A 55991-nucleotide genomic window follows, 5' to 3' on the forward strand; every position below is an offset into this window, starting at 1 on the left:
TTCTCGCTCTGCTGGGAGGAATGGGTGGGTTGAGGTCCGCGTCGGCTGCGTGCGCTGTGTTGCAAGTCTCCGAAGATGGGCGTCCCGTACGGGAGGTCAGTGGCAGCTAGGCACCGTTCACGACGGCGTCGAGACTGCGTCATGACCCCGCATGGAGGTGCCCTTTGGGTGGCGGTTCACTGGCAGGCAAGGCATTCCTCGTAGTCGGTCACCTTCGCCCGCGGCATCGCGGCCATCGGCGGCGGCGCTGCCTCGTTCGCCGGCGGCGCAACGATCAAGGGCTGCGCCACGACCCTCTCGCTGATTGCATCGGCGCGCTGGATCGACAGGCTGCGGCAGTAGTAGAGGCTCTTCACGCCGCGTTTCCAGGCCATCATGTGGATCTGATGCAGGTCGCGCTTGTGCACGTTCGCCGGCAGGAACAGATTCAACGACTGTGCTTGGCAGATGAAGGGTGTGCGGTCGCTCGCGTGTTCCACCACCCAGCGCTGGTCGAGCTCGAACGCAGTCTTGAACACGGCCTTCTCGTGCTCGTTCAGGAAGTCGAGGTGCTGCACGGAGCCGTTGTTGACAGTGATCGAGGTCCACACATCCTCCGTGTCCTTGCCGTACGCCGCCAGAACCGCCTTCAGGCAAGGATTGCGGACGATGAACGAGCCCGACAGCGTCTTGTGGTTGTAGACATTCGCCGCGATCGGCTCGATGCCTGGCGACACGCCGCCGCAGATGATGCTGATAGAGGCTGTCGGCGCGATCGCAAGCTTGTGTGAGAAGCGCTCCATGATCCCGTATTCGGCCGCATCCGGGCACGGGCCGCGTTCCCGGGCAAGCTTCGCCGAGGCAGCGTCAGCCTGCTGCTTGATGTGGCGGAACATCCGCACGTTCCAGACCTTCGCGATGACGCTCTCGAACGGCACCTGTTGCGCCTGGAGGAAGGAATGGAAGCCCATCACCCCAAGCCCGACGGAGCGTTCGCGCATCGCGCTGTATTTGGCCCGCGCCATCGTGTCGGGGGCCGTGTCGATGAAGGACTGCAGCACGTTGTCGAGGAAGCGCATCACATCCTCGATGAAGGTGGGATGGTCCTTCCACTCGAACCAGGTCGCGAGATTGAGCGAGGAGAGGCAGCACACCGCCGTCCGCTCCTTCCCGTGATGGTCGACCCCGGTGGGCAGTGTGATCTCGGAGCAGAGATTCGAGGTCTTCACCTGCAGACCGGCGAGCTTGTGATGCTCGGGGCGGGCGCGGTTCACATGATCGGAAAAGATGATGTAGGGCTCTCCGGTCTCGATCCGCGCCGTCAGGATGCGGATCCAGAGGCTGCGTGCGGACAGCTTCTTCGTGACCGAGCCGTCCTTCGGGCTGACCAGAGCCCACTCCTGATCCTCCTCGACCGCGCGCATGAAAGTGTCGGGGATGAGGATGCCGTGGTGCAGGTTCAGCGCCTTGCGGTTCGGGTCGCCGCCGGTGGGGCGGCGGATCTCGATGAACTCCTCGATCTCGGGATGGCTGACCGGCAGGTACACTGCGGCCGAGCCGCGGCGCAGCGAACCTTGGCTGATCGCAAGCGTCAGGCTGTCCATCACCCGGATGAACGGGACGACGCCTGAGGTTTTCCCGTTGCTGCCGACCTTCTCGCCGATGCCGCGTAGGTTGCCCCAATAGGAGCCGATGCCGCCGCCCTTCGCCGCAAGCCAGACATTTTCATTCCACAGCGAAACGATTCCTTCCAGGCTGTCTGCGGCCTCGTTGAGAAAGCACGAGATCGGCAGACCACGCGTCGTGCCGCCATTGGAGAGGATGGGGGTCGCCGGCATGAACCAAAGCCGGGAGATGTAGTCGTAAATGCGCTGAGCGTGTGCTCGATCGTCGCCATAGGCAGAGGCGACGCGGGCGAACAAGTCCTGGTAGGATTCACCGGGAAGCAGATAGCGGTCCTCCAGCGTCGCCTTGCCGAAATCAGTCAGCAGCGAATCGCGCGAAGGATCGGTGTGAACCTGGCCATGCCCCTTGAGCTGGATCGAATCGAACACGTCTCTCGCCCCTCACTCCCTGCTCGCTGCCGCGACGCAGCTGGCTGTCCTCGCGATCGTTCCCTTCCGGCCGCGCCGACCTGTCAGCCTTGGAACCAGTAGACCTGTGATCTAGCGTGGCTGCCTGAGGAACGCAAGCTTGGATACCATATATAGACCTCTTTGCCCGTTTCCGCCACAGGATCTGGTGGGCCAGGCGAGAAAAGGCGCGTCCTCCGCGACCGCGTTCGCCGCCGCCCTACCCCCTTCGCCGCGGGAGGGGAAAGCGTTGCGTTGTGGGCTGTTCCCGGCACCTGCGATCTGCTCTTTGGGGGGGCGTGCGGCAAACGGAGGGCTCAGACGGTGAAAGTCGGCGTGATCGGGCTCGGCGCGATGGGGTTGGGCGCCGCGCTCAATCTTCTCAAGGCAGACCACGAGGTGATCGGGGTTGAGCCACGCGCGGCCGGGCGCGACGCCTTCGCGACTGAAGGCGGGGCGGCCGTCGCCTCGGTGGCGGAGCTCCCGGGCGAGCTCGAGGCGGTGGTGGTGTTCGTGGTGAACGCGGCGCAAGCCGAGGCCGTGCTGTTCGGCGAGGGAGGCATCGCGCCGCGTCTGCCGCGCGGGGCTGTGGTGCTGCTCTGCACGACCGTCTCTCCCGCCGCCGCGAAAGCGATCGCGCGTTGGCTCGAGGAGTATGGCGTGCTGATGCTCGACAGCCCCGTCTCCGGCGGCGCCAACGGAGCGATGGCGGGCACGCTGACGGTAATCGCTTCCGGGACGGAGGCCGCCTTCGCTGCGGCCAAGCCGGTGCTCGATGCGATCGCGAAACGGATCTGCAACCTCGGTCCCGAGCCGGGCGCCGGCTCAACCGTCAAGATGGTGAACCAGCTCCTTGCCGGCATCCATCTCGCGGCGATGGGAGAGGCCTTCGCCCTCGGCGTTCGCGCGGGCGCCGACCCGAAAGTCCTGTTCGACGTGATCAGCGAGAGCGCCGGAGCCTCCTGGATGTTCCTCGACCGCGGCCCGAGGCTGCTTGCGGGCGACGATGCGCCGAGAAGTGCCATCAACATCTTCGTCAAGGACCTCGGAATCGTGCTCGACGAGGCGCGCGCGCTCACCTTCCCGCTTCCGCTTGCGGCGGCGGCGCACCAGATCTTTCTTGCGGTCGCCGCTGGTGGGGCAGGGGATCGTGACGATGCCTTCACGATCCGGTTCTGGGAGCGGCTTGCGGGCATTCCGCTTCCCGGCGCGAGGAAGGAGGGCTGAGGATGACCCGGCGCTACAGCATCGCCGCCATCCCGGGCGATGGCATCGGCAAGGAGGTGGTGCCCGCTTGCCTCGCCGTGCTGCAGGCGGCCGCAGCGCGTGCCGGCGGCTTCGCCCTCGAGGTGACCGAGTACCCTTGGGGGTCGGACTTCTATCGTTCCACAGGCCGGATGATGCCCGACGACGGCCTTGCGACGCTGCGCGCCCACGATGCGATCCTGTTCGGCGCTGTGGGCGACCCGGGGTTGCCGGACGATCTTACCCTCTGGGGGCTCAGGCTCGCCATCGCCCAAGGGTTCGACCAGTACGCCAATGTCCGGCCCGTCCGCCTGTTTCCCGGTGTTGCGAGCCCGCTCGCCGGCGTCGATGCCGCGGCGCTCGACTGGGTGATCGTCCGCGAGAACAGCGAGGGAGAGTATGCGGGCCATGGCGGGCGCGCCCATCGCGGCCTGCCCGAGGAGGTGGCGACCGAGACGGCGATCTTCACGCGGAGAGGCGTGGAGCGGATCATGCGCTTCGCGTTCCGGCTTGCCGCGAGCCGGCCGCGCAAGCACCTCATCATCGTGACGAAATCCAACGCCCAACGGCACGGCATGGTGCTGTGGGACGAGATCGCGGCGGAGGTGGCGCGCGACTTCCCTGAAGTGCGCACCGAACGCGTGCTCGTCGATGCGATGGCGGCACGGATGGTCCTCAAGCCCCGGTCGATCGACACGGTGGTGGCGACCAATCTGCACGCCGACATCCTTTCCGATCTCGCCGCCGCGCTCGCGGGCGGCCTCGGCCTCGCCCCGACCGCGAACCTCAACCCCGAATGCCGTGCGCCCTCGATGTTCGAGCCGATCCATGGTTCGGCTTTCGACATCGCGGGCAAGGGGATCGCCAACCCGATCGGCACGTTCTGGTCGGGGGCGATGATGCTCGACCATCTCGGCGAGGGGGCGGCGGCGGCGCTGATCACGGAGGCGATCGCCCGCGTCACGGCTGCGGGCCTCTTGACGCCCGATCTCGGCGGCACCGCGACCACGCACGCGGTGACGGAGGCGGTGATCGCGGCGATCGAGGGGCGGAACGCCTGAGAGAATACTCGGCAACGCCTCGGCCGCCGCCGTTCGGCTTAAGAGTATTGCGCCTCCCCTGGGCACGGGCCTCAAGCCCGCTGCGCTGCGGCTCTCGAAACCCGCGCTGTTCGGCTTGCGGACGCGCGTTCCCGAACGCGCGTCCGGGCCGTCCTACCTGAAATCCCGGCTGCCGGGGAGGAACCGCTTCGGGTCGAACCGCGCCTGGTCGCGCGGGTGGCCGCGCGGCTGGCTGCGCGCCTCGCGCTGCGGCGCCTTCACCTCGTCGGCGCGGGCGAGCGCGCGGTCCCACACCCTACCTTCGGCGCCCCGCGCATGCAGCGTCGCGAGCAGGTCCGAGCGGTCCTCGACCCGCTTGGCGCGGAGGTGGATGATGGGAGCGGCGCCATAGTCCTGACGCTCGACGATTCCGTCGGCGAGCATCAGGCGCGCGCCGACGATCGCGGCGCGGAACCGCGCGAGCACCGGCGGCATGACGACGAGATTCGCCTGGCCGTGCTCGTCCTCGAGGGTGACGAACACCACGCCCTTGGCGCTGCCTGGCCGTTGTCGGACGAGAACGAGCCCGGCAAGACGCACCCGCGCCCCCGGCCGTGCGGCGGCGAGCGCGCGCGTGTCCGCGCAGCCGAGCGCCGCGAGATCCCGCCGCAGCAGCGTAAGCGGGTGCGCCTTGAGCGACAGCGCGAGCGCGGCATAGTCGCCCACCACCTCCTCGCCGAGCGTGGCGAGCGCGAGCGCAGGTGCTGCTTCGGCGAAGAGATCGCCGTCGGCGGCGGCAAACAGCGGCGGCGGTTCCCCGATCGCCTGCGCCTGCCACAGCGCCGCGCGGCGCGACAGGCCGAGCGAGGCGAAGGCATCCGCCTCGGCGAGACGTTCGAGCGGCGCGCGGCCGAGCCCGGCGCGCCGGGCGACCTCCTCGAGGCTCTCGAAAGGCCGCCCGTTTCCAGCAGCGCGCGCCGCTGCGAGCGTTCGCGCGTCATGCTCGGCGAGCCCCTTGACCATGCGCAGGCCGAGGCGAAGCGCCACCCCGCCCGCACTGTCGCCGCAGGGCTCGAGCGTGCAGTCCCAGAGGCTCGCGTTGACGTCCACCCCGCGCACGATGACGCCGTGGTTCTGGGCATCGCGCACGATCTGCGCCGGCGCGTAGAACCCCATCGGCTGGCTGTTGAGAAGCGCGCAGGCGAAGGCGGCCGGGTAGTGGCACTTGATCCAGGCCGAGACGTAGACGAGCAGGGCGAAGGAGGCGGCGTGGCTCTCGGGGAAGCCATAGGTGCCGAAGCCCTCGATCTGGCGGAAGCAGCGCTCGGCGAAGTCGCGGTCGTAGCCGCGCTCGACCATGCCCGCGATCATCTTGTCGCGGAACTCGCCGATGATGCCAACCTTGCGGAACGTCGCCATCGCCCGGCGCAGCCGATCGGCCTCCTCGGCAGAGAAGCCGGCGGCGACGATCGCGATCTTCATCGCCTGCTCCTGGAACAGCGGCACGCCGAGCGTGCGCCCGAGCACCGCCTCGAGAGCGGCGGAGGGGTAGCTCACCGGCTCCTCGCCGTTCCGCCGGCGCAGATAGGGGTGGACCATGTCGCCCTGGATCGGCCCCGGTCGGACGATCGCGACCTGGATCACGAGGTCGTAGAAGGTGGCGGGCTTGAGCCGCGGCAGCATCGCCATCTGCGCCCGGCTCTCCACCTGGAACACGCCCAAGGAGTCGGCGCGCGAGAGCATGGCATAGACCGCCTTGTCCTCGGGCGGAACGGTCGCGAGGTCGTATCGTTTCCCGTGATGCGCGGCGATCAGGTCGAAGGCCTTGCGCACGCAGCTGAGCATGCCGAGAGCGAGCACATCCACCTTCAGCATGCCGAGGCGTTCGAGGTCGTCCTTGTCCCACTCGATGGTGGTGCGCCCCTCCATCGCGGCATTGGCGACGGGGCAGAGCTCGATCAGCGGGCCGCGCGTGATGACGAACCCGCCGACATGCTGCGAGAGGTGGCGCGGGAAGCCCGTGAGCTCCTCGGCAAGGGCGAGCGTCAGGGCAAGGCGCGGGTCGGCCACGTCGAGGCCGAGCGCGGCGGCCTGCTCGGCGAGCGAGGACTCGCGTCCCGGCCCCCAGGTCGCGTCGGCGATCCGCCCGGTGATGTCCTCAGACAGCCCCATGGCGCGTCCGACCTCGCGGATCGCGAGGCGCTGGCGCCAGTGGATGACGGTGGCGGCGAGCCCGGCACGGTGGCGGCCATAGCGGTCGTAGATCCACTGGATCACCTCCTCGCGACGCTCGTGCTCGAAATCGACGTCGATGTCGGGGGGTTCGTCGCGTGCGGCCGAGACGAAGCGCTCGAACAGGAGGTCGTGCTTCGAGGGGTCGACGGCGGTGATTCCGAGAACGTAGCAGACGGCCGAGTTGGCGGCCGAGCCGCGGCCCTGGCAGAGGATCCCCCGGCTGCGGGCGAAGCGGACGATCTCGTGCACGGTGAGGAAATAGGGGGCGTAGTTGAGCTGGTCGATGAGCGCGAGCTCGTGCTCGAGGCGGGCGCGCACCTCGGCCGGCACGCCCCCCGGCCAGCGCTCGGCCGCACCCGCCCAGGTGCGCTCGACGAGGGTCTGCTGCGCCGTCATCCCCGGGGTGACGATCTCGTCGGGGTATTCGTAGCGCAGCTCGTCGAGCGAGAAGCGGCAGACCTCGGCGACCTCAAGGGTGCGGGCGAGCGCGTCGGGGTGGCGCGCGAACAGGGCGGCCATCGCCGCTGGGGACTTGAGATGACGCTCGGCATTCGCCTCCGCCGCGAGCCCGAGCGTCTCGACGGTGCAGCGCAGCCTTATGGCGGTGAGCACATCGGCGAGCGGGCGGCGTGCGGGGCTGTGGTAGCGCACGTCGCCGAGCGCGACGAGCGGGGTGCCGAGGGAGGCGGCGAGATCGGCGAGCGTATCGAGGCGGCGCTGGTCGTCGCCCGCCTGGCGGACGGCGGCGCCGAGCAGAAGCGGCAAGGCGGTGACGCGGGCGAGCGCATCGCGGTCGGCGGCAAGACGCGCGGCGAAGGCGGCATCGGGCGTCTCGGGCGGCAGGGCGACGAGCACCTGCCCCTCGGCATGGGCGAGCAGGTCGTCGCGCCCGATCCGGCACTGGCCCTTCGGCGCGGCACGCTTGCCGCGCGAGAGCAGGCGCGAGAGCCTGCCCCAGGCGGCGCGGTCCGCCGGGTAGCAGAGGAAGGCCGTGCCATCGGCGAGCCGAAGCGTCGCCCCCGGAATGAACCGCAGCCCTTGCGCCTTCGCCGCGAGGTGGCCGCGCACGAGCCCGGCGACGCTGTTGACGTCGGTGATCGCAAGCGCGGCGAGGCCGAGCGCCTTGGCCGCGAGCACGAGCTCGTCCGGGTGCGAGGCGCCCTCGAGAAAGGAGAAGTTCGAGAGCGCCTGCAGCGCGGCGTAAGCGGCCTCGCTCACGCAAACCACCCGTGGAGGAACCAGGCGGGAGCGCCTTCGCCCCGCTCGGCGAACACCCAGAGGCGCCGGCCGTCCTCCGTCTCGACGCGCCAGTAGTCGCGCGCGCCCGGCTGCTTCCCCGGCTTCCACCAGGCGGGCAGGAGGCGCTCCGGCCCCTCCGCGGCGACGACGCGCCGGGCGCCGAGCCGAATGGGCGGGCCTTCGGGAAGGAGCGACACGGCAGCGACGGGGCGCGGCCGGCGGGCGAGCCTGACCGGGCGCGGCTTCGCGGCCCAGCCTTGCGGCGCCGGGCGTGGCGTCGAGGCGGGGTCCGCCACGCACACGGCCTGCTCCGGCCAGTGGCTCGGGAAGGGGTCGAGACGACGCACAGCGCGCGGACCGAGCCGCTCGCGCAGCCGATCGAGCAGCCGGCCGAGCTCCTCCCGGCGCGACGCTGCCTCCGCCGCGCTGCCCGCGAACCCGCCTTGCCTTGCGCCGAGCGGCTCGACCACCTCGGCGGCGAGCACGAGCTGCTCGATTCCGAAGCCGGGGTCGATCCGCTCGATCCGCGCCGCGAGCAGGCGGGCGAGATGCGCAGGATCGCGGCTTGGCGTGCTGGTGCCGACGCCGATCCGCTGCACCGTCGCATCCGTGCGGTGGCAGGAGAGGGTGAGACGCCGCGCCCCGAGCCCTGCCTTGGCGAGATCGCCGCAGAGCTCGGCCATCAGCGCCGAGAGCCCCGCGCCGATCGCCTCCGCCGTCAGGATGGGTTCGGGGCAGTCGAGCACCGCGCGTGCGGGCGGGGTGGGGCGGAGCGGCGTGATCGGGGCATCGGCGCGGCCGAGTGCCTGGTCGAGCAGCCCGAGCAGGGCGGGGCCGAGGCGTCGGGCGAGGGGGCCGCGCGGCTGGCGGGCAAGGTCACCCACCGTGCGCAGGCCGAGACGCGCCGCTGCCGCCAGAGTCTCCGCGCCGGGCCTGAGGGCGGCGACCGGCAGCGTCTGCAGGACTGCGGCCTGTTCCGCGGCGGTGGTGACGATCGTCCCGTCCTCTCCGCCCCGGGCAAGCGCAGCGGCGCCGAGCGCGGTTGTGGCGATCGCGCCGCGCACCGCGAAACCGGCCGTGCGCAGCCGCGCCGTGAGCCAGGTGAGCAGCCCCGCCTCGCCTCCCTTGAGATGGGCGCAGCCGGTGATGTCGAGCGCGATCCCGTCCGGCGGGGACGGAGCGGCGAGGGGGGTAACGCAGAGGCACCAGGCGGCAAGGGAGGCAAGCAGGGCCGAATCGGCCGCCGGGTCGGCCGGCAGGCAGAGAAGCCCAGGCGTGGCGGCGAGCGCATCGGCAAGCGGCGTTCCGGGCACGACCGGAACGCCCGCTGCGGCAGCGGTGACGAGGCGCCGGGGTCCCTCCTGCGCCCAGAGGATCAGGGAGGCGCGAGCGAGCGCCGGGTCGCGCCGGATCAGCCTGTCGGTGGCAAGGCGGGGGAACCACAGGGCGAGATGGCGGCGGCCCTCAGCCATGGCGCGCTGCACCAGTCTTCTCTTCCACGATCAATGTCCTGCGATCGTTGTCCCAGGTGACATCCCAGCTCCCTGGGCGCCCGCCGCGCGCGAGGAGGAGATCGAGCCGCCAGCGCGATGCGCCGAGCCGGTGCGGCGCCCCGCCCGCTCCCGCCAGGGAGGAGACGCGCCAGCGCGTGCGCGCCGCTGTGGGCGCCCGCCCCGCCGCGGAGGACCGCGCCTCGTCGGGGCGAAGCACGAGGCCAAGCGTGCCGCCCGCCTCGGCCGCGAGCTGGAGCCTGCGGGCGACGGTGAGGTCAAGACGCGGCAGCACCGCGGCGACGGCGGCGAGAGCGGGCGAGCGCAGCGCCTGCTCTGCCGCCCAGAGGGCATCGTCTCCCGATGCGTCGATCAGGAGGAGATCGGCCGGGGCAAGGCCGAGCGCGGCAAGCCCAGGCGGCCAGGGAAGGTCATCCGCCTGCGGCGGCGCGATCCAGGCCGCGAGGCCTCCGGCACGGCCGAGCAGATACCCGCAGAAAGCCGTGCAAGAACCTGGTTCTGAAAGAATAACTTCATGCACCGCGCCGCGCGCTAGGCCGCCACCTGGAAGCACCTCGTCGATTCCCTGCGCCAGGCCGACACGCGCCGCACGCGGCGCCGCCTGATGCCGCGCGAGCACCTCGCGCAGGGCCGCAAGCAGGGCGGCACGATCGTCCGGAGGCTGCGTCATCCCGCCTTTCCCTCTCCCCTGGCCCGCCTCTTGCCCTGTCGCTCCAGCCTGCCGTTTGTTCACTATTTGTTCTTTCCGCGCCGACCGCAAGCGTTCCGCCGCGGGTCAAGTGACCGGCATCACAGCAACCGCTGGCATCGATGGGCTATCCATCATACGATCACGAACGAACGCGTGAGGAGGCGGGCAACCATGTCCGTTGGACCGACCGAGGCATCGTTCGCGCCGCTCGCGCGGGCCGTCACGCAGGCCCTGGCGAAGCCTCCCGCTGCCGCTCGGGCATCCCAGGCAGAGAGCCTTCCCGTTGCCGCCCTTGCCGTCGCCCGCGCCGCCCCTCTGCCCCCGCCGCCATCCCCCGCCAATGACCGCCCGCACGCTTCCCCGATCGCCGTCGTGGGCATGCGCGAATCCCGCGCGCTCGCTGCCGTCGCCGCCGACATCGCCGCCCGGCTTGCCGAGGTCGCCCCTGCCGCGTCGGAGACGCTGCGCACCCGCCTGCGCGAGGTGATCGAGATCGGCTCGGCGCGGGACACGGGAGGACCACTCGCCGCCCTCTACGCCGCCGCGCGGCGCGATCCCTCTCTGCCGCTCGCCCGCCTCCTGGCGCCGGGGCCGCTCGCCCCGGACCTGCAGGACCCGCGCCGCTTCGCCGCCGTGCTGGCCGAGGTCGTCGAGCAGCTGCGCGGCCTCGACGAGCGCTTCGCCGCGCGTGACTTCGCCCTCACCGGCACCGCCGCGCCCGCGGCGGCGACCGCCGCCGGACGCCTCGATCTCACCGTCTGATCGCCCGCCCCCTCTGGCGATCCCGCCGCCCGGGCGGCAGGGTCCGCCGCGTGCAGGGCGAGACCTACCTCCCGATGCTCGATCCGCCGCTCGGCGAGCGCCTCGCGGCCGCGGGCCGCCGCGTCGCCATCCCTGTAGGCACGGTCCTGTTCCGCCCCGGCGAGGCCTGCGATCGCTGGCTTCTCGTCCTCTCGGGCAGCGTGCGCGTCACCCGTACCGACCGGGCCGGGCGGACGCTCCTGCTCTATCGCGTCGGCCCCGGCGAGACCTGCATCCTCACGACCACCGGCCTGATCGAGGGGGTCGCCTACGATGCCGAGGCGGTGGCCGAGACGGCGGTCGAGGCGCTGGCGGTGCCGGGCGAGGCTTTCCTCCGCCTGCTCGCCGAGGAGCCGCGGTTCCGACGCTTCGCCTTCGCCGCCTCTGCGCGCCGGATCGCATCGCTGATGGCGCTCGTCGAGGAGCTCGCCTTCGACGAGCTCGGCGCCCGGCTCGCGCGCCGGCTGCTCGCCCTCGCCGGCACCGACGGGGTCGTCTCCGCGACGCATGAGCGGCTCGCCGAGGACCTCGCCACCGCACGCGAGGTGGTCAGCCGCCGGCTCAAGGCGTTCAAGCGTTCAGGCTTCGTCCGCCTCGCCCGTGGCCGGATCGCGGTGACCGACCGCGCCGGCCTCGCCGCGGCCGCGGCCGGGGCCTCGGCCGAGGAGGGAGCCGACGCTTCGTGATCCAGATCACGGAACCGCAGGGCGGCTTGGCCGAGAATGCCGCCCGTGGCCGCGCCATCGCGGCCTGAGGATGGAGGGACCGATGACGAAGAACATGGGCACGCTCGACCGTGGCCTGCGCGTCGCCGTGGGCGGGCTTCTCGTCGCGCTCGCGGCGACCGGAACGGTCGGCGTCTGGGGCTGGATCGGCGTCGTGCCGCTGGCGACGGCAGCGATCGGCTGGTGCCCGGCCTACACGCTCCTCGGAATCCGCACCTGCCCCGCTCCGTAGGCGGCCTCCACGCCCCCGCCGCGGCCAGGGGCTGACGGCTGCAGCTTCGGGCAGGTCGCGTCCCGTCCGGGACGGCGTCAGGGATCGCGCCTGGGCCAGTGCCCCTTCACCTCCCCGCCCGTGTCTCGGGCGGCGACGGCGCGGCGGTGACCTCGAGGCTGGAGAGCGGAGAGGGAGATCGCCGGTCGTCGCGTCCCTGCCGCCGTCAACGCGGCCGCAGGGGGCAGACGTTAACCGCGACTTTGCCTTGCCCGGGCAAGACTCGCGCGTGGCGCAGGCACGTCCGCCGGCATGGATCACGGGGTGCGGCAGGCAATCGAACGCGGGGAGGGGGTCTTGGCGGTCGCCGTCTCCCTCCCGCAGGCTGCGCGTCTCGCCCCGGTGCGCGAGGCGCTCCTCCGCCTCGTCCGTCGCACGATGCCCGAGGCGCGGGTAACCGAGACGGCAGAGGGGCTGATCGTGTGGGACCGTGGCGAGGTCGAGCCTCCCGCCGCCGCCCGTCTCGCCGCGCGTCTTGTCGAACTCCTGCCCGAGGCGCCGCACGCGGTGCGGCGCGTGCGCCTTCCCGAGGGCGCTGGGGCGCTCGCCGCCGCGCTCGGCCACCGGACAGGATCGACCCTGGCGGCCAAACTGCCCCCCGATCCGGACAACGCGGTTCTGCACGCTCTCTGGCGCAGGCTGTCCGGCCTGACACCGGCGTCATGGGTCAGGCGCAGCCCGATCGTCGCGCTTCGCCGTGGCGCGAGGGCAAGGCGTGTCGCGCATCGGCTCGAGATCGACGCCGAGGCGGCGGCACGGTCGCTCCCCGTCGCTTCGCCCCTGCCTGCCTTCGCCCTGAAGGCGCTCGAGCCGCTCCTGCTCGAGGCCGCACCGGGCCTCGTCGGCACCACGCCGGTGGAGGGAAGGCTTCTGCTTCCGCTCACCCCGGAGGCGGCTCTCAGCGGCGCCTATGACCGGCTCGAGCAGGCGATCGGGCGGGAGCGGCTGGCGCGGATCGTGCCCGCGATCGCGCTCGCCGACGCCATCGCCTCACCCTCCGCCATGGCCTCGGCGCGGGTTCGTCTCGCCGCCGATGGTCAGCGCCTTCTGCTCGGCTGCGACGCCGCCGCGTGCCTTGAGCTGCTCGCTCTCCTCGCCGAGCCGCGCGACCTGCTTGCCGTGCCCGCCGCGGCGGCGCGGGAGGCCGGGGGCGAGGCGGTGCGCGCCCTTGGGCCGCAGCGGCTCCTGCTCCGCTCCTGCCGCACGGAGGCCGACATCGCCTTCGGCCTCGGCCTCGGGATCGGCCTGTTCGAGGGGCCGGTCGTCTCGGCCCTGCTCGCCGGGCAGAGGCGGGGATGCTGATCGAGCCGAGCTTCGGCCCGGTGGTCCGGCACCGGATGCTTCCGGACGAGGCGGCCCGCCTCTTCGCCGCAGTGGCGGAGAACGGCGCCCGCCGGCGTGTCCTGCTTCTGCGGCCGTCGCGGCTTCCTGGCTGGCCCGACTGCGCGGCAGAGGTGGCGCGGCTTCGCGCCGCGGTCGAGAAGGTGATCGCGCTTCCAGGGGTCGTCTGGAACGAGCTTCCGGATGGCGACCATCTCGCGATCTGGCGCCGCGGCGGCGAGGCGGAGGTCGCCGCGGTCGAGGCGGCGACGGCTCTGACCCCCGGCGTCGCCGCGGTGTTCGATGTCCCGGCCGATCTCGCGCCGCTTCAGCTCGCGCTCGCCGCCATCGCCGCCGAGCACGGACACGCTGCCCCCGTCGTCGCGAGTGGACCACCCGCGGAGCCGGCGACGCTTGCCGATCTCGCCTCGGTCGAGCGCGTGATCGGCCAGGTGGAGCTCGTCGAGCGTCTGACCGCGCGCGCCGTCTGGCGGTTCGACCCGGCAGAGCGCAAGGCGCTGGCGTTCCGGCGCCTCTGGCTCGACCTCGAGGCGCTGTTCGGAACGCTCGTTCCTGGCAGGACGCTTCTGCCGCAACCCGCCTTACGCGAGCGCCTGGTGCGGCTTGCGAGCCGGCGCCTGATCGCCCAGCTCCGCTCGAGGCCCGAGCTTGTCGGCGACGGCGCGGTCGCTCTGCCGATGGATGCCGCGACCGTGCTCTCGCCCGACTTCGCCCGCCTCGACGCCGCGCTTCCGGCGAGGCTCAGGGGGAGGATCCTGCTCGACATCCCGCTGCCGCAGGCGGTCGCCTCGCCCTCGCTTTTCGCCGCGGCGGCGCGGGTCGCGGCGGCGGCGGAGATGCCCGTCTGCCTCTCCGGGGTTCGCGCGGGGCTCCTCGCCGGGCTCGCCGCGCTCGCCGCGCCGGCGACCTGGATCGTGACGAGCGAGCCCGACGCGCTTGCCGAGGCGCTCTGCGACGATCGCGTTCCCGAGCCGCTGCGGTCGCGCCTGATCGCCGCGGAGGTCGCCGATCCGGCGACGCTCGGGAGCCTCCGCGCCGCCGGGATCATCATGGTCTCCGGGCCTGCGGCCGACGCGGCGTGACGGCGCCGACCGCGGCGCGGCGGCAGCGGCAAGCTGCCGTCGGCGCGATCCTGACGCGGATGTAACGTTGATAGGCCGCGACGGCTGGCGCTTGATGTCGTCCGGCGCCGCAACGGGAGTGCTGCCAATGCCGATGCCCGCTTGCCGTCCCTGCGCGGTGTCGCGGGGTCTCGCCGCGCTCCTCTTCGCGCTCGCCGCCTGCGGTACGACGCCGTCCACCGACGCGGTGCGCCGCTTCTCCGACACGCTTCAGACCGTGTCGGCCGAGACGCGAACCGGCTTCGCCGTGGTCGAGGAGGTCGAGCGCCGCGCCATGCGCGAGGACGCGGCGCTGCGCTACGTGCAGACCGGGCGCCCGACGGCGGAACAGCCGCCGGTCTTCACGGCGGCGGCGGCGACGGCGCTCGCCCCGGCCCTCGAGGCGCTCGAGCGGTATGCCGCGGAGCTCACCGCGCTCACGGGGGGCGGGCAGGCGGCGCGGCTCGGCGCGTCAGCCGCGCGTGTCGGCTCGGAGGTGGCCGAGGCGGTCGGGCGTGCGGGCTTCCCGTGTGTCGCCCGAGGTGGTGCAGCGCGGTGCGGCGGCGCTCAACGAACTCGGCGGGCTCGTCGCCGAGGAGATCGTCCGCCTGTCCCTGCCCGCCGTGATCGACCGGGCGCAGCCGAACATAGAGGCGATCGCCGAGCTGATGACGGCTGTGGTCGGACGCCCCGCGCGCGGCGCCGAGCCGGGCCAGGGCCTGCGCGGCGTGCTCGACGAGCGCCGCCGCCTGCTCGCCGCCACGCGCAGAACCTTGCTCGCCGAGATGGGGCGCAGCGGCACGCCGGCCGACAGCTACGCCTTCTACATGCGGGTGATGGAGGCCGAGCGTCTCGAGCCCTCCGACGCGGCCTTCGCCGCGCTCGAGGCGGCGATCGGCGAGATGGTTCGGGCGCATGCGGCGTTGCGCAGTCCTGACACCGCCCGAGGCGCGGTGGCCGGCTTCGAGAACGCGGCGCGCCGGCTGCAGGCGGCCTGGAGAGAGATCCGCCCGCTCCTGCGCTGACCCGGAGGAAGGACGATGGCGAAGAGAGCAAGGCCGGAGCGCGCGCCGCAGCAGCCGGCGGATGCGGAGACGGCGCTGAAGACGCTGACGGCGGCGCGGGAGGCGCTCGAGGAGGCGTTCGACACCGCCGTCGAGGTCGAGGACATGCGGCAGATCCAGCGCGCGTTGATGGCTGTCTCGAACGAGATCGTCGCGCTGCTGCAGGCCGGCATCATCGTCAAGGCGTTGGCCTACAGGCCGCAGACCACCGCGATCCTCGGTGCGCGCGCCGACATCAAGGCGATCGCCGATCGGATCGGGCGCATCACCACGATCATCGACAAGGCGGCGAGGATCGCCGACGCGCTCGGCCAGGCGCTGAAGATCCTGCCGAAGCTCGTCTAGCCGAGGCTCAGCCCGGGGCCGGGAACCGCGCGCGCCAGTGCCGGGCGATGTCGACGCGTCGGCAGAACCACACGCCCTCTCTCGCCTGGACGTGGTCGAGGAAGCGCGCGAGGCCCGCGAAGCGCCCGGGGCGGCCGACAAGCCGGCAGTGCAGGCCCACGCTCATCATCTTCGGAGCGCCGGCCACGCCTTCGGCATAGAGCACGTCGAAGGCGTCGATCAGATAGCGCGAGAACTCCTCGCCGGTGCTGAACCCTTGCGGGTTGCCGAAGCGCATGTCGTTGTTGTCGAGCGTGTAGGGGACGATGAGCTCCCACCGCCCCGGCGCGATCTCCTCCCAATAGGGCAGGTCGTCGGCATAGCTGTCGGCGAGGTAGAGGAACCCGCCCGCCTCCGACACGAGCCGCTTGGTGTTGGCGCTGAGCCGGCCGGTGTACCAGCCGAGCGGGCGCGAGCCGGTGACGACCTCGTGCAGCCTGATCGCCTCCGCGATCTGCCGCCGCTCCTCCGCCTCCGGCATGTCGCGGTGGTCGATCCACCTCAGCGCGTGGCAGGCGACCTCCCAGCCGGCGGCGACCATCGCCCGCGCGGCCTCCGGGTTGCGGGCGAGCGCCATTGTCACGGCATAGACGGTGATCGGAATGTTCCGTTGCGTGAACAGACGATGCAGGCGCCAGAAGCCCGCGCGGGAGCCGTATTCGTACTGGCTCTCGACCGAGATGTTGCGCATCCCAAGCCAGGGCGCGGTGCCGACGACCTCGGTTAGGTACGACTCCGACGCCGCGTCGCCGTGGAGAATCGAGTTCTCGCCTCCCTCCTCGTAGTTCAGCACGATCTGCAGCGCGAGCTTCGCCCCGCCCGGCCAAGCCGGGTCGGGTGGGGAAGCCGCATAGCCGATCATGTCGCGCGGGTAGCGGCCGAGGCGCGGATCGTAGGGGTTGGCGTTCGTCATATCGGCTCCGGGATGAACAGGCGGCTCGGGCAGACGAGTTCGTCCTGCGCGGCGACGAGCGCCATCTCCTCGCGGCCGGACGCGATCGTCTCGCGCAGGATGCCATGGAGCGAGGAGACGGAGCGGGCGAGACACTCGGCGAGCGGCCGTCCCGCGAGGGTGTGGGCGAGGAAGAGGGCGGTGAGCACGTCGCCCGTGCCGCGGCCCGTGATCGACAGTTTCGGCGTGCGGAGGCGCCAAGCCTCGCCTGGGCGGAAGGCGGCGACGTCGACGGCGTCCGCCGGCGTGTCCTCGACCACGAGGCTCGTGACGAGCAGCCGCTTCGGCCCGCGCGCCATCAGCGCCGCGGCGGCCTCCTTCGCGTCCGCAAGCGTGCGGCTCTCGTGCCCGCTCAGGAGATCGAGCTCGAAATGGTTCGGCGTGAGGATATCGGCCGCCGGAACGCAGGCATCGCGGAAGAACTCGGCGATCCCGGGGCGGACGAACACGCCGCGCCCGACATCGCCGATCACCGGGTCGCAGGCCCACAGAGCCGCCGGGTTCGCCGCCTTGAGCCGCGCGTGCGCGCCGAGCACCGCCTCGCCGATCGCCGCATCGCCGAGATAGCCGGTCAGAAGCGCTGCCGTGCCGGCGAGCACGCCGCGGCGCGCCACGCCTTCCATTACCTCGGCCACCAGCCCCGCGTCGAACACACGGCCGCCCCAGTCGCCGTAGCCGGTGTGGTTCGAGAACAGCACGGTGTGGATCGCGATCACCTCGATCCCGAGACGCTGCAGCGGGAACAGGGCGGCGGCGTTGCCGGCATGGCCGTGTGCCACCCAGGACTGGATCGAGAGGATGCGCATCGCGCCTCTCAGCCGTTTGCGAGCGCAAGCAGCGCCTCGGCGAGCACGCGGGCGCCCTTCGCGCAGGCGTCGGGCCCGGCGTACTCGGACGGGTGGTGCGAGACGCCGCCGCGGCAGGGGATAAAGAGCATCCCCGTAGGACACAGCGGCACGAGGAACTGCGCGTCGTGGAATGCGCCCGAGGGAAGCCTGAGCGAAGTCAGCCCCTGCGCCTCGGCAGCCGCCGCGACCACTCCCGGAACGCGCTCCCCGAACTCGACCGGCAGGGCGCGGAAGCGTTCCTCGACCGTCGCCGTGCAGCTGGTCATCGACGCCTGCACCACGCCTGCGATCGCATCGCCTCGGGCAAGCAGCACCTCCTTGTCCGGGTGGCGGAAGTCGATCGTGAACTCCGCCTTGCGCGCCACGCTGTTCGAGGTGCCCGGCTCCACCCGGATCGAGCCGACGGTGAAGCGGAGCACATCCGCCGGGTCGTGCATCAGCGTGTTCAGCGCGCCGATCGCACGGAGCATGTCCTGCACCGAATCGCGTCTGAGGCGCAAAGGCGTGGTGCCGGCATGGTCCGTCCGCCCCTCGACGGAGACGGTGAACCAGCGCGAGCCCTGGATTCCCGTGACGACGCCGATCTCCTTCCCCTCCGCCTCGAGCCGTGGGCCCTGCTCGATATGCGCCTCGAGATAGGCGTGCGGGGTGTAGCCGAGCGGCCTCCGGGGCAGGTCCGCTTCGGCAGCGAGCTGTTCCGCCAGCGCATCAGCGTAGCGGATGCCGTCGCGGTCGACGAGATCGTCGAACGCGCTCATCGGCTTGAAGCCCGTGAAGCTCATCGAGCCAGTGCAGCCCGGTGCGAAGCGGCCCCCTTCCTCGTTGGTCCAGGCCACGACCTCGATCGCGCGCCTCGGCCGCACCCCTGCCGCGGCGATCGCCTCGATCGCCTCGAGCCCGGCGAGGACGCCGTAGATGCCGTCGAACCGCCCGCCCTGCGGCTGGGTGTCCATGTGGCTTCCGGTCAGGACAGGGGCGAGAGACGGGTCCTCCCCCTCGAGGCGGAGGAACAGGTTCGCCGCCGGATCGACCGACACGGCGGCACCCGCGCGCCGCGCCCAAGAGATCAGGAGCCGGCGCGCCTCGCGATCGAGCGGGGTCAGGCAGGGGCGATTGACGCCATGGTGCCCGCCATCGCCGATGAAGCCGCCGATCTCGGCCATCTCCATCAGCCGCTGCCACAGCCGCGCCTCGCTGACCGCCGCGACCGCCGCCGCCACGCCACCCGCCATCCTTCTCTCCCCTGCCTAAGCGGCGCGATCTGGGCAAGGGCGGGACGATCCGTCAACGCGCGACTTGCGCGTGGCGCGTGGGCGTCGGAGTCTGCCGCCATGGCGGAGAAGCGACCGGGCCTGACCACGCACGTGCTCGACACCGCCCGCGGCGTGCCCGCCGCCGGGATGTCGGTCGAGCTCTGGGTCATCCCAAGTGGGGGGGAGCCCGCTCGGGTGGCGGCCACGGTGCTCAACGCCGACGGGCGCGCGCCCGAGCCGCTTCTCCGGGAAGAGACGTTCGTTCCGGGCACTTACGAGCTGCGTTTCTTCGTCGGCGACTACTTCCGCCGGCTGGGCTTGGGCGCGGACCCGCCCTTCCTCGACGTCGTTCCCGTGCGCGTCACGCTCGCGGCGGGGCAGGGGCACTACCACGTGCCGCTGCTCGCAAGCCCCTGGAGCTACGCGACCTATCGGGGCTCCTGAGCCGGCTCAGCCCTCGTCCTCGAGCGCCTTGCGCAGGGCGGCCTGGGCATCGGCGAGGCCGCGCGGGGTCGGCGCTCCGATCGCCTTCTGCAGCGTCTCGAGCGGCGCTTCGGCGAGCGCGGCGAAGGCGGCATGGTCGGCGAGATTGAGGGCGCGCAGCCGCTCGCGCAGGAGCTTGCCACTGATGCCTGAGCGCGTCCCGGCCGCGTGCTTCACCGCACGCTCGATCAGCTCCTCGACCGGAAGCGCGGCGGAGACAACGAGCGACACGGCCGAGCCTGGCGGAACCTCCGTCCCCGGCCGCGGAACCTGGGCGAGCACGAGGCCTGGCCTGCCGGCCCGCTTCAGCGAGACCTCGCCGACCTCGAGCCCGGCCGCCTTCAAGAGGCGCTCCGCCTCCTCGCGGGTCTGCCCCACGAGGTCGGGTACCGCGACCGAGGGCGGCGGCGCGACCGCGACGACGAGCGATACGCGCGCCCCCGGCTCGACGCGCACGCCGGACGGCGGATCCTGCGCGAGCACGCGCCCCTCTTCGGCCTCGCGCGTCTCGCGCCGGCTCACCGGCCCCTGGGTGAGCCCGGCTGCCTCGATCAGAGCCGTCGCCTCATCGAGCGTTTTGCCGCGCAGGTCGGGAACGGTCGGGCGGACGGGGATCGCGACCACGAGATCGACCGCGACATCGGGCGCGACCTCGTCTTGGGGATCAGGCGACTGGCCGATCACCGTCCCGGGCGGGTATCGGCTTTCCTGCTCGCTCCGACGCCCCGGCTTGAGGCCCGCGCGCGCGAGCGCGGCTTCGGCCGCCGCGAGGGGGAGGCCGAGCAGGCTCGGAACCGGAACGAGCCCGGGGAGGGCGGCGGCCTGCTCGCTTGCGCCGCGCAGGGTGAACCGGATCTCGGTGAGCTGGGCGGGGTCGAACCGCTCCTCCGGTGACGGCAGAACGAGCCGCAGCCCGCCCGACTCGTCGAGCGCGACAAGCGACTTGAGCCCCACCTGCATCTCGCTCACAGCATAGGCGACCTTGTCACCGGGGCGCGGCTCGAGCCCCGCCTGGAGCGCGACGATGGCCTTGCGGAACCCCTCGCTCACCTGCTCCGGGCGGGCCTGCAGCCGCCCCGCCTCGAGCGCCGAGACGCGCCGCGACAGCGTCAGCCGCTCCGCCTCGAGCTCGGCGAGGCGTCGCTTCAGGGCGGCCTCCAGTGCGGTCTCGCCGGAGCGCGCATCGCCCGCGGCGCCGAGCCTGCGCTCGATCACGTCAAGCCGCTTGGCGAAGGCCTCAAGCGCCTGCTCGATCCGTGCAAGGCGCTCCTCGAGCTTCTGGTCCTCCGGCATGCGCCGGCATCCTCTCCTGAGCCGCCCGACGCCTCAGCCCTCGGGGCGCGGCGGGGGCGGGATCGAGACGATCCTCACCTTCACCGTGCTCGTTCCCTGCACATCGAGCGCGAGCGTGTTCTGCACCTTGGCATTGTAGGGCGCGGCGAGCACGGACAGCTTGCTGATCCGCGGCCGGCCGGACTGGTCGGTGACGGTCTCGCGCTTCAGCGCAAGCGACATCTTTAGCTCGAGCGTGACCTCGGGCATGTGATACCACGTCGCCTGCAGCCCGTATTCGCTCAGCACCGGGTCGTTGTCGATCAGCGTCTGGGTGGCAATGGAATTGAGGTCCATCGCCTGCTGCGCCTGCGCCACGCCCTCGCCGAGCCGCGCGAGCACCTCGCCGAGCGGGCGGACGAGAACCTCGTCGACCTCCTGCGGCATCGCCGTGCCTCAGCCGCGTGCGGGCCGGATCAGGGGCCGCCGCCCGGTGCCGGCTCCTGGACGGTGATCTTCGGCACCATGCGCTGCGGCGGCGGCACCGGCGTCAGCGTGGTGCGCAAGAGGCTCGAGCCCTCCACCTTGTAGTTGAACTTCGAGGTGTAGGTCGCGTTCATCGTCGCCGCGTAGGCGACGGTGGTGGTGTTCTCGACCGACGCCTTCGCCGAGCCCGCGAGCAGCTTGAGCAGCCCACCCGATTCGAAGCTGCCCTTGAACTTGGTCGTGTTCTCGTACGAGAACTTCTGCCCGAAACTCACCGAGGCGCCACGCTCGACGGCCATGGTGATGGCCATCTTCACCTCGATCACGGTCTCGCTGAAGGCATAGAAGGTCGGGTTGATGCCGTAGACGAGGAGCGGCATCTCCTGATCGTTGTAGAGCACCTCGGTGTTGGTGACGTTGCCGTCGGCGTTGACCGTCTCCTTGATGGCGACGACGACCGTCCCGGGCGGAATGGTGGTGTTGGCAAGCGCCTGGGCGGTGCGCATCGAGTTGAGGTCGAGCGCCATCTGCGCCTCGGCGATGCCGAGGCCGAGCTTCGCGATCATCTCGGGGAACGGAACGTCGAGCAGGGCCTGCCCCACGCCGCGTGCAAGGTTGGCCATCGTCCGTCTCCTTCCTCTCCGTCGTCGGCTCTGTCGTTGTCAGGCGTTCATCTGCGTGCCGTCGACGCTCACCCGGATCCGCCGGATCGGCCGTGGCGTGATCTGGACGCCGCCGCAATGCGTGACGTCCGGATGGGCGGCGATCTCGTCCTTGGCGTCATCGCTCAGCTCGACGACGAGCGCAGGCTTCGGAAGCACAAGCAGAACCAGCCCGCCGGCCGCCTTCACCCGCGCCGCAAGGCGGGCACGGGCGGGCAGATCACGCGCAACCAGGAGGTAGTGCTGACTCGACATCCTTCACTCCCCCGGAGCGAACGCCAGCGGAACGCTACGCGCAAGCATCGAGTGAAGTCAACCGTCGCGTGTTGCGGTGGTCCGGAACCGTATTGTTCCGTGAGCGGCCGCCTCGCGGATCCCATGGCGCAGGGTCGGCAGGCGCGTCGCCCCATCTTGCCACGCTTTGCCGCGTCTTCCGGGCCCTCTTCGAGTGGCATCGGCGTTGCCGAACAGGCCTGTCGGAGTCGGGCTCGGGTCGCGTTGCCGCCTCCTGCCGCCGTGACCCGAGGGCACGCGGGCTTCACCGATCCGTCACGGGGCGGGCGGCGAGCCCTCCGGTGAGGGGCCCGGGCTGCGGCGGGTGGGCTTGCAATCCCGGGCCGATGGCGGCAGATAGGGAAAGGTCCCGGAACGCATGGCGCGGCAGCCGGCGGGTGAGGCATACCCGCTTCTGCCGCGCCTGTTCCATAGCGGCGCCCCATCTCGTGCGCCGGTCGGCAGCTACGGAGGCAGATGTGCCGCGTTCAGTCCCGCTCTCGAAGATCCGCAATATCGGCATCACCGCGCATATCGACGCGGGCAAGACGACGACGACCGAACGGATCCTCTACTACACAGGCCGGTCTCACAAGATTGGCGAGGTCCACGAGGGCAACACCACGACCGACTACATGGAGCAGGAGCGGGAGCGGGGGATCACCATCACCTCTGCCGCCGTCACCACCCAGTGGAAGGGCCATCAGATCAACATCATCGACACGCCCGGGCACATCGATTTCAACATCGAGGTGAACCGCTCGCTGCGCGTGCTCGATGGGGCGATCTTCATCATCGAGGGTGTGGCCGGGGTGCAGCCGCAGTCCGAGACGAACTGGCGGCTGGCTGACCGTTACAACGTCCCGCGCATCATCTTCATCAACAAGATGGATCGGACGGGGGCGGACTTCTTCAAGGCGGTGAAGTCGCTCGTCGACAAGCTCGGCATCACCCCGCTCGAGCTGCAGTTGCCGATCGGCGCCGAGGACCAGTTCGTCGGTGTGGTCGACCTCGTCGAGATGAAGGCGGTGGTGTGGGATGGCTCGGAGCTCGGTGCGAGCTTCCGCGACGCGCCGATCCCCGATCACCTCCTCGAGCAGGCCAAGGAATACCGCCAGAAGCTGCTCGACACAGCGCTCTCGGTCGATGACGCGGCGATGGAGGAGTATTTCGAGAAAGGCGACGTCTCGGTCGAGACCCTCAAGCGCTGCCTGAAGAAGGGGACGATCAGCGGTGCGTTCCGCCCGGTCCTCTGTGGAACAGCGTTCAAGAACAAGGGCGTGCAGCCGCTTCTTGACGCGGTGATCGACTATCTCCCGGCCCCGAACGAGGTGCCTGGGATCCGCACCGTGGTCGAGGAGGGCCAGGCGGGCGAGGGGCGCGAGATCGAGATCTCCGACGACGCCAAGTTCACTGGCCTCGCCTTCAAGATCCTCAACGACAAATACGGCACGCTTACCTTCGTGCGGGTCTATTCCGGCATGCTCCGCTCAGGCGACCAGGTGCTGAACACCACCAAGGGCCACAAGGAGCGCATCGGGCGAATGTTCCAGATGCACGCCGATAAGCGCGAGGAGATCAAGGAGGTCTATGCCGGCGACATCGCTGCCTTTATCGGGCTCAAGGACACGCAGACCGGCGACACGCTCTGCGACCCGTCCGAGCCGGTGGTGCTTGAGCGCATGGCCTTCCCCGTGCCGGTGATCGACATCTCGGTCGAGCCCAAGACGAAGGACAGCATCGAGAAGATGACGCTCGGGCTGCAGAAGCTCGCGGCCGAGGACCCGTCGCTGCGGCTCAAGACCGACCAGGAGACCGGCCAGACCATCCTCTCCGGCATGGGCGAGCTGCATCTCGAGATCATCATCGACCGGCTGAAGCGCGAGTTCGGCGTGGAGGCGAACATCGGCGCCCCGCAGGTGGCCTATCGTGAGACCATCACTAAGACCCACACCGAGACCTACACCCACAAGAAGCAGACTGGCGGCTCGGGCCAGTACGCCGAGGTGACGATCGTGTTCGAGCCGCTCGAGCGGAACAGCGGCATCGTGTTCGAGAACGCGATTGTCGGCGGGGCGGTGCCGAAGGAGTATATCCCGGCGGTGGAGAAGGGCATCCGCGTCCAGGCCGAGACCGGCGTGCTCGCCGGCTTCCCCACCGTCGACTTCAAGTTCACGCTGGTCGACGGCAAGTATCATGACGTCGACTCCTCGGCGATGGCGTTCGAGATCGCGGCCAAGGCCTGCTTCCGCGAGGGCATGAAGAAGGCTGGGCCGGTGATCCTCGAGCCGATCATGGATGTCGAGGTGACCACTCCGCCCGACCATGTCGGCGACGTGGTGGGTGACCTCAACCGTCGCCGCGGCATGATCCAGAGCCAGGACGTCGTCGGCACCTCGGTGATCGTCCGCGCGCACGTGCCGCTGTCGGAGATGTTCGGCTACATCTCCGATCTGCGGTCGATGTCGAAGGGCCGGGCCTCGTTCACGATGCAGTTCCACCACTACGACCCGGTGCCGCGGAACATCGCCGAGCAGATCATGGCCAAGTCCGCCTGAGCCGGGCAGGCGTCGCAGTGAAAAGGGGGCGCGGAGGAGTCCGCGCCCCTTTGGTTTTCAGCCGAAGAGAAGCGTGACCCAGGCCGCCGAGAGCATCACGACAACGCCGAGGGTCAGGCCGCGGCGAAGCCACAGATAGCGTGACCCGAGGCGGCCGGCGCGCGCGGCCGTCTCCTCCGCCATCCAGGTCGCGGCGAAGCCCAAGACGAGAATGCCGAACCCAATCCAGTTCGGCGACAGAAGCGCCGCCCAGCCTGCGAGCGCGGGCAGCACGCCGAGGGTGAGACGGGTGCGGGCGGTGGCGTCATCCTCAGCCTCTGCCAGCGCCAGCCCCCAGTGCACCGCGCCGAGAAAGGCGAGGATTACCGCGCCGTAGGCCGCGAGGGCGTCCTCGGCGAGACCGGCGAACGGACCGCCTCCGAGCACAAGCGCGGTACAGGCGATGAATGGGATCAGCCCGGCCAAGCCGAGCCAGAGGGCGGGCGAGGGAAGGCGGTCCCCCGGCACCTCGGGCCTCGGCTCCGCGCTCATGCCGCGACACGCTCCGCCACCGCTTCGAAGCGGCCGCGGAAGTAGAGCAGCGGCCTCCCCTCGGCGCGCCAGTCGAGCGCCGCGACACGGCCGATCAGGATCGAATGGTCACCGCCGTCGGCGACACGCTCCGCCCGGCAGGAAAGCCGCGCGAGGCAGCCCGGAAACACGGGCAGACCGTCCTCGCCGTCGGACCAGGACAGCCCCGCCCAGGGGTCCGACAGGAGCGCCTCCTGACTGCGTCGGGCGAAGCGTCGCGCGAGCTCCTCCTGGCCATCGGCGAGCACATGCACGGACCACGCAGGAGCTGCCTCGAACCGCGCCAGCGCGCTGCCGCGCCGGTCGAGGCAGAACAGCACGAGCGGCGGGTCGAGCGAGACGGAGGTGAAGCTGTTGACCGTCACCGCCGCCGGGCGACCGGCAGGGTCGCGCGTCGCCACCACGCACACGCCCGTGGCGAAGGCGCCGAGGGCGGCGCGGAACGCGGAAGCGGAAACCACCATGTGGCGGCACATGGCCCCGCCCGCCGGGAGCCGCAACCCCGCGACGCCGCTCAGGGCGATCGCTGCCGCCGAGGCCGCGCAGTACCGGGGCGCGACCACCTCCCGCCGCGGGTGGCGGACCAGCGAGGCCCTCTGCCGCGGTTGAACACCAACGCGTCAGGTCACATCTCCGATGCATGCAGGAGGACCGCCCGACGACCCATCCGGTCGAGATCATCCCGCCCGAGCGGAGCGGAGCCGGGCCGGGCCAGTCGTTCGGCGGCGGGGAGCTGAAGCCTCTTCCCCCGATCCTGCGCGCGATCATCATGGTCGCGGCGATCGCGGCGGGCTTCGGGCTTCTGGCGCTGCTCGTGATGTTCGCCGCCACGGTCGCGCTGATCGCCATTCCCGCCGCACTTCTCGCCGGCGGCGCGGCATGGCTCGGCCTCCGGTGGCGCGCCTGGCGCGGCGGGCGGTAGGCTCGCCCCCTTGCCTCTTGCCCTTGCGTGAGATCAATGATCGCGTGATCGCTGCCGCGACACTGGCGGGCGAGGAGGACGTGATCGATGCCGAAGAAGACCGAGGTGCTCGTTCTCGTGGCCGATGCCGCACGCGGTGAGCTTCTGCGCCGCGGCCGGGGCGCGCGGCCGTTCGAGACCGTCGCCACCTTCTCCAATCCCGATGCACGGTTGCCCAACCGGAAGCTCGGCGAGGCAAGGCCGGGCCGCACGCATGAGAGCGTGGGCCCGCGCCGGAGCGCGATCGAGCCGCGCAGCACGCCGCGCAGCCATGCGCTCGTCGCCTTCGCCAACGCCCTCGCCGCAGCGCTCGACGGCAGCGTCAAGGAGGAGCCGGGCACGCGGCTCGTCCTCGCCGCACCGCCTCGGCTTCTCAGGATGATCGAGGCGCGGCTGCCGAAGAAATCCGCAGCGGCGATCACACGCACGGTGCCGAAGGACCTGACGCGCCTGCCGAGACTCGCGCTTCAGGAGCGTCTCGCCGAGATCATCGCCACCCCCGCCTGACGGAGCGGGCCGGGACCGGCACGTCGAGCGGACCCGGTCGCTCCCGCTCTCGGCGCCTGCCTCGAACAGCTTCAGGCAGCGCGCGCGAGACGCGACGCCTTGGCGAGAGCGGCGAAGGAGGCGCGCCGTGCAGCCGGGTCATGGCAGGGGGTGAGCACGGCCACCTCGTCGGCGCCGCAGGCGCGCGCGAAGGCGGCAAGACGCGCGAGCACGTCCGGCCCCGTGCCGATGAAGGACTCGGCCTCGAGCCGCTCGACCGCCGCGCGCTCCTCCGCCGGAAGCGCCGCGATCTCGGCCGCCGCGCGCTCCGGCCGCGGCAGGGGGGCGTAGAGGCCCCGGTCGCGCCAGACGCGCCAGATCAGCCGCGAGGCGGCGTGGTAGCGGGCTTCGTCCTGCGTCGCTGCGGCGAGCGCGAACACCGCGACGGCGGCGCGCGGGGCGGCGGACCAGGCCGAGGGCCGAAACCGCTCGCGATAGAGTCCGATCGCCTCCGCTGCCCCGGCGTCGGTGATGAACTGGGCGAAGGCGTAGGCGAGGCCGAAATGCGCTGCCACCTGCGCTCCGTAGAGCGACGAGCCAAGGATCCAGACCTCGGGCCGCGTCGGGCCTCTGGGGTTCGCGACGATGCGTGCCCAGGGGTGGTCGGCGGGCAGGCCGTCGCCGAGGAAGCCCATCAGTTCCGCGACCCTGTGCGGGAAGCGTTCCGCCTCCTCGCGGGCGTTCGGGTTCAGGGCGAAGGCCGTCCTGCCGTCCGTGCCTGGCGCGCGGCCGAGGCCGAGATCGATCCTGCCGGGAGCGATCGCCTCGAGGCAGCGCGCCACCTCGGCGACCTTCAGCGGCGCGTAGTGCGGCAGCATGATGCCGGCCGAGCCGATTCGAATCCGGCTCGTTCTCGCGGCGATCGCCGCCATCACGATCTCGGGCGCCGCCCCGGCATGAGCGCCGCTGTTGTGATGCTCGGCGAGCCAGTACCGGCCATAGCCCATCGCCTCCGCCGCCTCGGCGAGAGCGATCGTCTCGCGGATCGCCTCGGCCGGGCTGCGGCCCTCGGCGATCGACGACTGGTCGAGGATGGCGAGCGGGATCATGGCGCGGTGCGGGGCAGGAGCCTTGGTGATCAAGCCTACACGGGAACGCGCCCGAAGATGAGCGAGAGCGCCCCGTAGAGCAGAGCGCCGACGGCGGCGCCGACCAGCGTGCCGTTCAGCCGGATGAGCTGGAGCTCGCGACCCACCTTGAGCTCGATCCGCTCGATCAGGTCCTCGTCTGACCAGGAGCGGACCTTCTCGGCAACGAACGCCTCGATTCGCGACTGAGCCGCCGGCGCGATGGCCGCGATGGACTCCTCGATCAGCCGGTTCAGCCCGGCACGCGAGGCCTCGCTCTCGGCGAGGCTTCGGCCCAGATTGCCGAGCAGGCCGGCAAGTGCAGTGACGATCCGCCCGTCCTCGCGCTCGGCGTCGAACCGCGCGAGCTGCGCAAGCCTCAGCACCGCGTCCTCGGCCCACAGCGCCACGGCGGGGTGGGAGAGGGCGCGGCCGAGCGCCGCGCCGAGCTCCGCCGCGCGCTCCGGCTCCTTCTCGAGACGCTCGATCTCGTGGCTGATCCAGGCATCGAAGGCGGCGCGCAGGTCGCTGTCGCCCGGCTCGATTCTGGCAAGCTCGGCGTTGAGGGTGGCGAGCACCTTGCGCGCGATCCAGGCGCCGGCGACCCAGCGTACCATCGCCCCACCCTGTTCGGCGACGCGCGCCTCGATCGCTGCCTTGAGCTTCTCCTCGTTCGCCGCAAGCGTCGCCTTCAGCCGCGCGAGCGCTTCGGAGAACACGTCCTGGTGGTGGGCGCCGTCGAGGAAGGCGCGCAGCAGGCGTGCCACGACCGGGCCGGCCTCGGGGCCGGAGACGAGACGGGGAAGGAGGCGTCGCAGCACCTCGCGCGCGCGGCCGTCGGCGAGCGCCTCGAGGAGCTTCGCCACGAACGGGGCAAGCGCGATCGCGGTGCGCCGCGCCGCCTCCGGGTCGGACAGGAACCGGCCGACGGCCGCGCCGACATCGACCCCCTCGACGGCGCGGCGGATGCTGTCGGGGGTGAAGAACTGGCGCGCGACGAACCGGCCCATGCCGCCCGCAAGACGCTGCTTCTGCCGCGGCAGGAGCCCTCCGATCCGCGTCCAGCGGCCGAAGGGGTGGCGGAACAGGGCGTTGACAGCGAACCAGTCGGCCACCGCGCCGACGAAGCCTGCCTTCGCCGCCGCATGCGCGAGATCGATCGCGAAGGGCCGCGGGTCGGGCAGGGCGTAGAGGCCGATCGTCGCGGCAAGGGTGCCGGCCATGGCGAGCCCGGCATAGACCCGCCAGCGGATCAAGGTGCGGCGATCGGCGGCGCGCTCCTGCTCCCGCAGGGGGTCGAAGGACTCGTCGGGTGATGTCACGGGAACGGACCCTAGGGCAGCGGCCGGGCCCTGGGAACCGTGGCTGCGGCGTGCGGCGTGCAGCTTGCGGGAGCGAAGGGAGAACGTTATAGGATAACAGGGATGCGTCGCCCCCTTCCTCTCTCGCTCGCCGCCGGAGCGCCCGAGCGCCTCGCCGCCGCCGCCCTGCTGTCGGGCCTCCTCTGGCTCGCCGTCGCCTGGGCGATGGCATGAGATGCGCGCCGTCGCCGATCACGCTCGCGAACGTCACGGTCGCCTATGACCGTCAGCCGGCCGTGCATCATGTCAGCGGCACGTTCCGGCCGGGCAGCCTCACCGCCATCGTCGGCCCGAACGGTGCGGGCAAGACCACGCTCGTGAAGGCCATCACGGGGGCTGCGCGCGTGGACGAGGGCCGGATCGACCGCGGTGGGCTCGCGCCCTCCGACATCGCCTACCTGCCGCAGCAGGCGGTGCTCGACCGCTCCTTTCCGATATCCTGCCTCGATGTGGTGCTGATGGGGCATTGGCGACGCGTCGGCTTGTTCCGGCGCATCGGCCCCACCCTGCTGCGCGAGGCGGAGGAGGCGCTCGAGGCCGTCGGGCTCGGCGGTTTCGGTGATCGCCCGATCGCGACCGTCTCGGCCGGGCAGTTCCAGCGCCTCCTGTTCGCGCGGATCCTGCTCGAGGACTGTCCGGTGGTGGTGCTCGATGAGCCCTTCACCGCGATCGATGCGAAGACGACGGCCGATCTGCTCGGCGTCGTCTCCCGCTGGCATGGCGAGGGGCGGACGGTGATCGCGGTATTGCACGACCATGATCTGGTGCGCGCGCATTTCCCCAACACGCTCCTGGTCGCGCGCGAGGCGATCGCCTGGGGAAGCACGCCGGAGGTTCTGACCGCAAGCAACGCGCTGCGCGCGCGGCAGATGGCCGAGGCCTGGGCGGAGAGTGCGGCCGTCTGCGCCCGCGCCGCATGAAAGCGGAGGCGGCGTGCTGTTCGAGCCGCTGATCTCCCCTTTTATCGAGTTCGCCTTCATGCGTCGGGCGCTCGTCGGCTGCCTCGCGCTTTCGCTCGCCGCGCCGCCGCTCGGGGTGTTCCTCGTTCTGCGCCGCCTCTCGCTGATCGGCGACGCGCTCGGGCATGCGATCCTGCCCGGTGTCGCGCTCGGCGCCACTTTGGGTGGGTTGTCTCTCGCGGCGATGAGCGCAGGCGGGCTCGTCGCCGGCCTCGCGATCGTGCTTCTCGCCGGGCTTGCCGCCCGGGGCACGGGGCTGCGCGAGGATGCCTCCCTCGCGGGCTTCTATCTCGTCGCGCTCGCCTTGGGCGTCGTGATCGTCTCGGCGGGCAGCCCCGGCGTCGACCTGATGGACCTGTTGTTCGGCGCGGTGCTCGGGGTCGATGACGGGGCGCTCCTCTTCATCGCCTCGGTCGCCACCCTCACGCTCGTCTCGCTCGCTCTGATGTGGCGCCCGCTCGTGGTCGAGACCTTCGACCCTGGCTTCCTCCGCCACGCCGGCGGCGGCGGCGTTGCCTGGCACCTTATGTTCCTCGCGCTCGTGGTGCTGACCCTTGTGGCCGCCTTCCATGCGCTCGGCACGCTGATGGCGGTCGGGCTGATGATGCTGCCTGCGACTGGGGCGCGGTTCTGGTCGGCCACAGTGGGGGGGCAGGTGGTCGCGGCCGTCATGATGGCGATGGTCGCCTCCGTTCTCGGCCTCGTCGTCTCCTTCCATGCGGACGTGCCTTCGGGGCCGGCGATCGTGCTCGCGGCCGGGGCTCTCTGGGTGGCGGGGCTTCTCGCCGGGCCGCGCGGATCGCTGCTGCGGCAGCGGATCAGTCGGCCGCATCTCGCTGGATGATGGAGGATCGGATGTTTCGACGCAGAACCCTTCTGGCCTCGACCCTCGCCGCCGCAGCGCTTGCCGCTCCGCGGGCGGCCTGCGCGCTCGACCCCCGCCTGGCCGTCGCCTCCTTCTCGATCCTCGCCGATTTCCTGCGCGAGATCGGCGGGTCGATCCTCGAGGTGGACAGCATCGTCGGCCCGGAGATGGACGCGCACGGCTTTCAGCCGGCGCCGACGGACGCCCAGAAGCTCGCGCGCGCGCGCTTCGTCGTCATCAACGGTCTCGGCTTCGAGGGCTGGATGCCGCGGCTCATCCGCGCCTCCGGCTTCCGCGGCCGCGAGATCGTCGCAAGCCGCGGCATCGCCACGCTCAAGGCGAAGGACCACGGGCACAGCCACGGCCACGGCCACGGCCACGGGCACGGCCACGGCCACAGCCACAGCCATGGCGAGCACGACCCGCATATCTGGCAGGACCCGCGCCGCGCCCAGGCGATGGTGCGGAACATCGCCGAAGGCCTTGCGGCGGCGGACCAGGAGGCGGCCGAGGCCTATCGGACGGGCGCGGCGCGTTATGTGGCGCAGCTTCAGGAGCTCGACGCTTGGGTGGAGGCGCAGTTCGCCGCGATCCCGCGCGCGCGCCGGCGTGTCGTCACGAGCCACGATGCCTTCGCCTACTATGGCGCCCGCTACGGCATCGATTTCCTGAGCCCGCAGGGCATCAGCACGAGCGCCGAACCCTCGGCGCAACAGATTGCGCGGCTCGTGCAGCAGATCCGGCGCGAGCGCATCGGGGCGATCTTCATCGAGGCGGGAGCGAGCCCCCGCGTTCTTGAGCAGGTGGCGGCGGAAAGCGGTGCGCGCATCGGCGGCAAGCTCTACGCCGACGCGCTCAGCCGGCCGGACGGCCCCGCGCCGACCTACATCGCGCTGATACGCCACAACACGCGCGCGATCGTCGAGGCGCTCGCGGGCTGACGCCTCAGCGCACCGCGAGCGCCACCACGACCCCGGCGACAGCGATCGCCGCGAGCACCGCCCCGGGAACCGCGCCGCGCCTGCCGCCGAAGGCGATCGCATAGCCTGCCTTGACCACGTTGTTGGCGGCGCAGGCGAGCAGGATCGCCCCCACCGCGCCGGGCCGCGGCGTGGTCGCAAGCCCAATCGTGAAGGCATCGAGATCACCGAGGCCCACGATCGCGGCGAGGGCGTAGAGCCCCGCCGTGCCGAACCGGGTGCCCAAGAGCGTCATCGCCGCCGCGATCGCCATGAAGAGCAGCGCGAAGGCGAGCGCGGCCGGAACGCGCAGCGGGTTGCCGGACGGCACGGGAGGCCGCGCAGCCGAACCGGGGCCGCTCAGAAGCAGCACCCCCGTCGCTGCTGCGGTCGCCGCAGCGAAGCCCCCGAGCCAGGGCAGGAGGTCGAGCGCGAGCGAGGCGTTGAACACCGCCGCCACCATCAGCACACGGACGAACATCACCGCCGTGGCGGCCACGATCGCCGCTTCCGTCCCTGGCTGGCGCGCCTCCGCCGCGCGCAGGTCGCGCGCGAGCGCCACCGTCACCGCCGTCGAGGACCAGAACCCGCCCAGGATCGCGCCGATCAGCGTGCCATGGCCCGCCGAGACGTAGCGTTGCAGGAGATAGGTGCCCCAGGAGATCCCCGACATCGCGACGACCGCGAGCCACACCTCGAAGGGAGTGACCGGAAGCCAGGCGGCGATCGGCTCGCGCGGCAGGACGGGGAGGATCACCCCCGCAAGCACCACAAATCGCGCGGCGGTGGTGATCTCCTCCCCGGGCACCTTCGCTGCAAGAGCATGCAGCGAGGTTCTCGCCCGGATCAGAAGCACCGTCGCCATGGTGAGGCCGAGCGGAACCCAGGGCGGCAGGGACACCGACGCCGGCCCGATCGCCGCGGCGACGATGGCGCAGGCGGGCACCATCAGCCCGCCGCGAAGCATCGGCTGCCCCCCGCCCTGGACGGCGAGCCACGTGCGCCAGTAGACGAGGCCGGCAGCAGCGACGAAGAGCAGGAGCACGAGGAAGGCAAGGCCGTGGCGCGGCTCGACGAGCCACAGCACCGCTCCCGCCAGAGAGAATGTGGGGAAGGTGCGGATGCCGCCCGGCCGGCGCACATTGTCCTGGCCGTAGTGTTCCTCGAAGGCGAGGCCGAGGAAGAACCCGAGTCCGAGCGCGAGCGCGAGGCCGACGGGCGGCGAAGGGGCGCCTTCCATGCCCTCAGCCTAGCATCCGTGGGGCACTCGGCGTCAGGCGACAAAGCCGTTGCGGCTCGAGAGCGGGAATGCGGTCTTCCGCCGCTCCGGTTCGGAGTGCCGTCGCCGTGGCTGGGGACAGGTGGCGCAGGGGGCTGCTTCCGACCCTGCGCTACTTGCCCCCATCCTTGTCGCGCCAGATCACCGTCATCCGGTCGAGCACGCCGAGGAACAGCGCCGAGAAGATGAACACGACATGGATCACCACCTTCCAGTAGATCTCGTCATTGGAGAAGTTCGCGGCGTTCATGAAAATCCGCAGGAGGTGGATCGAGCTGATCGCGACGATCGCCGAGGCCACCTTGATCTTGAGGCTGCCGGGGTCGAGCCTGCCGATCCAGGCGATCTTCTGCGTCTCGGCCCCACCGTCGAGCTTGGCGACGAAGTTGTCGTAAGAAGAGAGCATCACCATCACGACGAGGCCGGCGACCAGCGCCTTGTCGATCAGCTGCAGCATCGCAAGCAGGATCTCGTTCTCGTCCCCGAACGGGAACTTGGCCGCGAGAGACGCGATCTTGATCAGGAACTGGCCGGCGAAGATCACGAGCGCCGCGGCAAGCCCGACATAGAACAGCACGAGCACGTAGCGGCTTGTGAGGATCGTCCGCTCGATCAGCTTCTGCAACGTCTCCATCTCGTCACTCCAAGGCAGGCGTCGAAGCCCGGGCTCTCAGGCGGCGACGGGCAGGCCGAAGGCGGCGAGATCGCGCGCGAGCGCCTCTGGCCCGGTGTAGTGGACGGCAACGAGACCCGCCTCCGCCGCGCCGGCGACGTTCCGTGCGCTGTCGTCGATGAACAGGGTGCGGGAGGGGGTCAGCCCGAACCGGCTGATCGTGTGCGCGTAGATCGCCGCCTCAGGCTTCACGAGGCCGATCCGCCCGGAGACGACGATGCCGCGGAACAGGCCGAGGAAGGGGAAGCGCTCCTCGGCGATCGGGAAGGTCTCGGCGGACCAGTTGGTGAGGGCATAAAGCGGAACGCCCGCCGCATGCAGGCGCTCGAGGAGGGCGACCGTCTCCGCGATGGACCCTGCGAGCATCTCGTGCCAGCGGCCGCGATAGGCGGCGATCAGCTCCGCCATGTCGGGGTGCCGGGCCGAGAGCTCGGCGATCGCCTCCGCCCAGGGGCGGCCGCGGTCCTGCTCGAGGTTCCAGGCGGGGGCGCACACCTCGGCGAGGAACCGCTCCATCTCGGCCTCGTCGTCGAACAGCTTGCGGTAGAGGTGGCGCGGGTTCCAGTCGATCAGCACGCCGCCGAGATCGAAGATCACGGCGTCGATGGCGCGTCTCATTCGGGGCTCCTCAATGAGGGCCGAGAGAGAAAGGCGGGTGCCGTGATCCGTCAAGCCGGGCCGAGGGCGGCGACCGCCGAGCGTATCCGCGCCGCGATCGTGGCGGCGTCGGCGCCTTCCGCCACCAGCGTGTCGGCCGAGATCGGCCTGCCGAAGACCACGCGCACGGGGTGCGGCCGCGGCCAGCGCGCGGTGCGCGGCATCGCCTCAAAGGTGCCGATGATCCGCGCGGGCACCACGGTCGCACCGGTTGTCCGCACGAGCTCGCCGATGCCGGGAAGGAAGGTCTGCAGGCTTCCGTCCGGGCTGCGCCAGCTTTCGGGGAACCAGATGAGCGCCTCGCCGCGCGCGAGCGACTCGCGGGCATAAGCGAGCGTCGCCGCGGGCGCCCGCTCATCCACCGGGAAGATCCGCGCCGCGCGGCAGAGGAAGCGCCCCGCGGCGGTGGAGAAAAGCCGCGCCCGATCACCCGACCAGCGCGACCGCCACAGCACGCGGCGCGGCAGCGCGGCGGCGACCACCGGCGGGTCGAGATCAGAGAGGTGGTTGACGGCGATGATCACCTTCCCCTCGGGGATGTTCTCCCGGCCTTCGGCACGCAGCCGGAACGCCACGGCCATCACCAGCCGGTTCGCGGCATCGAGCAGGTGCGCCGCGAGGCGGTGCCAGGCCCCAGGCGGGTCGAGCCAGGAGAGGTCCGGCGTGGCCTGGACGGCGGGCTTCGCCGCCGCCGGCCGGTCGATCGCAAGACGCAACAGATCCCCCACCGTCGCGGCGGAGGCGAGCTCCTCCTCGCCGAGCGCGATTCCGAGCCGCGCCTCGATCTCCATCGCGAGCGCCAGCATGCCAAGGCTGTCGAGGCCGAGATCGAGCTGCGGCGATTGCGCAGGCGAGACGACCTTGCCCGGGAAGCGCTCCTGAAGCAGCGCCCAGAGCGCATCGGCCGGCGGGGTCGCGATCAGCCTCCGCTCCTCCTCGGTGAGCTCGGCGGGGGCGCGGCCGGCGCGCGCCTCTTCGTAGAGCCGCGGCAGGAGGAAGCGCTGGATCTTGCCAAGCCGCGTGCGCGGCAGCTTCTGCCGCGTGATCGCGTAGCCTGCCGGCCGCTGCCAGCTCGGCAGGCGCTGCGCCACGGTGGCAAGCGCCACGCGCACGGCGTCCTCGATCCGCGGCGTGCCAGAGGCGGCGATCGACGCCTCGTCGGGCACGACAAGCGCCACAAGCGAACCGTCCCGCTCGAGCAGCGCGATCTCGGCGATCGCCTTCTCCTCGAGGAACACCTTCTCGAGCTCCTCGGGGAAGATGTTCTTGCCGCCGCCGAGAACGATCATCTCCTTCGCCCGGCCGACGATGTGGACGTAGCCGTCCGCGTCGATGAAGCCGAGATCGCCGGTGCGGAACCAGCCATCTTCGGTGAAGGCGGCGGCGTTCGCCTCCGGGTTGTCGATGTAGCCAGAGAACACTGACGGCCCGCGCGCCTGGAGCTCGCCCACCCCCTGGTCGTCCGGCTCGGCGACGCGGAGCTCGATGCCCGCGATGGGAAAGCCCTCCGAGCCGATTCGCGCCCGATCCTTGTGGTTGTTGGTGAGGATCGAGGCGGTCTCGGCGAGCCCCCAGCCCGAGAGAACCTGCCAGCCCAGGGCCTCGAGCGGCCAGATCGTCTCCGCATCGAACGCCGCCCCGCCCGAGGCCATGAGCCAGAGATCGGGAGCGAGGCTGCGGTGGATCGAGCGAAAGAGGCGCTTGCCAAGGCGAAGACCGAAGCGCCGTCGCAGCGTGAGCGAGAGCGCGAACAAGGCGCGGAAGGCGAGGCGCTTCGGCCAGGGCTGCGCCGCGACCCGCCCCATCAGCCCGGCGAGCAGGGCGGCATAGAGCCTCGGCACCGCAACCATCACCGTGCAGCGCCCCGCCTTCAGCGCGGCGACAAGAAGCGGGCCAGTCACGCCTTCCGGCAAAACGACCGTCGCGCCGATCGCAAGCGGGGTGAGCACCCCGACGGTCAACGGATAGACATGGTGCAGCGGGAGCGGCAGGAGTGCGCGGTCACGCTCGGTGACGATGCCCTGGGCGGCAAGCGCGCGCACGTTGTGCAGGATGTTGGCGTGGGTGAGCGCGAAGGCCTTGGGCGTGCCGGTGGTTCCGCTCGTGGTGACGACCATCGTCGGATCGTCCGGCGCGATCGGCGGCAGCGGTGCCGTGCTGCCCGACGCCCAGTCGCGCCAGTGCGGCCAGCCCTCCGCTCGCGCGAGGGTGGCGATCGCGAGCATCCCGTCGACGGCCGCAAGACGCGGCGCGAAGCTCGGATCGGCGAAGGCGGTCCGCGCCTTGGAGGCGGGCACGAGCAGGGCGAGCTCCTGGTCGGAGGCCGTCTCGTCGAAGGCGACCGTCACGGCCCCGAGCGCGCCGAGGGCGAGCCGAACCGTGATCCAGTCGGGCCCCGGCGTGCCGAACAGGATCACACGGTCACCGGGCCGGAGGCCGCGCGCGGCGAGGGCTTCGGCGAAGCCGAGCGCGTCGCTGCCGAGGGCGGCATAGGTGAGTGTCTTCGCCTCGCCGCCGCGGACGGCGATCAGGGCTGGGTGGTCGCCGCGCGCGGCGAGCGAGGCGACGAGGTCACGGGTCGTCTCGAGGCGGGATGTGTCCGGCATGCGCGGAGCATAGGCCGCGACAACACGCGAAGGCGAACCCCTGGCGCCCGACGCGCTACACTGCGGACCGACTCGTGATCAGGGAGGGCCGGGCGATGGCGCGAGGGCTTGCGGATACGACCTGTTTACGATCGCAGTTGCGCTCAAGTGCGCCGGTGGCCGAGGTCGCGCGGCGGTGGCCGTTCGTCCCTGTGTCGGGAACGCGGCGCGCCCGCGCCAGGCGCGGCACGAGCTAGCGGCCGCCGGGATGTCGCCCTTCGTCGAGATCGCGGTCGTCCTCGCCCTTGCCGCCGCCGTCGGCCTTGCCGGCGTGCTCGCGCGGCAGCCGCTGATCGTCTCCTTCATCGCCGTCGGCATCCTCGCCGGCCCCTCCGGCTTCGGCCTCGTTCAGGCGGACCTTGTCGTCGAGACGCTCGCACGGCTTGGCATCGCGGTGCTGCTGTTCCTCGTCGGGCTCAAGCTCGATGTCGGGCTGATACGCCGGTTCGGCCGTGTCGCCGCCGCCACCGGGCTCGGGCAGGTCGCTTTCACCTCGGCCGGCGGCTTCGTGATTTGCCTCGCCCTCGGCCTCGATGCGGTGGAGAGCGCCTATGTCGCGGTTGCTCTCACCTTCTCCTCGACGATTATCATCGTGAAGCTCTTGTCGGACAAGCGTGAGATCGACGCCCTGCACGGGCGGATCGCGCTCGGTTTCCTGATCGTGCAGGACCTCTGCGTGGTCGCTGCAATGATTGCGCTTTCCGCCTTCGCCGCCGCCGGCGAGGGCGGTGTCGTGGCGCTCGCTGTCACCACCGCGGCCGGAGTCGCGCTCGTCGCCGCCGCGGGTCTGTTCATGCGCTATGCGGCGGAGCCGCTGCTCTCCCGGATCGCGCGCGAGCCCGAGCTGCTCGTCATCACTGCGATCGCCTGGGCGTCGCTCTGGGCGGCGGCCGCGGACCTCGTGGGGCTGTCGAAGGAGCTCGGCGGGCTGATCGCGGGCGTGAGCCTCGGCTCGACCTCGGTGCGCGAGGCGGTGGCCGCGCGTCTTGCGCCCTTGCGTGACTTCCTGCTGCTCTTCTTCTTCCTCGAGCTCGGCGCGCTGTTCGACTTCTCCGCCGTTGCTGGCCGGCTCGGCGAGGCGGCGGTGCTGTCGCTCTTCGTGCTCGTCGGCAACCCGCTGATCGTGATGGCGATCATGGGGGTGATGGGCTACCGGCGGCGCACCGGCTTCCTCGCCGGGCTCACCGTCGCGCAGATCAGCGAGTTCTCGCTTGTGTTCGTGGCGCTCGGGCGCGAGCTCGGCCATATCGGCGCCGAGGCGGTGGGGCTCACCACGCTGGTGGGCATCGTCACCATCGGCCTCTCCACCTACACGATCGTCAACTCGGCCACGCTCTACCGCTGGCTCGGCCCCTGGCTCGGCCTCTTCGAGCGCCGTCACCCCTTCGGCGAGGACCAGGTGCCCGACGCAGCGGAAGCCCGGCCGTGTGAGGTGATCCTCTTCGGCCTCGGCCGTTACGGCACCGCGATCGCGGAAGGCCTCGCCGCGCGCGGCATCGGCTTCCTCGGAGTGGACTTTGACCCGGAGGCGGTGCGCGCCTTCCGGCGCCGCGGCTGGCCAGCGGTCTATGGCGATGCCGCCGACCCGGGCTTCGTCTCCGCTCTGCCGCTCGGAACGGCCAAGTGGATCGTCGCGGCGATGCCGCACGTGGCGCTGGTGCTCGGCCATGCCGGGACGCGCGAGGCCCTGATCGCCGCCTTGCGCGAGGCAGGGTTCACCGGCCGCGTGGCGCTGACGGCCACGACCGCCGGGGAGGAGCAGGCGCTGCGCGCGCTCGGCGCCGACCTCGTTCTCAACCCCTTTGCCGATGCCGCGAAGGAGGCGGTCGATCGGCTCGCAACCGCCCTCGCCGCCGGCCCCACCCCTGCGGCCGCCACCGTTCCGCCATAGCGTGGCTTGCGCCGAGCCACTAAGCGTGGCCACCCTGAGCGCGCCATGAAGATCCTCGTCACCGGCGGCATGGGGTTCATCGGCTCGGCAGTGATCCGCCGCCTGATCCGCACCACCGGCGCGACGGTGGTCAATGTCGACTGCCTGACCTACGCCGCGAGCCCGGAGGCGATCGAGGAGGCGGCGACGAACCCGCGCCACGTGCACGTCAACGCCGACATCGCCGACGCCGCGGCGATGCGCGCGGTCTTCGCCGCGCACGACCCCGATGCGGTGATGCACCTCGCCGCCGAGAGCCATGTCGACCGCTCAATCGACGGTCCCGCCGCCTTCGTGCGCACCAACGTCACCGGCACGCTCAGCCTGCTCGAGGCGGCTCTTGCGCATTGGCGGCGGCTGCCCAAGGAGCGCGCCGACGCTTTCCGCTTCCACCATGTCAGCACCGACGAGGTGTTCGGCCATCTCGAACCGGGCGACCCGCCCTTCACCGCCGCCACGCCATACGCACCGCGCAGCCCCTATGCGGCCTCGAAGGCCGCTTCCGACCATCTCGTGCGCGCTTTCCACGCGACCTATGGGTTACCGGCCTTCGTGACCAACACCTGCAACAACTATGGGCCGTGGCAGTTCCCGGAGAAGCTCATTCCGCTTACGATCGCCAATGCGATCGAGGGCAGGAGGCTGCCGGTCTACGGCCGGGGCGAGAATATCCGCGACTGGATCCATGTCGATGACCACGCCGCCGGCCTCGTCGCCGCTCTGTTCCGCGCGCGGCCGGGCGAGACCTATCTCCTCGGCGCGCATGCCGAGCGTCGCAACATCGACGTGGTGCGCGCCATCTGCGCGATCCTCGACCGGCTGATGCCCCACCCTGCGGGCCCGCGCGAGCGTCTGATCGAGTTCGTCGCCGACCGCCCTGGCCACGACTTCCGCTACGCGATCGACGCCGCCCCGGCGATGGCGTCGCTCGGCTGGCGGCCGGTGCACTCCTTCGAGAGCGGGCTCGAGTCGACCGTGCGTTGGTATGTCGACCATGCCGGCTGGTGGAAGGCGATCCGCGCCCGCCGCTATGCCGGGGAGCGGCTCGGCACCGCCGCCTGAGGGGAAGGGGATGAAGGGGATCCTGCTCGCCGGCGGGTCCGGCACGCGGCTTCATCCGATGACGCTCGCGGCCTCGAAGCAGCTGCTGCCAGTCTACGACAAGCCGATGGTGTACTACCCGCTCTCGACGCTGATGCTTGCGGGCATACGCGACATCCTCGTCATCACCACGCCGGCCGACCAGGAGAGCTTCGTCCGGCTGCTTGGCGACGGCTCACGCCTCGGCATCTCGATCTCCTATGCCGTGCAGCCGAAGCCGGAAGGGATCGCCCAGGCCTTCTTGATCGGTCGGCGTTTCCTCGCAGGCTCGCCCTGCACCCTCGCGCTCGGCGACAACCTCGTGCACGGCGAGGGGATGGGCGGGCTGCTCGCCCAGGCCGCGCGGCGCGAGCGCGGAGCGACCGTCTTCGCCTACCAGGTGCGTGACCCCGAGCGCTACGGCGTGGTGTGGTTCGACCACGAGGGCAGGGCCACCGACCTGCGCGAGAAGCCCGCGAACCCGACGAGCAACTGGGCGGTGATCGGCCTCTATGTCTATGATGGAGAGGTGTGCGACATCGCCGCCTCGATCGCGCCGTCGCCGCGCGGCGAGCTCGAGATCACCGACGTCAACCGCATCTACCTCTCCCGGAACGAACTTGCCGTGGAACGGCTGGGCCGAGGCTACGCCTGGCTCGACGCGGGAACGCCCGCTTCGCTTCTCGCCGCCGCCACCTTCGTGCACACGCTCCAGGAGCGCCAGGGGCTGATGATCGGCTGCCCCGAGGAAGTCGCGTTCCGCATGGGCTTCATCAACGCCGAGGTACTCGCCCGGGAGGCGGCGTCTCTGGGCAGCACGGAGCTCGGCGCCTATCTCGCGCGGATCGCGCGCGAGGGATGAAGGAGCTTCGGGGCCTCCGCGCCGTCGTTACGGGCGGGGCGGGTTTCCTCGGCGCGACGCTGTGCGCGGCACTCGCTGCCCGCGGCGCGAAAGTTGTCGCGATCGATGCGATGCTTCCAGGGACGGGCGCGAACCGGGCCAATCTCGACGGCGTCGACGCCACGCTGGTCGAGGCCGATCTGCGCACGGCCGAGCTCGCGCCCCTGCTCGCCGGTGCGGACGCGATCTTCCACCTCGCCGCGCACACCTCGCACATGGGAAGCCAGGCAGACCCGCGGCACGACCTCGCCGAGAATGCGGATGCGACGCTCAGGCTCATTCTCGCCGCGCGCGCGGCAGCCCCCAAGGCGCGCGTCGTGTACGCCTCCACACGCCAGCTCTACGGCCGGCCGCGTACGCTGCCCGTCGCGGAGCACCACCCCGTCGATCCGCCGGATGCGAACGCGGTGAGCAAATGGGCTGCGGAGCAGTATTGGCTTCTCGAGACCAAGGTGCACGGCCGCCCCGTGGTGTCGTTGCGGCTCACCAACTGCTATGGCCCGAGGCTGAGGATCGCTGACGCGCGGCAGACCTTCCTCGGCCTCTGGATACGGCGCGTGCTCGAGGGCGAGGCGTTCGAGGTGTGGGGGGGAGAGCAGAGGCGCGATCTCGCCTATGGCGAGGACGTGGCGGAAGCTTTCATCGCCGCGCTTGACGCCCCGCCGGGAGTCTACAACGTCGGCGGCAGCCCGGACGTGTCGTTGCGCGACCTCGCCGACCTTCTCGTGCGCGCCAATGACGGGGCGGGGGCGTTCCGCGTTGTCCCGTTCCCGCCCGAGCGTGCGAAGATCGACATCGGCTCCTATATCGCCGACGATCGCGCCTTCCGCTCCGCCACCGGCTGGGCGCCCGCCGTGTCGCTGGAGGACGGGCTCAGGCGGACGCTTGCCTGGTTCCGACCGCGCCTTGCCCGCTATGTCCGACCCGAGGAGGGATCGACATGAACGCCTCCCTGCCGCCCGTGCTTGTCCCACAGGCCGACCCGGGCGCTTCCTATCGCGCCCAGAAGGCCGAGATCGACGCCGCGATCGCCCGTGCGCTTGCCTCCGGCTGGTACATCCTGGGCCGCGAATGCGCCGCCTTCGAGACGGAGTTCGCCGCCTGGCAGGGGGCGAAGCGTGCCGTCGGCGTGGCCAATGGCACCGATGCGCTCGCCCTGATCCTGCGCGGCCTTGGAATCGGGCCGGGAGACTCGGTGGTGACCGTGAGCCACACGGCGGTTGCGACCGTCGCCGCGATCGAGATGGTGGGTGCGGTGCCGATCCTGGTCGACATCGAGCCCGACACCTACACGATGGACCCGGCCGAGCTCGAGGCCGTGCTCGCCGCACCGCCGCCGGGGGTTCCGCCGATCCGCGCCGTCGTCCCCGTGCATCTCTACGGTCAGCCGGCGGCGATCGAGGCGATCGTCGCGCTCGCCAACCGCCATGGCGTGGCGGTTGTCGAGGACTGCTCGCAGAGCCACGGCGCGCGGGTGGGCGAGCGGACGTGCGGGACGCTCGGGCGGGCGGCCGCCTTCAGCCTGTATCCGACGAAGAACCTGGGCGCGCTCGGCGATGGCGGCGTGCTCACAACCGACGACGAGGCGCTGGCCGAGCGGATCGCCGCGCTTCGCCAGTATGGCTGGCGCCAGCGCTACATCTCCGACCTCCCGGGCGTGAACTCGCGGCTCGACGAGGTCCAGGCCGCGGCGCTTCGGGTGAAGCTCGCCGCGCTCGATGCTGCGAACGCCCGGCGCCAGGCGATCGCCGCCGCCTATGACGCGGCGGTGGCGGGAAGCGCCCTCGCGCCGCCCGCGAGGCGCCCGGGCACGACACACGTGTTCCACCAATACGTGCTGCGCTGCGGCGACAGGGCACGGGTGCAGGCGTTCCTTCGCGCACGCGGAATAGCCACCAACATTCACTACCCCGTTCCGGTGCATCTCCAGCCGGCCTATCGGGGGCGCGTCGCTCTCGGGCCCTCAGCCTGCCGCGAGACCGAGGCCGTGGCAGCCTCTGTGCTCTCCCTGCCGATGTTTCCGGAACTGACCGACGCCCAGGTCGAGGCCGTCTGCGACGCGCTCCGGGCGCTTTCGGGCTGAGGCGTCCGGGCAGTCGGTTTCGCTGGCGAAGCGGGCCTTCGCAGGTGCACACTCGCGCCGATGCCAGAGGCTCCAGGACCGGACCCGCTTTCGGACGCGGCCGCTGCCGCGATCGCCGAGCTTTCCGAAACCGTCGCCCGCCTGCTTGAGGCGGCGGCGACCGACCCTTTCTCCGACCCGGTCTCCTCGGCGGCGCTTGCGATCTCCCGAAGAATCGATGACGGAACGCTCGACCTCGGGACGCTGACGGCGATCCTCCGCCGGCTCGGCGCGGCAGCGTTCCGCTCCCGTGCCGAACGTCTTGCGGGCTATGTCGGTCCGCCGGGAGAGCCGGCCTTCGCCGCGCTTGCGCAGCGTCTCGTCCGCCCCGACCCGAACGACAGCCCGATTCCCTTCGCTGCTTTCCGCGCTCTCGTCGAACACCCGCGCTACGCCGCCGTGTTCACCGCCCACCCGACCTTCGCGATGCCGGCCGAGACGGCTGCCCTGCTCGCGACCTCGGCGGAAGAGAGGCGCGCGATCGACCCGCTCGCCCTGCGGCCCGGGCAGATCACGCTCGCCGAGGAGTTCGAGGCGGCAGCGGCGGCCATGGGCCATGCGCGGGATGCGCTCGACCGGCTCGCCGAGGCGCTGTTCGCAGCGGCGCGCACCGTCTGGCGCGACCGCTGGAGCACGCTCACCCCCGCTCCCGTGCTGGTCGCGAGCTGGGTCGGCTACGACACGGATGGGCGAACCGACATCGGCTTCGCCGACACAATCCGCTACCGGCTGAGGATAAAGGCGCTGTGCAGCTTAAGCGTCTGCGGAAGGCGGCGGGAGAGGGGCCGCTGGGCGCGCGTGTGGGGGCGGCCCTTGCCGCCGTCGAGGCGCAGATCGCGGCCTGCCCCGAAGGCACCTCGCCGGAACCGGAGGCGGTGCGGCGCTTTGCGCACGCGCTGATCGACCATGCGGGCGAGGCGCTCACGAGCCCCGAGCCGCTGCTGCCGCTGTTCGCCGAGGCGATCGCCGGCGCTCCAGACGAAGCGACGAGGATGCGGCTTGCGGTGGCGCGTGCGGGGCTCGTGTCGCACGGGCTTGCGCTTGCGCACACGCATGTTCGCCTGAATGCCACGCAGGTGCACAACGCGCTTCGACACCGCCTTGGCTTCGACGGCGGTCCGGAGGATCGTGCCCGGCGTCGCGGCCTCCTTGCCGCGATCAACGCCGCCCTCGACACGGTCGAGCCCGTGCCGGTAAATTTCGGCGCTCTTCTGACCGAGAGCGCCTCGGCCGCGCGGCTGATGATGACGGTCGCGCAGATCGTCAAGCACATCGACCGGTCACAGCCGATCCGGTTCCTGATCGCCGAGACGGAGACAGGCTACACGCTCCTTGCCGCCCTGTGGCTCGCGCGTCGCAACGGCGTCGAGCGCCAGGTCGAGATCAGCCCGCTCTTCGAGACCGCGGAGGGGCTCGAGCGCGGCGCGCGCGTGCTCGAGGAGGCGCTGCGCAGCCCCCACTGGCGCGACTATCTGCGCGCGACGGGGCGGCTTGCGATCCAGTTCGGCTATTCCGATTCCGGCCGGTTCGTCGGCCAGCTCGCCGCGAGCTACTGGATCGAGCGGCTTCGGCTCAAGCTCGCCGAGACCCTTCGCCGCTACGACCTCTCGGGCATCGATCTGATCCTGTTCAACACCCATGGCGAGAGCATCGGCCGCGGCGGCCACCCAACGAGCCTCGCCGACCGGCTCGAGTATCTCGCCCCGGCGGCTTCGCGGGCGCAATTCGCCGCCGCCGGGCTCGCGGTGCGCGAGGAGAGCAGCTTCCAAGGCTCGGACGGGTATCTCCTCTTCGGCACGCCGGCGCTCGCCGCCGCGACGGTGGCGCGGATCGCCGAGCACGCCTTCGCGCCCGAACCGGCCGAGGCGTCATCCGACCCCGTCTATTCGGAGGCGGACTGGGCGGCCGAGTTCTTTGGCACGATCCGGCTCGAGATGGAGGCCCTGGTCGAGGACCCGGGTTATACCGCCCTTCTCGGCGCCTTCGGCCCGAGCCTGCTCGACCCAACGGGGTCGCGCCCGGCGGCGCGGCAGCGCGACGGGCTCGGGGGGCCGGAGGTGATCACCCATCCGCGCGAGCTGCGCGCCATCCCGAACAACGCGATCCTGCACCAGCTCGGGTGGCTTGCGAACACGCTGCACGGCCTCGGCCGGGCCGCATCGCGCAGTCCCGAGACCTTCGCCGAGCTTCGGGCACGCTCGCCACGCTTCGGCCGGGCAATGGCGATGGCAGAAGCCGCGCGGCGTGCGGGCTCGCTCGACATCCTGCGCGCCTATGTGGCCACCCTCGACCCCGGAACCTGGCTCGACCGTGCGGGTCGGACGCGGCGGCCGGGCCGCCCGGCTGCGCTGATCGCGGTCGCGGAAGCGCTCGAGGGCCTCGGCCTCTCCGAGCCGGTTCGGCGCCTGTTCCGCCGGCTGCAGCGCGATTCGCTCGCTCTCGAGGCGGCTTGGCCCGGCGAGCGGCCGCCGGAGCGGCTTGTTCTGTTGCACGCGATCCGGCTCGCGCTGATCCATCGCATCTGGCTTCTTGCGACGCGGATCCCCGATTTCTCGCCGCGCCACGGGATCACGCGCGGCGCGCTGATCGCCCGGATCCTGCGCCTCGACGTTCCGGCGGCGGTCGCGCTGCTTGAGCAGGTGTTCCCGCGCAATCCCGATGCCGTACTCGCGCTCGAGTTCGCCGAGCCGCCCGGGCCGGCGGAGGCCGCGAGCTACGAGCAGGAGCACGCCGAGGTGTTCGCCCCGATGCGTGCGCTGTTCGCTCTCGTGCGCGAGGCCTCCTCCGCGATCACCCAGGAGGTTGGTGCGCACGGGTAACCGAGCGGGCCGGCGGCGCGGTGATCGCACCGGCCGGCCACGCGTCGGTAGAGCGTCTCAGGCCGCCCCTCCTCCCGAGTGCCTGATTGGGAAGCGGCGGCAATGACCGGCGAAGGGGAGGGGGCGACGCGTGCGGCCGCCCCCGCGAGAGCAGGCTGAGCGTCAGGCCTTGCGGCGCCGACGTGCCACCGAAGCGAGGCCGAGCAGGCCCATGCCGAGCAGCCCGAGGGCCGCGGGCTCAGGAACCGGCGTCTCTCCATTGCCCCCACTCGCGCCGTCGTAGAACGCCAAATGAGAGAGGCCATAGGGCCTCTTGGTGCGCGGGTTGATCGGCGTGGTCTAGCTGCCGGTGTTGCCGCTGGAGGCGAACAGGTTGAACCCTGACCTACCCTTCGCGACGAACGCCGTGATCATCGGGTCGCCCGGGCCGGGGGTGTAGGTCCAGCTGCCGATGCCCGTACCATCGGGATCAAACGTGAATGCGAATTCACTGCCGTCGATCGTTGGAAAACACCAGGAGTTATGACGATCTCCTGAAATACGAAATCGAACTTGATGATCAACGGGGTCGGGGCCAGCACCTGATTGCCTGCCGGATCGGTGAAGGAGGCAACGCAGTTCGGTGGGGTCCCAAATAGGCCTGCGCAGTCGTTGCCCTCGAAGGTTCCGAGCAAGGTTGAGGCTTTGGTCTCCGTGGGCGACAGCGCCCCGCACGCCAGGACTCCGGCGACAGTGGCGCCCAGCCAAGCCTTCTTCATCATGTCCGCTCTCCGTTCGAGCTAAAACTCACACCAGTTTGTTACATAGGCAGCCTAAGAAGGCATGATCCTTCGCATAGCCGAGTGTTTGCAAACTCTGTGCTATTGCGTGATACCAAGTACGTCCGGCATGCGCCCGCCTGCCAAGGCAGCCAAGTGTAAAGGTTTCCGACACGGTCTTCGCGCCCGGGGCCGTCCACCGGCTCAAAAAGTGGACCAGTGCCGAAGTCATCCGTAAAATTTTCGGGCACGTCGATTTCTGGCGCATGTCACGCCGTCGCGAGCAGCAGCACCCCGGCGACGATCAGGAGAAGCCCCGCCACTTGCTGCAGCCCGACCGGCTCGGCCCAGACCAGCCAGCCCACCACCGCCACAACCACGTATTGCGAGGCGGCCGAGGGGAACGCCACCGACACCGGAATGCCGCGCAGGGCGAAGAGATAGAGGAAGGCCCCGCCGCCATAGAGCGCGAGCCCCGCGAGCGTGGTTGGGCGGAAGACCTGCTCGAGCACGCTTCCGGGCGCCGCCGCCCCGGCCTTGAGCAGGAGCTGCCCGAGCACGCCGACGACGAGCGCTCCGATCAGCGCCGCCCAGTACGGGGTGAGGCTCACGGCGTGACGGTCACGCCGCGCCGCCGCCGGGAATGCGCACGTGCGCGCCGCCACGGGCGACCTCGCGCACGATTCCCTGCGGCCGGCGGTTCCCGGTCATGAAGGTTCGGCCGAGATACTCGCCCAGGATACCGAGGATCACGAACTGAACGCCGGAGACGAGCAGGATCACCACCATCGTGCTCGCCCAGCCCTGCGGCTGCTCGCCCGAGACGGCATGCCAGATCACGTAGAGGGCGCCGAGCGCACCGAGAGCCGCCATCGCCACACCCGCGAACACGGCAAGCCGCAGCGGCAGCAGCGAGAAGTTCACCGCGAGGTTGAGCCAGAGCCGAACCAGCCGCCTCAGCGTGTAGTTGCTTCGCCCCGCCGCGCGCGGCAGGTGCTCCACCTCGAGCGAGCCGATCCGCTGCGTCACCTGCATGATCAGCCCATCGACGTACGGGAAGGGGCCTTCGTAGCGCGTCACCCCGTCGACCACGAGCCGGCTCATGCAGCGAAACGAGGAGAGGTAGAGCCCGCGCGGCTTGTCGAGCAAAAGGTCGGCCACGCGGTTGGCGAAGCGGCTGCCAAGGTTCCGCCAGGCCTCGTGCTGCTTCTCGGCATAGCGCGTGTAGACGACATCATAGCCGCCGTCGCGCGCGTGCAGGAACAGGCGCACGACCTCCTCAGGCGGGTTCTGCAGATCGTCGTCCATGGTGATAACGAACCGGCCGCGGGCGTGGCGAAGCCCGGTCATCACCGCGTTGTGCTCTCCATAGTTCCGCGCGTGCTCGACATAGGTGAGCGGCACGGTGGCCGTCTCGAGCAGGCGCCGGCAGACGGTGCCGCTGTCGTCGGGGCTGCCGTCATTGACGAGCACGATCTCGAGCCCGCCCGGAACCTCAAGCGCCGACAGAGCCTCGACGAGCAGCCCGATCGTCGCCGCACCGTTGTAGACCGGCACGACGATCGAGAGAGCAGGAGCGGCATCCGGCTCCCGGCCGCGCCGCTCGCCGAAGGGCGTGTCCATCGTCCTCACCCCCTCAGGGTTTCACGGCCACGGCGAGCAGGGAACCACCCAGCGGGAATCTGACGCCGAGCGCGATCAGCCCCCGTTCGGCGGCCGCGATCGTGCGGAACATCGCCTCGATCGGTGGCGGGAACAGAGCGACATCGCTTCGGCCCTGTGGCGAGGCCGCGCCGCCGCCCCCGCGGGAGAGCAGCCTCCGCTGCACCACCATCAGCGGAAAGAGCAGGCTGTTCCAGTGCAGGAGCTCCGCCACACGGAAGCCGGCCGCCTCGAGCCGGGCGCGGAGGAGGGGGCGGCTGTAGCGTTCGCGCGTGTGCACGCGCCGGTCATGCGCCGAAAAGAGCCACTGGTGCGCCGGCATGTTCAGCACAAGCACGCCCCCGGGCGCCAGCACGCGGCGGAACTCGGCGAGAGCGCGGCGCTCATCTACAGCCCGGTGGCACAGCACGTCGAGCGACACGACGGCGCCGAGACTTTTCTGGGCGAACGGGAGGTCGTTCACTGTGGCGAGCAGGAGCCGCGCCTCGGGCACCTTGGCTCGGGCGCGTCGGATCGCCTCCGTCGCGATGTCGAACCCGGCGAGCGGCCGGGCAGGAAGCGCCCCCTCCGCCATCGCACGCGCGATTCGGCGCAACAGCCCGCCCGTGCCGCAGCCGGCGTCGAGGAGCGGCAGGCCCGGGGGGAAGGGCGTACGGGCGAGCGCGCGGAGCACAAGCGCGTGCAGGGCGCGATACCACCACATCCGATCCTCGGCCGCGTCCATCAGCGCGTATTCCTCGGCTTCCATCCCTCCCTCCGGCGCCGCGATCGGGGGGCTTCTGGCGCAGGATTGGGCCGGATTGGTGGCGGCGTCCCATCTCACGGCTCTCGCCTCGCCGCGCGCCCTGCTCTACGACGCGGGGAGGCAACGGCGAGGAGGAACGGCGATGGACGGCGCGGCGCTCGACGCCTGGGTCGGACGGACGGAGACGGCGGAGGACGTGGTGGATGGCGCCCGCATGGCGGCGCTCGCGGCCACCCTCGACCGACCGCTCGACGCCTGCGCGCCGGATGGCGCTCTCCCGCCCCTCTGGCACTGGACCCACTTCCAGGTCTGGGTGCCCGCCTCCGGTCTCGGGCCCGACGGGCACCCGCGCCGCGGCGGCTTCCTGCCCCCCGTGCACGACCTGCCGCGCCGGATGTTCGCGGGCGGCCGCCTCGCCTTCCCCGGCCAGCTCTTCCCGGGAGAGCGCATCCTGCGCCGGAGCACGATCGCGAAGGTCGCGGAGAAACAGGGCTCAACGGGGCGGCTCGTCTTCGTCACCGTCCGGCACGAGATCACGGGGCCAAGGGGGCGTGCGATCGAGGAGGAGCACGACATCGTCTATCGCGGGCTCGCGGGGCCAGCGGTGAAGGACGCGCCGCCGCCCCCGCCGCCGCGGCAGGGAATCACCCGCACCGTCACGCCCGACCCGGTGCTTCTGTTCCGCTACTCGGCGCTCACGGCCAACGGACATCGGATCCACTATGACCGGCGCTATGCGACGGAGGTCGAGGGCTACCCGGGCCTCATCGTGCACGGGCCGCTCCAGGCGACGCTGCTTGCGGGCCTCGCCGCGGAGGCCGCCCCGGGGCTGAGGCTCAGGCGCTTTTCCTTCCGGTCGGTGCGGCCGCTGTTCGACCTCGCCCCCTTCACCCTGCATGCTGCGGCGGAAGCGGAGGGGCGGGTCGTGCTCGAGACGCGCGATGACCGGGGCCACCCCTGCATGATCGCGGAGGCTGAGCTGGCCTGATCGCGCTGCCTGGGTTGACCGGCGCGCGCTCGCGGCCCTTGAATGCTGGGAAGGCGCGGCCGCGAAGACGGCCGCCATGGAGAGGGAGGACGCTCGGATGAGGACCGGGATCAGACATGCGGCGCTCGCCGCAGCCATAGCGGCACTGCCGCTCGCCACGGCCGAGGCGCAGACGCTTCGGTTCATGACCGGCCCGCAGGGCGGCGTCTGGGTGCCGCTCGGGGGAGCGCTCAAGAACATCTGGGAGCAGAACATCCCCGGCATCGCGATCCAGACCCTGCCCGGCGCAGGGGTCGCCAACGTGCGCGGCATCGACGAGGGCCGTGCCGAGCTCGCCTTCGGCAACTCGATCACGACCGTCGATGGCCTCAACGGCGCCGAGCCCTTCCCGCGCAAGGTCACCAAGGTCTGCAATCTCGGCAACCTCTACCCGCAATATTTCCAGGTCGTCACGCTCGCCGACGCGAACATCCGCCGGATCGAGGACCTTCGCGGCAAGTCGATCGCCGTCCAGCCGCGCGGCAACACGGCGGAGGTGATCACACGCCACATCCTCCAGGCTGCGGGGATGAGCTACAGCGACGTGCGCGTCAATTTCCAGGCGAGCTACACCGATGCGGTCGGGCTGATGAAGGACGGCCATGCCGTGGCCTTCACCCTCGGCACCACGATCCCCGCCTCCTCGGTGATGGACCTCGCCTCGGCACGGGCGATCCGCTTCGTCGACCTCACGCCCTATGCCGAGGCGATGAAGCGCATCAACGCCGGCTACAACCTCGGGCCGATCCCGGCCAACACCTACCCGCAGCAGACCGAGCCCGTGCCGAAGATCGTCTACTCCGCGCACCTGATGGCGGCCTGCGACCAGCCGGAGGAGCGGATCTACCGCATGGTCGAGCTCCTGTTCGCGAACCTCTCGGTTCTGACGCCGATCAACCGCGCGCTCGAGCGGCTGACGCCCGACGCCGCCGCGCAGGACATCGGCGTGCCGATGCACCCGGGCGCGGCCCGCTTCTACCGCGAGCGCGCGCGCAGCTGAGGCACGACCCGGCGGCGCGGCCGGCATGACCTATATCCGCGGCGTTGGGTGGCTTGCGGGCGTCATCGCCGCGGCGATGGCGCTGTTCCACATGTGGGCGATCGCCGTCTCGCCGCCCGAGGCGGTGATCTTCCGCGGCACGCACCTCCTCTTCGCGATGGTGCTCGTGTTCCTCACCATTCCGCTGCGGAGGGGGCGAGGCGGCACCAACCCTGGGCTTGAGGATTGGCTTCTCCTCGCTCTTTCCGCGGCCCCGGTGCTCTACCTGTTCGCGACCTACGACGAGCTCGTCAACCGGATCGCGATGATCGACGACCCCACACCGATGCAACAGGTGATGGGATGGCTCTGCGTGGCCACCGTGCTCGAGGCGACGCGCCGGTCGATCGGCTGGGCGCTGCCCGCGACCGCGCTCGCCTTCCTCGCCTATGCGCTGTTCTTCACGAGCGTCACACCGCTCGTCATCATCGACCAGCTCTACCTCACGACCGACGGCATCTTCGGCTCGACGCTCGGTGTGTCGGCAGGCTTCGTCGTCATCTTCGTGCTGTTTGGCTCGTTCATGGAACGGTCGGGCACCGGAAAGCTGTTCATGGACTTCGCGCTCGCGCTCACCGGCCGCTCCGCGGGGGGCCCTGGCAAGGTGGCGGTTCTGTCCTCGAGCCTGTTCGGCACCGTCTCCGGCTCCGCGGTCGCGAACGTGATGGTCACGGGCCAGGTGACGATCCCCCTGATGCTGCGCACCGGCTTCCGCCCGCCCTTCGCCGCGGGTGTGGAGGCCGTCGCCTCGACGGGGGGGCAGATCATGCCGCCAATCATGGGGGCTGCCGCCTTCGTGATGGCCGAGTACATGGGGGTGGCGTATCTGCAGGTGGTGCAGTGGGCGGCGCTGCCCGCGCTTCTCTACTACGCCGCCACTTTCGCCGCGGTGCATTTCGAGGCGCGGCGCACGCGGCTTGCCGGGCTCGCCGACGCCGAGGTGCCGCGGCTCGGGCCAACGCTTGCCGCCAACGGGCATCTGGTCATCCCGATCCTCCTCATCCTCGGCGGGCTGTTCGGCGGCTACTCCGCGCCTCTCTCGGCTCTGGTCGGCACGCTCGCCTGCTTCCCCGTTGCGCTGTTGCGCCGCTCCTCGCGGGGCAACGTCACCCCCGCCGCGGTGTGGGAGGCGCTGCTCGACGGGGCGAAGGGGGCCCTCGGTGTGGCGATGGCCTGCGCCTGTGCGGGCGTCGTGATCGGCATCATCGCGCTCACAGGGCTTGGCATCATCTTCACCCAGGTGGTCGTCAACATCGCCAACAACAGCCTCCTGTTCGCGCTGCTGATGACGATGGTCGCGGGCATCATCCTCGGCATGGGCATGCCGACGACGCCTGCCTACATCGTGATGGTCTCGCTGCTCGTGCCGGCTCTGATCAAGCTCGGCGTCGTGGCTCCGGCGGCGCACATGTTCGCCTTCTACTTCGCGATCCTGTCGGCGATCACCCCGCCCGTGGCGCTTGCCGTGTTCGCCGCGGCCGGCCTTGCGAAGAGCGAACTGTGGAGTTCCGGCTGGGCGGCGGTGAAGATCGGTGCGGCCGGGTTCATCGTGCCGTTCATGTTTGTCTACGAGCCAGCGCTTCTCATGATCGGGGGCTGGCAGCAGGTTCTGCACGCAAGTCTCACTGCGGGCTGCGGCTGCCTGCTGCTCGCCGCTGGCCTGCACGGCTACCTGTTCGGGCCGGCGAACGGGTGGCAGCGCGCGGCGCTCGTCGGCGCGGCGGTGACGCTGATTCAGCCCGGTCTTCTGACAGACGTGATCGGCGCGGCGCTCGCCGCCGCCGTGATCGTGGCGCAGGTCGCGACGCGGCGCAGGGCAGCCGCGATCGGCGGCGGGTGACCGGGCCGCGCCGCCCGCCCGCGCTCACTTCCTGAGCAGCGACGTCTCCGGTAGGGTTGAGGTGATCCGCAACCCGACGAGCCACCGCACGTGAGCCCCGCGAGTCCCCTCAGTCGCCGATCCACCACCCTCGGCCTCGTCGCGGCGTTGCCGTTCGCTGCCTGTTCGGGCCTGGGCGCGCCAGAGGCGCGGGCACAGTCAGCGCGCAGGATGGGCGAGCCGCGACCGGTAACGCCGCGCGGGCCGCTCGGCGCCGACGAGCAGGCAGTGATCGCCCTGTTCGAGCGCGCGCGCGCTTCCGTGGTGTACATCTCAACCACCGAACGGGTGATCAATCCCTGGACGCGCAACGTCTTCCAGGTGCCGCGCGGCACCGGGTCCGGCTTCATCTGGGATGAGCGCGGCCATGTCGTGACGAATGCGCACGTCATCGCCGGGGCTGCCTCGGCCAAGGTCAGGCTCGCCGACGGCAGGGCGTTCGACGCCGTCCTCGTCGGGGCAAGCCCCGCCCACGACCTTGCCGTGCTGCGGATCAGTGTCAGCAGCGATCCGCCGAGGCCGCTGCCGCTCGGCACGAGCCATGACCTCCGCGTCGGCCAGAGCGTGTTCGCGATCGGCAACCCCTTCGGCCTCGACTGGACGCTGACGACAGGCATCGTCTCGGCGCTCGACCGCGAGCTCCCCGCGGAGGGAGGCGGCATCATCGAGCGGCTGATCCAGACCGATGCCGCGATTAACCCGGGCAACTCGGGCGGCCCGCTCCTCGACTCCGCCGGGCGGCTGATCGGCGTGAACACCGCCATCTACAGCCCCTCGGGCGGCTCCGCCGGAATCGGCTTCGCCGTGCCGGTCGACACCGTCAATCGCGTGGTGCCGCGCCTGATCGCCCAAGGCCGCTACATACGCCCCGTCCTTGGCATACGGGTGGAGGAGCAGCTGAACGCCGCGCTTGCCGCGCGCTTCGGGGTCGAGGGTGTGTACGTGCTCGAGGTCGAACGCGGCTCGCCCGCGGATCGCGCGGGGATACGCCCCGCACGGGTGCAGCGTGACGGCTCGGTCACGCCGGGCGATGTCATCGTCTCGATCTCCGGCCGGCCGCTCAAGCGCGTGGCCGAGCTGCTTGCGGGGCTTGATCAGCACCTGCCGGGGGAGACCGTGCCGGTCGTCCTGCTCCGTGACGGCAGGCGGATCGAGCTTTCCGTCACCCTCGGCGCCGGGCAGTAGGCGGGGCGCTTTCGCTACGAGGACGCGACCGCTTCCGTGCCGGGCCGGCGTCGGACGATCAGCGCATCGAGAGCAGCCACGCCCTCTCCCTCGCCCTTGACGAGAAGCGGGTTCGCCTCTGCCTCCGTGACCTCGGGAAGAGCGGCCAGTCGCGAGAGGGCGGCCACCGCTCGGGCGAGCGCGTCGAGGTCCCCCGCCCCCCTGCCGCGAACGCCGCGGACATGCGCGATCGGTGCGGCGGCGACCATCTCCCGTGCGTCGTCCAGATCAAGCGGGGCGGTGCGGACGACGGGCGGCGGCATCAGCTCGGCAAGCACGCCTCCTGCGCCGAGCACCACCACCGGCCCCCCTTGCGGATCGCGGCGGAAGCCCAGGAGAACCTCGCCGATACCGCGCTGCATCGGCGCCACCAGAAGCCCTTTGAGCGGAACGTTCCGAAGCCGTGCCACCATCGCCCGCGCCGCCGCGCGCAAAGCCCCGCGATCGGGGATGTCGAGCACCACGGCTCCGGCCTCGGTCTTGTGCGGCAGGGCGGGGGAGACGGCCTTCAGCGCGACGGGATAGTCGAGCGCCCAGGGGATGCCCGAGAGGCGGTCGAGATCGGTGACGAGATGCGCGGGCGCGACCGGCACGCCGAGGGCGGCGAGCACGGCCCGGGCCTCGGCCTCGTCGAGCACCGGGCCGGACGCACCGGCAAGCGCCCGTTCGGCCGAGGAGACGTCGCCCGCGTCGGCGGGCGCGGCCGGGGCGCGCCAGGCGAGGCGGGCGCGCAGCGCATCCGCCGCCGCCTCCGGCGTGCGGAAACACGCAAGGCCGGCGGCGGCGAGCCCCTTCGCTGTCTCAGGGGCGTCGGGCGCGAGGAACACCGCAAGCGGTTTCTTGAGCGCGCCGGCGGCGGAGGTGACGCCCGCCACCGAGCTCTCGGGGCGAAACTGCGCAGAGGAGCCGATCACGGCAAGCACCGCATCGGTCCGCTCGTCCTTATCCATCGCCGCGAGCGCCGAGGCGATCCGATCCGGGTTCGTTCCGGCGAGCGTCATGTCACGAACCTCGGACGCGATCCCGGCAAGGCCGAGCCGGTCGACCACAAGCGCCGCTCCGCCGCCCGTGGTGGTCAGAACCGAGACGGCACGGCGAGGCGCCGCGAAAGGCCGTGCGCGCGCGAAGAGCGGTGCCGCCTCGATCAGACCCTCGAAGGTGTCGAGCCGGGCGATCCCTGAAGCCGCGAGCAGGGCATCGACCGCCGCGTCCGCCCCGGCGACCGCGCCGGTGTGGCTCAGCGCCATCGCGGCACCCGCGGCGGAACGTCCGAGCTTGTAGGCAAGCACCGCCTTGCCCGCAGCGTGCGCCGCCGCTGCCGCGTCACGCAGCGCCTCCGCGTCGCGGATCGTCTCGAGGAACAAAAGGATCACGTCCGTGCCCTCCTCCTCGGCGAGCAGGCGGAGCAGGTCGGCCACGCCGAGATCGGCCTCGTTGCCGGTCGCCGCGAGAAGCGAATAGCCGAGGCTGCGCGCGGCCCCGCGCGAGAGGATCGCGCCGATCAGCGAGCCCGAGTGCGAGAGCACGGCGGTACGCCCGGCAGGCAGGGGCGGGTCCATGGCGAGCACAGCGTTGACGGAGAGCGCGATCCCTTCCGTCACGTTGACGAGGCCGATGGCGTTGGGGCCGAGCAGCCTCACCCCGCCCGCTCGGGCGGTGGCGAGAAGCTGCGCCTGACGCGCCGCGCCGTCGGGGCCGGCTTCGGCGAAGCCGTTGGCGAGCACGGTCGCGACCGGAACGCGCTTCGCCGCGCAGGCCTCGACCGCTTCGATGGCACG

Annotated in this window: 51 protein-coding genes (1 of these 51 cut by a window edge); 27 read left to right on the plus strand and 24 right to left on the minus strand. The window is 71.2% G+C overall.

The genetic code is table 11. The annotated features are described in order from the left end of the window. Positions 1-176: 176 nt before the first annotated feature. Positions 177-2033 (minus strand): ribonucleoside-diphosphate reductase subunit alpha, encoded by a 1857-nt coding sequence (locus KO353_RS15005; RefSeq protein WP_218285583.1) that lies wholly within the window; start codon positions 2031-2033, stop codon positions 177-179. Between the two features lie 342 nt (positions 2034-2375). Here KO353_RS15005 and ltnD point away from each other — a divergent pair, with 342 nt between their 5' ends. Together ltnD and KO353_RS15015 are read left to right on the plus strand one after the other, a co-directional pair. Next, positions 2376-3278, plus strand: a complete 903-nt coding sequence (gene ltnD / locus KO353_RS15010) for an L-threonate dehydrogenase (RefSeq protein WP_218285584.1) — start codon at positions 2376-2378, stop codon at positions 3276-3278. 2 nt (positions 3279-3280) lie between these two features. Continuing rightward, positions 3281-4357: a tartrate dehydrogenase gene (locus KO353_RS15015; RefSeq protein WP_218285585.1), complete on the plus strand. Its 1077-nt coding sequence runs from the start codon at positions 3281-3283 to the stop codon at positions 4355-4357. A 153-nt stretch (positions 4358-4510) separates the two neighbouring features. On the opposite strand, the gene KO353_RS15020 is transcribed toward KO353_RS15015, so the two are convergent. From KO353_RS15020 to KO353_RS15030, 3 genes are read right to left on the minus strand one after another with little or no spacing between them, the layout of a single operon-like run. Then, complete coding sequence (locus KO353_RS15020) at positions 4511-7789, minus strand: error-prone DNA polymerase (RefSeq protein WP_235691910.1); 3279 nt, start codon at positions 7787-7789, stop codon at positions 4511-4513. Further along, a complete protein-coding gene (locus tag KO353_RS15025; RefSeq protein WP_218285587.1) occupies positions 7786-9282 on the minus strand; it encodes a Y-family DNA polymerase in 1497 nt (498 codons plus the stop codon). The genes KO353_RS15020 and KO353_RS15025 overlap by 4 nt, the downstream gene beginning before the upstream one ends. Further along, the gene (locus tag KO353_RS15030) at positions 9275-9991 is read right to left on the minus strand and encodes an ImuA family protein (protein WP_218285588.1); all 717 of its coding nucleotides are present in this window, start codon (positions 9989-9991) and stop codon (positions 9275-9277) included. Before KO353_RS15030 ends, KO353_RS15025 begins: the two co-directional genes overlap by 8 nt. A gap of 192 nt (positions 9992-10183) precedes the next feature. Between KO353_RS15030 and KO353_RS15035 the strand changes: the two genes are divergently transcribed. The 7 genes from KO353_RS15035 (at position 10184) to KO353_RS15065 (ending at position 15659) form a co-directional block, all read left to right on the plus strand. Further along, complete coding sequence (locus KO353_RS15035) at positions 10184-10774, plus strand: hypothetical protein (protein ID WP_218285589.1); 591 nt, start codon at positions 10184-10186, stop codon at positions 10772-10774. A gap of 50 nt (positions 10775-10824) precedes the next feature. Next, positions 10825-11499 (plus strand): Crp/Fnr family transcriptional regulator, encoded by a 675-nt coding sequence (locus tag KO353_RS15040; RefSeq protein WP_235691911.1) that lies wholly within the window; start codon positions 10825-10827, stop codon positions 11497-11499. 82 nt (positions 11500-11581) lie between these two features. After that, the gene (locus KO353_RS15045) at positions 11582-11770 is read left to right on the plus strand and encodes a YgaP family membrane protein (protein ID WP_218285590.1); all 189 of its coding nucleotides are present in this window, start codon (positions 11582-11584) and stop codon (positions 11768-11770) included. A gap of 336 nt (positions 11771-12106) precedes the next feature. Continuing rightward, positions 12107-13111, plus strand: coding sequence for a hypothetical protein (locus KO353_RS15050; RefSeq protein WP_218285591.1), 1005 nt, complete (start codon positions 12107-12109; stop codon positions 13109-13111). Further along, entirely contained in the window at positions 13105-14232 is a 1128-nt protein-coding gene (locus KO353_RS15055; RefSeq protein WP_218285592.1) for a hypothetical protein, read from the plus strand. The genes KO353_RS15050 and KO353_RS15055 overlap by 7 nt, the downstream gene beginning before the upstream one ends. 533 nt (positions 14233-14765) lie before the next feature. Further along, positions 14766-15275 (plus strand): hypothetical protein, encoded by a 510-nt coding sequence (locus KO353_RS15060; protein ID WP_218285593.1) that lies wholly within the window; start codon positions 14766-14768, stop codon positions 15273-15275. Between the two features lie 15 nt (positions 15276-15290). Then, the gene (locus KO353_RS15065) at positions 15291-15659 is read left to right on the plus strand and encodes a hypothetical protein (protein WP_218285594.1); all 369 of its coding nucleotides are present in this window, start codon (positions 15291-15293) and stop codon (positions 15657-15659) included. A gap of 7 nt (positions 15660-15666) precedes the next feature. Here KO353_RS15065 and puuE read toward each other — a convergent pair whose 3' ends face one another. The 3 genes from puuE to KO353_RS15080 are packed head-to-tail and all read right to left on the minus strand — an operon-like array spanning position 15667 to position 18730. Then, entirely contained in the window at positions 15667-16611 is a 945-nt protein-coding gene (gene puuE, locus KO353_RS15070; RefSeq protein ID WP_218285595.1) for an allantoinase PuuE, read from the minus strand. Further along, a complete protein-coding gene (pdxY, locus tag KO353_RS15075; RefSeq protein WP_218285596.1) occupies positions 16608-17456 on the minus strand; it encodes a pyridoxal kinase PdxY in 849 nt (282 codons plus the stop codon). The genes puuE and pdxY overlap by 4 nt, the downstream gene beginning before the upstream one ends. Before the next feature lie 8 nt (positions 17457-17464). Continuing rightward, positions 17465-18730 carry a M20 family metallo-hydrolase gene (locus KO353_RS15080; protein WP_218285597.1) on the minus strand — a complete coding sequence of 422 codons (1266 nt, stop codon included), beginning with the start codon at positions 18728-18730 and terminating at the stop codon, positions 17465-17467. Between the two features lie 99 nt (positions 18731-18829). On the opposite strand from KO353_RS15080, the gene uraH reads away from it, so the two are divergent. Beyond that, entirely contained in the window at positions 18830-19195 is a 366-nt protein-coding gene (gene uraH, locus KO353_RS15085) for a hydroxyisourate hydrolase (RefSeq protein ID WP_218285598.1), read from the plus strand. Between the two features lie 6 nt (positions 19196-19201). Here the strand turns inward: uraH and KO353_RS15090 are convergent, their stop codons facing one another. The 4 genes from KO353_RS15090 to KO353_RS15105 are packed head-to-tail and all read right to left on the minus strand — an operon-like array spanning position 19202 to position 21909. Then, entirely contained in the window at positions 19202-20527 is a 1326-nt protein-coding gene (locus tag KO353_RS15090; protein WP_218285599.1) for a PASTA domain-containing protein, read from the minus strand. Positions 20528-20560: 33 nt separating this feature from the next. After that, entirely contained in the window at positions 20561-20953 is a 393-nt protein-coding gene (locus tag KO353_RS15095; protein WP_218285600.1) for a hypothetical protein, read from the minus strand. A gap of 29 nt (positions 20954-20982) precedes the next feature. Continuing rightward, the gene (locus tag KO353_RS15100; protein ID WP_218285601.1) at positions 20983-21615 is read right to left on the minus strand and encodes a hypothetical protein; all 633 of its coding nucleotides are present in this window, start codon (positions 21613-21615) and stop codon (positions 20983-20985) included. Between the two features lie 39 nt (positions 21616-21654). Then, on the minus strand, positions 21655-21909 hold the full coding sequence (locus tag KO353_RS15105; RefSeq protein ID WP_218285602.1) for a hypothetical protein: 255 nt from the start codon (positions 21907-21909) through the stop codon (positions 21655-21657). Positions 21910-22406: 497 nt separating this feature from the next. Here KO353_RS15105 and fusA point away from each other — a divergent pair, with 497 nt between their 5' ends. Then, positions 22407-24485, plus strand: coding sequence for an elongation factor G (gene fusA / locus KO353_RS15110; protein ID WP_218285603.1), 2079 nt, complete (start codon positions 22407-22409; stop codon positions 24483-24485). A 57-nt stretch (positions 24486-24542) separates the two neighbouring features. On the opposite strand, the gene KO353_RS15115 is transcribed toward fusA, so the two are convergent. Both KO353_RS15115 and KO353_RS15120 read right to left on the minus strand, forming a co-directional pair. After that, the gene (locus tag KO353_RS15115) at positions 24543-25016 is read right to left on the minus strand and encodes a DUF3429 domain-containing protein (protein ID WP_218285604.1); all 474 of its coding nucleotides are present in this window, start codon (positions 25014-25016) and stop codon (positions 24543-24545) included. After that, positions 25013-25519, minus strand: a complete 507-nt coding sequence (locus KO353_RS15120; RefSeq protein WP_218285605.1) for a flavin reductase family protein — start codon at positions 25517-25519, stop codon at positions 25013-25015. Before KO353_RS15120 ends, KO353_RS15115 begins: the two co-directional genes overlap by 4 nt. A 176-nt stretch (positions 25520-25695) precedes the next feature. On the opposite strand from KO353_RS15120, the gene KO353_RS15125 reads away from it, so the two are divergent. Beyond that, complete coding sequence (locus KO353_RS15125) at positions 25696-25977, plus strand: hypothetical protein (protein WP_218285606.1); 282 nt, start codon at positions 25696-25698, stop codon at positions 25975-25977. An 87-nt stretch (positions 25978-26064) separates the two neighbouring features. Beyond that, the gene (locus tag KO353_RS15130; protein ID WP_218285607.1) at positions 26065-26523 is read left to right on the plus strand and encodes a host attachment protein; all 459 of its coding nucleotides are present in this window, start codon (positions 26065-26067) and stop codon (positions 26521-26523) included. Positions 26524-26594: 71 nt separating this feature from the next. Here the strand turns inward: KO353_RS15130 and KO353_RS15135 are convergent, their stop codons facing one another. Both KO353_RS15135 and KO353_RS15140 read right to left on the minus strand, forming a co-directional pair. Further along, positions 26595-27611: an LLM class flavin-dependent oxidoreductase gene (locus tag KO353_RS15135; protein WP_218285608.1), complete on the minus strand. Its 1017-nt coding sequence runs from the start codon at positions 27609-27611 to the stop codon at positions 26595-26597. Between the two features lie 35 nt (positions 27612-27646). Continuing rightward, the gene (locus tag KO353_RS15140) at positions 27647-28951 is read right to left on the minus strand and encodes a DUF445 domain-containing protein (RefSeq protein WP_218285609.1); all 1305 of its coding nucleotides are present in this window, start codon (positions 28949-28951) and stop codon (positions 27647-27649) included. A 209-nt stretch (positions 28952-29160) separates the two neighbouring features. On the opposite strand from KO353_RS15140, the gene KO353_RS15145 reads away from it, so the two are divergent. From KO353_RS15145 to KO353_RS15155, 3 genes are read left to right on the plus strand one after another with little or no spacing between them, the layout of a single operon-like run. Further along, on the plus strand, positions 29161-29910 hold the full coding sequence (locus tag KO353_RS15145; protein ID WP_218285610.1) for a metal ABC transporter ATP-binding protein: 750 nt from the start codon (positions 29161-29163) through the stop codon (positions 29908-29910). Positions 29911-29968: 58 nt separating this feature from the next. Continuing rightward, positions 29969-30793, plus strand: a complete 825-nt coding sequence (locus tag KO353_RS15150; RefSeq protein WP_218287422.1) for a metal ABC transporter permease — start codon at positions 29969-29971, stop codon at positions 30791-30793. An 11-nt stretch (positions 30794-30804) separates the two neighbouring features. Further along, complete coding sequence (locus tag KO353_RS15155) at positions 30805-31755, plus strand: metal ABC transporter solute-binding protein, Zn/Mn family (RefSeq protein WP_218285611.1); 951 nt, start codon at positions 30805-30807, stop codon at positions 31753-31755. A 4-nt stretch (positions 31756-31759) separates the two neighbouring features. Here the strand turns inward: KO353_RS15155 and KO353_RS15160 are convergent, their stop codons facing one another. The 4 genes from KO353_RS15160 to KO353_RS15175 form a co-directional block, all read right to left on the minus strand. Beyond that, entirely contained in the window at positions 31760-33013 is a 1254-nt protein-coding gene (locus KO353_RS15160; protein ID WP_218285612.1) for an MgtC/SapB family protein, read from the minus strand. Positions 33014-33164: 151 nt separating this feature from the next. After that, on the minus strand, positions 33165-33686 hold the full coding sequence (locus KO353_RS15165; protein WP_218285613.1) for a TIGR00645 family protein: 522 nt from the start codon (positions 33684-33686) through the stop codon (positions 33165-33167). A gap of 36 nt (positions 33687-33722) precedes the next feature. Beyond that, a complete protein-coding gene (locus KO353_RS15170; protein WP_218285614.1) occupies positions 33723-34343 on the minus strand; it encodes an HAD family hydrolase in 621 nt (206 codons plus the stop codon). Positions 34344-34393: 50 nt separating this feature from the next. Beyond that, positions 34394-36988 carry an AMP-binding protein gene (locus tag KO353_RS15175; RefSeq protein WP_218285615.1) on the minus strand — a complete coding sequence of 865 codons (2595 nt, stop codon included), beginning with the start codon at positions 36986-36988 and terminating at the stop codon, positions 34394-34396. Between the two features lie 247 nt (positions 36989-37235). Between KO353_RS15175 and KO353_RS15180 the strand changes: the two genes are divergently transcribed. The 7 genes from KO353_RS15180 (at position 37236) to KO353_RS15205 (ending at position 45879) form a co-directional block, all read left to right on the plus strand. Then, positions 37236-38918, plus strand: coding sequence for a cation:proton antiporter (locus KO353_RS15180; protein ID WP_218285616.1), 1683 nt, complete (start codon positions 37236-37238; stop codon positions 38916-38918). 45 nt (positions 38919-38963) lie between these two features. Continuing rightward, on the plus strand, positions 38964-40019 hold the full coding sequence (gene rfbB / locus KO353_RS15185; RefSeq protein ID WP_218285617.1) for a dTDP-glucose 4,6-dehydratase: 1056 nt from the start codon (positions 38964-38966) through the stop codon (positions 40017-40019). Positions 40020-40029: 10 nt separating this feature from the next. Beyond that, positions 40030-40899 carry a glucose-1-phosphate thymidylyltransferase RfbA gene (rfbA, locus tag KO353_RS15190; RefSeq protein WP_218285618.1) on the plus strand — a complete coding sequence of 290 codons (870 nt, stop codon included), beginning with the start codon at positions 40030-40032 and terminating at the stop codon, positions 40897-40899. Then, on the plus strand, positions 40896-41882 hold the full coding sequence (locus KO353_RS15195) for an NAD-dependent epimerase/dehydratase family protein (protein WP_218285619.1): 987 nt from the start codon (positions 40896-40898) through the stop codon (positions 41880-41882). The genes rfbA and KO353_RS15195 overlap by 4 nt, the downstream gene beginning before the upstream one ends. Then, the gene (locus KO353_RS15200) at positions 41879-43021 is read left to right on the plus strand and encodes a DegT/DnrJ/EryC1/StrS family aminotransferase (RefSeq protein WP_218285620.1); all 1143 of its coding nucleotides are present in this window, start codon (positions 41879-41881) and stop codon (positions 43019-43021) included. The genes KO353_RS15195 and KO353_RS15200 overlap by 4 nt, the downstream gene beginning before the upstream one ends. Before the next feature lie 60 nt (positions 43022-43081). Then, complete coding sequence (locus KO353_RS16565; protein WP_235691913.1) at positions 43082-43960, plus strand: hypothetical protein; 879 nt, start codon at positions 43082-43084, stop codon at positions 43958-43960. A 92-nt stretch (positions 43961-44052) separates the two neighbouring features. Continuing rightward, a complete protein-coding gene (locus KO353_RS15205; RefSeq protein WP_235692135.1) occupies positions 44053-45879 on the plus strand; it encodes a phosphoenolpyruvate carboxylase in 1827 nt (608 codons plus the stop codon). A 162-nt stretch (positions 45880-46041) separates the two neighbouring features. Here the strand turns inward: KO353_RS15205 and KO353_RS15210 are convergent, their stop codons facing one another. The 4 genes from KO353_RS15210 to KO353_RS15225 form a co-directional block, all read right to left on the minus strand. Next, the gene (locus tag KO353_RS15210) at positions 46042-46170 is read right to left on the minus strand and encodes a PEP-CTERM sorting domain-containing protein (protein WP_235691914.1); all 129 of its coding nucleotides are present in this window, start codon (positions 46168-46170) and stop codon (positions 46042-46044) included. 736 nt (positions 46171-46906) lie between these two features. Further along, positions 46907-47248 (minus strand): EamA family transporter, encoded by a 342-nt coding sequence (locus KO353_RS15215; RefSeq protein WP_218285621.1) that lies wholly within the window; start codon positions 47246-47248, stop codon positions 46907-46909. A 10-nt stretch (positions 47249-47258) separates the two neighbouring features. Beyond that, on the minus strand, positions 47259-48260 hold the full coding sequence (locus KO353_RS15220; RefSeq protein ID WP_218285622.1) for a glycosyltransferase family 2 protein: 1002 nt from the start codon (positions 48258-48260) through the stop codon (positions 47259-47261). 13 nt (positions 48261-48273) lie between these two features. After that, on the minus strand, positions 48274-49047 hold the full coding sequence (locus tag KO353_RS15225) for a class I SAM-dependent DNA methyltransferase (RefSeq protein WP_218285623.1): 774 nt from the start codon (positions 49045-49047) through the stop codon (positions 48274-48276). A gap of 55 nt (positions 49048-49102) precedes the next feature. Between KO353_RS15225 and KO353_RS15230 the strand changes: the two genes are divergently transcribed. From KO353_RS15230 to KO353_RS15245, 4 genes are all read left to right on the plus strand, one after another. Further along, complete coding sequence (locus KO353_RS15230) at positions 49103-50032, plus strand: FAS1-like dehydratase domain-containing protein (protein ID WP_235691916.1); 930 nt, start codon at positions 49103-49105, stop codon at positions 50030-50032. A gap of 97 nt (positions 50033-50129) precedes the next feature. Further along, complete coding sequence (locus tag KO353_RS15235) at positions 50130-51071, plus strand: TAXI family TRAP transporter solute-binding subunit (RefSeq protein ID WP_218285624.1); 942 nt, start codon at positions 50130-50132, stop codon at positions 51069-51071. A 25-nt stretch (positions 51072-51096) separates the two neighbouring features. Next, positions 51097-52950: a TRAP transporter permease gene (locus KO353_RS15240; RefSeq protein ID WP_218285625.1), complete on the plus strand. Its 1854-nt coding sequence runs from the start codon at positions 51097-51099 to the stop codon at positions 52948-52950. 210 nt (positions 52951-53160) lie between these two features. Continuing rightward, a complete protein-coding gene (locus tag KO353_RS15245; RefSeq protein WP_218285626.1) occupies positions 53161-54174 on the plus strand; it encodes a S1C family serine protease in 1014 nt (337 codons plus the stop codon). 14 nt (positions 54175-54188) lie between these two features. On the opposite strand, the gene KO353_RS15250 is transcribed toward KO353_RS15245, so the two are convergent. Beyond that, positions 54189-55991, minus strand: the 3' portion of a protein-coding gene (locus tag KO353_RS15250) for an acetate--CoA ligase family protein (RefSeq protein WP_218285627.1). Its footprint extends 237 nt past the window's final position; the window shows 1803 of its 2040 coding nt (coding positions 238-2040); the start codon falls outside the window, past its right edge — the gene reads right to left on this strand; its stop codon occupies positions 54189-54191.

This window comes from Elioraea tepida (assembly GCF_019203965.1).
GTDB classification, from domain to species: Bacteria; Pseudomonadota; Alphaproteobacteria; order Acetobacterales; family Acetobacteraceae; genus Elioraea_A; species Elioraea_A tepida.

What these genes read in the sequence shown, in the direction of transcription:
- KO353_RS15080 (WP_218285597.1), bottom strand. Translation starts at nt 18,730, where the DNA reads ATGGCGGGTGGCGTGGCGGCGGCGGTCGCGGCGGTCAGCGAGGCGCGG.
- KO353_RS15225 (WP_218285623.1), bottom strand. Translation starts at nt 49,047, where the DNA reads ATGGAAGCCGAGGAATACGCGCTGATGGACGCGGCCGAGGATCGGATG.
- puuE (WP_218285595.1), bottom strand. Translation starts at nt 16,611, where the DNA reads ATGACGAACGCCAACCCCTACGATCCGCGCCTCGGCCGCTACCCGCGC.
- pdxY (WP_218285596.1), bottom strand. Translation starts at nt 17,456, where the DNA reads ATGCGCATCCTCTCGATCCAGTCCTGGGTGGCACACGGCCATGCCGGC.
- KO353_RS15220 (WP_218285622.1), bottom strand. Translation starts at nt 48,260, where the DNA reads ATGGACACGCCCTTCGGCGAGCGGCGCGGCCGGGAGCCGGATGCCGCT.
- KO353_RS15100 (WP_218285601.1), bottom strand. Translation starts at nt 21,615, where the DNA reads ATGGCCAACCTTGCACGCGGCGTGGGGCAGGCCCTGCTCGACGTTCCG.
- KO353_RS15090 (WP_218285599.1), bottom strand. Translation starts at nt 20,527, where the DNA reads ATGCCGGAGGACCAGAAGCTCGAGGAGCGCCTTGCACGGATCGAGCAG.
- KO353_RS15125 (WP_218285606.1), top strand. Translation starts at nt 25,696, where the DNA reads ATGCAGGAGGACCGCCCGACGACCCATCCGGTCGAGATCATCCCGCCC.
- KO353_RS15235 (WP_218285624.1), top strand. Translation starts at nt 50,130, where the DNA reads ATGAGGACCGGGATCAGACATGCGGCGCTCGCCGCAGCCATAGCGGCA.
- KO353_RS15035 (WP_218285589.1), top strand. Translation starts at nt 10,184, where the DNA reads ATGTCCGTTGGACCGACCGAGGCATCGTTCGCGCCGCTCGCGCGGGCC.
- KO353_RS15165 (WP_218285613.1), bottom strand. Translation starts at nt 33,686, where the DNA reads ATGGAGACGTTGCAGAAGCTGATCGAGCGGACGATCCTCACAAGCCGC.
- KO353_RS15245 (WP_218285626.1), top strand. Translation starts at nt 53,161, where the DNA reads ATGGGCGAGCCGCGACCGGTAACGCCGCGCGGGCCGCTCGGCGCCGAC.
- KO353_RS15195 (WP_218285619.1), top strand. Translation starts at nt 40,896, where the DNA reads ATGAAGGAGCTTCGGGGCCTCCGCGCCGTCGTTACGGGCGGGGCGGGT.
- KO353_RS15180 (WP_218285616.1), top strand. Translation starts at nt 37,236, where the DNA reads ATGTCGCCCTTCGTCGAGATCGCGGTCGTCCTCGCCCTTGCCGCCGCC.
- KO353_RS15155 (WP_218285611.1), top strand. Translation starts at nt 30,805, where the DNA reads ATGTTTCGACGCAGAACCCTTCTGGCCTCGACCCTCGCCGCCGCAGCG.
- KO353_RS15095 (WP_218285600.1), bottom strand. Translation starts at nt 20,953, where the DNA reads ATGCCGCAGGAGGTCGACGAGGTTCTCGTCCGCCCGCTCGGCGAGGTG.
- KO353_RS15025 (WP_218285587.1), bottom strand. Translation starts at nt 9,282, where the DNA reads ATGGCTGAGGGCCGCCGCCATCTCGCCCTGTGGTTCCCCCGCCTTGCC.
- KO353_RS15065 (WP_218285594.1), top strand. Translation starts at nt 15,291, where the DNA reads ATGGCGAAGAGAGCAAGGCCGGAGCGCGCGCCGCAGCAGCCGGCGGAT.
- KO353_RS15055 (WP_218285592.1), top strand. Translation starts at nt 13,105, where the DNA reads ATGCTGATCGAGCCGAGCTTCGGCCCGGTGGTCCGGCACCGGATGCTT.
- KO353_RS16565 (WP_235691913.1), top strand. Translation starts at nt 43,082, where the DNA reads ATGCCAGAGGCTCCAGGACCGGACCCGCTTTCGGACGCGGCCGCTGCC.
- rfbA (WP_218285618.1), top strand. Translation starts at nt 40,030, where the DNA reads ATGAAGGGGATCCTGCTCGCCGGCGGGTCCGGCACGCGGCTTCATCCG.
- KO353_RS15130 (WP_218285607.1), top strand. Translation starts at nt 26,065, where the DNA reads ATGCCGAAGAAGACCGAGGTGCTCGTTCTCGTGGCCGATGCCGCACGC.
- KO353_RS15160 (WP_218285612.1), bottom strand. Translation starts at nt 33,013, where the DNA reads ATGGAAGGCGCCCCTTCGCCGCCCGTCGGCCTCGCGCTCGCGCTCGGA.
- rfbB (WP_218285617.1), top strand. Translation starts at nt 38,964, where the DNA reads ATGAAGATCCTCGTCACCGGCGGCATGGGGTTCATCGGCTCGGCAGTG.
- KO353_RS15045 (WP_218285590.1), top strand. Translation starts at nt 11,582, where the DNA reads ATGACGAAGAACATGGGCACGCTCGACCGTGGCCTGCGCGTCGCCGTG.
- KO353_RS15240 (WP_218285625.1), top strand. Translation starts at nt 51,097, where the DNA reads ATGACCTATATCCGCGGCGTTGGGTGGCTTGCGGGCGTCATCGCCGCG.
- KO353_RS15205 (WP_235692135.1), top strand. Translation starts at nt 44,053, where the DNA reads ATGCGGCTTGCGGTGGCGCGTGCGGGGCTCGTGTCGCACGGGCTTGCG.
- uraH (WP_218285598.1), top strand. Translation starts at nt 18,830, where the DNA reads ATGGCGGAGAAGCGACCGGGCCTGACCACGCACGTGCTCGACACCGCC.
- KO353_RS15105 (WP_218285602.1), bottom strand. Translation starts at nt 21,909, where the DNA reads ATGTCGAGTCAGCACTACCTCCTGGTTGCGCGTGATCTGCCCGCCCGT.
- KO353_RS15200 (WP_218285620.1), top strand. Translation starts at nt 41,879, where the DNA reads ATGAACGCCTCCCTGCCGCCCGTGCTTGTCCCACAGGCCGACCCGGGC.
- KO353_RS15030 (WP_218285588.1), bottom strand. Translation starts at nt 9,991, where the DNA reads ATGACGCAGCCTCCGGACGATCGTGCCGCCCTGCTTGCGGCCCTGCGC.
- KO353_RS15135 (WP_218285608.1), bottom strand. Translation starts at nt 27,611, where the DNA reads ATGATCCCGCTCGCCATCCTCGACCAGTCGTCGATCGCCGAGGGCCGC.
- KO353_RS15145 (WP_218285610.1), top strand. Translation starts at nt 29,161, where the DNA reads ATGAGATGCGCGCCGTCGCCGATCACGCTCGCGAACGTCACGGTCGCC.
- KO353_RS15175 (WP_218285615.1), bottom strand. Translation starts at nt 36,988, where the DNA reads ATGCCGGACACATCCCGCCTCGAGACGACCCGTGACCTCGTCGCCTCG.
- KO353_RS15170 (WP_218285614.1), bottom strand. Translation starts at nt 34,343, where the DNA reads ATGAGACGCGCCATCGACGCCGTGATCTTCGATCTCGGCGGCGTGCTG.
- KO353_RS15150 (WP_218287422.1), top strand. Translation starts at nt 29,969, where the DNA reads ATGCGTCGGGCGCTCGTCGGCTGCCTCGCGCTTTCGCTCGCCGCGCCG.
- KO353_RS15120 (WP_218285605.1), bottom strand. Translation starts at nt 25,519, where the DNA reads ATGGTGGTTTCCGCTTCCGCGTTCCGCGCCGCCCTCGGCGCCTTCGCC.
- KO353_RS15015 (WP_218285585.1), top strand. Translation starts at nt 3,281, where the DNA reads ATGACCCGGCGCTACAGCATCGCCGCCATCCCGGGCGATGGCATCGGC.
- KO353_RS15115 (WP_218285604.1), bottom strand. Translation starts at nt 25,016, where the DNA reads ATGAGCGCGGAGCCGAGGCCCGAGGTGCCGGGGGACCGCCTTCCCTCG.